The following is a 54402-nucleotide window of genomic DNA, read 5'->3' as shown; positions in this document are numbered from 1 at the left end:
TACCACTTGTCCCGCGATCCCGCGCCGGTGGCATTGGCGCAGATCGCGGCCAAGGCGCTGGAGGCGGGGCAGCGGATGCTGGTCGTATCCGACGATGCGGAACAGGCGTCGGCCATTTCCGACGCGCTCTGGGCCGCGCCCGGCTTTCTCGCCAATGGTGAGGCGGGAGAGCATGGCGATGCACGCCAGCCGATCCTGATCGCGCCCGATGCCGCCGATGCGCCCAACGGTGCGCGGCTGGTGGCGCTGGCCGACGGGCAATGGCGGGACGAGGCGCTGAGCTATGACCGCGCGCTGCTGTTGTTCGACGCGCAGACCATCGACGGCGCACGCGGCGCATGGCGCGCGCTGGGGGACAGCGAGGGTGTCGAGCGGCATTACTGGAAATTCGTCGACGGCCGCTGGGTGGTCGGCCCCTAGGGAGTGAAGGCAATGTTCGGTCGCAGGAAAATGACGCTGGCCTCTGCCCTTGCCGCGATGCTGGCCTTGGGCGGCTGCGGATCGGGCGAGGAAGGCACGATCAGCACCGAGGATGGCGATGTCGAATACCGCATTTCCGGCGACGACGATGCCACCAACATCCGCCTGAACACGCCCGACGGGAACGCGACCGTCGATACCGGTGAAACGCTGAAGCCCGATCTGCCCGAAGGGATCGCCGTCTATCCGGCTGCGAAAGTCACCAATGTCTCCAACGTCGGGCTGGGCGACAAGGGCAGCGGATCGCTGGTGGCGATGGATACCGCCGACGCGCCGGACAAGGTGACGGGCTGGTACAAGGCCGCGGCAGAGAAGGCGGGCTACAAGGTCGAGGCGCAGCTGCAGACCGGCAACCTCCATATGATCAGCGGCAAGGCGGGCGACGGGCGCGAATTTTCGGTCACGGCATCCGCGCGCGAAGGCGGCACATCGGTCCAGCTGATCGCGGGAAGCGGCCTGTCCACCTGATGCAGTCGGTCCCGCGCCCTCTTGTGCGGGCGCGAAACCGGCGCTAGGGGCGCGCCAGAACGTGCCGCCCGGCGCGAGCACACCCGATTTCCATTTCTGCAAGGACAAGTCCCATGGCGGTTACCCGCACCTTTTCGATCATCAAGCCCGACGCCACCCGTCGCAACCTGACCGGCGCGGTCACCAAGATGCTGGAAGAAGCGGGCCTGCGCGTCGTCGCATCCAAGCGCATCCACATGACCCGCGAACAGGCCGAAGGCTTCTACGCCGTTCACTCCGAACGCCCCTTCTTCGGCGAACTGTGCGACTTCATGATGAGCGAGCCGGTCGTGGTTCAGGTGCTGGAAGGCGAAGACGCCGTGAAGCGCAACCGCGACGTGATGGGCGCCACCAACCCGGCCGATGCCGATGCCGGCACGATCCGCAAGGAATACGCCCTGTCGATCGGTGAGAACACCGTTCACGGTTCGGACAGCGAGGAAAACGCCAAGATCGAGATCGACTTCTTCTTCAAGCCCGAAGAAATCGTCGGCTGACCGGCATTTTCCGTGCTAGGCAAAAGGCCGTTCCCTTCGCGGGGGACGGCCTTTTTGTTTGGCGAATCGGGGGATTGGGCATGAAACGGCTGGTTATCGCGTCGATGGGGGCACTGGCGCTGGCAGGATGCGGTTCGACCGCAGAGCCGGAGGGCGAGGAAACGGCAACCGAAGCACCGGCCACCGCCGCTGCGGCCGAAGAACCGGTCGCGCCCAGTTTCGATTGCAGCAAATCCGATTCGCAGGCCACCGACCTCGTCTGCAAGACACCGATGCTGGCGCGCATGGATAACGAGCTGCAGCGGCTCTACGCTCTGGCCGAAAGCGGCACTTATGCTTCCGAAGAACGGCTGGAGGAACTGACCGCGATGCAGCGCGGCTGGATCAAGGGGCGCGACGATTGCTGGAAGGCGGACGATCCGCTGCAATGCGTGACGACCAGCTACGCGATGCGCATCCACGAACTCCGGCAGGGTTTCTATGACAGCCGGCAACAGGATGCGAAGGGCATCACCAACGGTCCGCTGGCGCTGGCCTGTGACGGGGCGGATTACGGTGTTTCCGCGACTTTCGTGAACGCCGATCCGGGCGTTGCCTTCCTGCAATGGCTGGACCAGTCGGTCGCGCTGGTGCAAGTTCCAAGCGGTTCCGGCGCGAAGTACGAAGGCAGCAACTACGCGGGCAAGGCGCAGTTGTTCACCAAGGGCGATGAGGCGATGTTCACTCCGCCCGGCGGCGAGGAAATGACCTGCCGGATCGAGGAAATAGGTTAGGGAGACCTGCGATGATGGGCATGGGCACGGGCGACTGCCCGTTCGTCTTCAACACCGATCCCGCCACCTTCAAGGTGGGCGATACGGTCAGTTACCGTGTGGAAGGCATGGACGGCTTCCCGTTCGCCGGTCGCCTGCTCGAAGTGCACGATGATCATGTCGTGCTGACATCCGATCTCGACGGAGCGGGCGGCGGCGAAGTTTATCGCGCCACGCGCGTGGACCGGCCACTGGTTTCGGCTGATCAACTTGCCTGACATGCGGCGGCTGCTTCTGGCACTGGCCGCGCTGTTGGCCATTCCGGCGAATGCCAGCGCGGGGGTTCATCCCGAAGCGGTAGAGAATGGCATGGCCTTTCTCGTCAACGACTGGACGATTCTCGGCTACGAGGGAAAGTACCGCGAAACGTGCCGGTGGTGGCACGAAAACAGCTTCGTGATCTGCGAAACAACGGACGATACGGAAGATCCCGCCCAACATAGCGTCAGCATGTTCGGCTGGTCGGAAGCGGGCAAGCACTACACTTATTACCACTATGGCCAGGACGGCCGCAGCCGGTCCGAAACCTGTTTCGCCAATGCCGAAGGGGGGCTCACCTGTCTGGGTGGCCGGACGGGAGAGGCAGGATTGATCCACACGCGGTCCCGGATCTGGCCAATCGCGGGTGGCGCGCAGTTCGTGGCCGAGCGTTCTGTCAACGGCAGCGACTGGGGGGAAACGGTCCGGTTGCAGTACGTGCCGGTTGCCGCGCGCTAGAATTCGTCGGCGGCGTCGATTAGGCGGGTCAGCCGCTTGGGCGCGACCGCGCGCCAGCTGCGTTCCAGCCACTGGCGCACATGTTCCCAATCCACGCCCGGCCGGTTCAGGATCAGGCCCGCCCAGCCGCTCGCCCCGTAATAGGCGGGGCGGTACCAGATTGCGGGATCGCGATCGATCAGTGCGGCCAGCTCGTCCGGTCCGTCCGTCTTTACTAGAATCGCGACATGCGGTTCGCCGTGGTGCCGTTCGCTGAAATAGGCGAAGAACTTGCCGCTCTTGCCGCCCGTGCGCCAACCCGGCGCGCCGTGGCTGTCGCGCGCCTCCGCCTCCGGCAGCGAAAGCGCCAGCGCGGCGACTTTTTCCAGCAGCCAATCGGCGCGGTAGGGGCGGGTGACCAGTTCTTCCAGCACCCGCGAATAGAGCTGGTGTTCGGCATGGAGCACGCGGCCCGCAAGGGTATCGGGCGTGTCATCGGGCAGGATCGCCACCGGCGTCTGGCCCAGCACCGGCCCGTCGTCCAGTTCTGCGGTAACGAGGTGGACCGAACAGCCGCCGTGGCTGTCGCCCGCCTCGATCGCGCGAAGGTGCGTGTCCAGCCCCTTGTACTTCGGCAATAGCGAGGGGTGGATATTGAGCATCCGCCCTTCCCAGCGCGACACGAATGCGGGGCTGAGGATGCGCATGTAACCGGCCAGCGCGATATAGTCGGCCCCTGCCGCCAGCACTGCCTTTTCCATCGCGGCGTCATGCTCCGCGCGCTTCATGCCCTTGTGCGGCAGCGCGTAAGTCGCCACCCCTTCGGCAGCGGCCAGCTTCAGGCCTTTCGCCTCCGGATCGTTCGATCCGACCAGCACGATTTCATAGGGGCAACCGGCGCGGCGGCTGGCGTAAAGCAGGGCCGCCATGTTCGAGCCTGTGCCCGAAATCAGCACCGCGACTTTCGCGCGCGGAACGGCGGCATTTGCTGGCATCATCGCTTCGGCCCTTCAAATGCCGTGGAACAGGGTGCCGGTCACGCGGGTTTGGTACTGGATGATCGCAACACCTTTCCAGCCATGCCCCTGCCGACAGAGCCGCTGTCCCTACGCGCCGCACCGGCGGCAGGCAATGGCCTGATGAACGCCCCGTTCCGCCCGCGCGCAGAGGACCACGCCTACTTACGCCGCCTTGCCTATACGCTGGCCATCGCCGCCGTGCTGATCGTGGCATGGCGCGCGGCGGACCTGCTGCTGCTGGTGTTCGGCGCGGTGCTGGCCGCAGTGGTGTTCCGTTCGATGGGCGAATTGCTGGAGAAGCTGGGTCTGCGCAATGCCGATGTGGCGCTGGGCATCGGCATCGTGCTGTGCCTGTGCATCGTCGGGCTGATGGGGTACCTGCTGATGGTGCAGTTCGGGGTGCAGGTTGCCGGATTGATCGACAACCTGCCCGAAACGGTCGCCGCGATCGAGAATGCCGTTGGCTCCAATCCCGTCGGCGCGGCGGTGGTGAAGGCCGTGCGTGCAGCCGTCGGCGGCAGCGCGATTGCGGACCGGCTGGGCGACCTTATCGCCGGAACGGGCGAAGTGATCCTCAATTTCCTGATCGTGCTGGTGGGCGGAATGTTCATCGCCGCCAACCCCGGCCCCTATCGCCGCGCGATCGTCATGCTCACGCCGCATGGCGGGCGCACCACGATGGATCGCGCGCTGGGCGAGATGGCGATTGCCCTGCGGCTGTGGCTGAAGGCCAAGCTGATTTCGATGACCGCGATGACGGTGCTGATCGGCGGGTCGCTATGGGCCGCGGGGGTGGAACACTGGGCCGCGCTGGGCCTGCTGGGCGGGATCAGCGAGTTCGTACCCTATGTCGGCCCCGCCGTTGCAATGCTGCCCGCCATCGCCATTGCGGCGGGGCAGGGCGGGTCGGTGCTGACCTATACCCTGATCGCCTATGTCGCGGTGCGGGTGATAGAGGCGTGGATGATCACGCCGCTGATCAACCGGCAGGTCGTATCCATCCCGCCCGCGCTGACCCTTTTCGTCATCCTTGGCGCAGGGGCGGTATTCGGGCTTTACGGCGTGTTCTTCGCAGGCGCGCTGCTGGTCGTCGCCTATGTCGGCGTGCGGGAGCTATACCTGCGCGATACGCTGGGGGAGGCGATCGACGGCGTGCCCCGGACGGCGAAGGAGTAGCCGTCAGCCGAGGTGCGTCGCGCTCCAGTTTTCGCGCGCGGACCATTCGCCTTCGCGGCCCGCGACGGTGCAGCCCTTTTCGCCGGCACGGATCGCACCGATGACGAAGACTTCCTCGCCAGCGGCTTCAAGGTCGGCCTTCAGGCTCTCCACCTCGTCCGCCGCGACGGCCAGCACCATGCCGATGCCGCAGTTGAAGGTGCGGGCCATTTCTTCCGGCTCGATGTTCCCCTGCGCCTGCAGGAAAGCCATCAGGCGCGGCATGACCCAGCCGCCCACGTCGATATGGGCGTGCAGTCCTTCGGGAAGGACGCGGGGCACGTTTTCCAGCAACCCGCCGCCGGTGATGTGGGCCAGCGCATGGATGCGTCCGGCACGAATGGGGCCAAGCAGGCTCTTCACGTAGATCTTCGTCGGCGCGATCAGGGCGTCGATCAGCAGGGTATCCTGATCGAACAGGGCAGGGCGGTCCAGCTTCCAGCCCTTGTCCGCCGCCAGCCTGCGCACCAGAGAGTAACCGTTGGAATGGACGCCGGAGGAGGCGAGGCCCAGCAGCACATCGCCATCGGCCACCTTCTCGCCGGTCAACTGCTCGCCGCGCTCCACCGCGCCCACGCAGAAACCGGCAAGGTCGTAGTCGCCAGCTGCATACATGCCCGGCATTTCCGCCGTCTCGCCGCCGATCAGCGCGCATCCGGCCATCTTGCAGCCTTCGGCGATGCCCGCGACGACGCGGGTGGCGACGCCGTTCTCCAGCTTGCCCGTGGCGAAGTAGTCGAGGAAGAACAGCGGTTCCGCGCCCTGCACGATCAGGTCGTTCACACACATGGCGACGAGATCGATGCCGACATGGTCGTGCCGGTCGTGATCGATGGCAAGCTTCACCTTGGTGCCAACGCCGTCGTTCGCGGCGACGAGCAGCGGGTCCTTGTAACCGGCAGCCTTCGGATCGAAGAACCCGCCGAAGCCGCCCAGCTCGCTCGTCGCGCCGGGGCGCGCGGTCGATTTGGCCAGTGGGCCGATCGCCTTCACCAGCGCATTGCCGGCCTCGATCGATACGCCGGCCTTGGCGTAAGTGTAGCTTTCAGGGGTCGTTTCAGGGCTGTCGGTCATTCGGTCTCTCGCAAGTTGAGGGGCGATTATCGCTTTCCCGCTTGGATTTCCACGTCTCATTCGGCAAAGAGGCCCCACGATGATCGCCCACCGGCTCGATATCCCCGGCTGACTATTCCGGAAATGGCCTCCACTTTCGCCCCGGACCGTCCGTTTGCGGCCCTGCGCGCCACGCCCGCGCAGTGGCGAATCGCGCTTGTCGTTCTGATACTTGTGATCGCCGCGCTGGGCGCATGGCGGCTTGTCGCGCAAGTCGAAGGCGAACGCGGCATCGCTCCTTTGGCCAATACCGGCGATTTCGAAGTTGCCGGCATCAAGGTGAACACGACCGGCAAGGATGCGATAGAGGCGCGCGAAAACGGCTGGAAGGAAGCGCAGAAACAGGCGTGGAAGGTTCTGTATGAACGCACCCACGACGGCGAAAAGGCGCCTGAACTGCCCGAATCGCAGCTCCTCTCCATGGTTTCGGCGGTGGTTGTGGAAAAGGAAGAGATCGGCCCGCGCCGCTATGTGGCAACGCTGGGCGTGATTTTCGACCGCGCCCGCACCGGCGAGATTTTCGGAACCGCCAGCAGCACGGCCCGTTCCGCGCCGCTCCTCACCATTCCCGTCGTCTATCAGGGCGGCGTGGGCCAGCTTTATGAAATGCGCACCCCGTGGCAGCGCGCCTGGGCGGAGCATCGCGATGGCGAAAGCCCGATCGATTATGTGCGCCCCTATGGCGCGGGCGGCGAATCGCTGCTGCTGACGGCGGGGCAGATGGGCCGCCGCAGCCGCGCGTGGTGGCGAACGATCCTCGACGAATTCGGCGCGGCCAATGTCGTGTTTCCGGTCGCGCGGCTCGAACGGCAATTCCCGGGCGGCCCTGTGAAGGGCACGTTCACCGCGCGTTATGGCGCGGACAACCGCTATCTCGGCACCTTCACACTTACCGCGCAGAGCGAGGACGAGCTTCCCGCGATGCTGGAACAGGCGGTGAAGCGGCTCGATTCGCTCTATGCCGGTGCGCTGGCCGAAGGAAAGCTGAAGGCGGACAAGACGCTGGATATCGACAACGGCGGTATCGATCCTGACCTGCTCGCCGCACTGACCGCGGCTGTTAGCGAAGATGGCGAGGGTGCAGAGCAGCCGGATGCGCAGGCCCCGAACGAGCCCGCACCGGCACCGCTGCAGACCGCCGCGCCCGCGATCAGCATCGCGGTGCAGATCGCAACGCCCGATCCGGCATCGTTCGATGCGGCCTTGCGGGCGCTGAATTCGGTTCCGGGCGTGAACAGCACGACGACATCCAGCCTTGCCATCGGTGGTACTTCGGTGATGCAGGTCGCCTATTCCGGCGATATCGCGGCGCTGGCAGGGGCGCTGCGGTCGCGCGGGTGGCAAGTGACGCAGGGCACGGACGCGCTGCGGATCAGCCGCTGAGGGGAACGCGCGTGGCGCGCTCTCCCGAAACAAACCGGCCCGAATCAAGCCGACCCGAATCAAGCCGGCCCGTCCAGATCGTGCTGCCGCTGACCGGGGTTGCGCGGGAACAGTCCATCGTGGTCGGCAGTGCGAACGAGGCCGTTTTGCGCGCCTGTCAGGATACGGCGAGCTGGCCGTTTCACACCGCCATCCTGTCCGGCCCGCCGCGTTCCGGCAAATCGTTGATCGCCCGTTGGTTCGAAACGTCCGGCCTTGGCACAGCCATCGATGACGCCGAAACCGTGCCGGAGGACGAGCTGTTCCACGCATGGAACCGCGCACAGGCCGCATCGCGCCCGCTGCTGCTGATCGGAAGGCCGGTGCCGTCGGAATGGAAGATTACGCTGCCCGATCTCGGTTCCCGTCTGGGTGCGGCGCTGAACCTTTCCATCGAGGCACCCGATGACGAGATGCTGGCGGGCCTGATAGAGGCCCATGCCGCGCAGCGCGGTCTTGCATTGGGCGAAGAGGCCACCACTTATCTCGTTCCGCGGGTCGAACGCAGCTTCGCCGCGGTGGAGACGCTGGTCGCCGGGATCGACCGGCTGAGCCTGGAACGCAAGGTTCCGGCCCGGCTGGCCATCTGGCGGGAGGCATTGTCCGGCCACGAACCGGAGCAGGGCGACCTGCTCTGAAAAAGGGCGGAACTTGCCAATCCGGGGTCTTGGTGGGAGTATTACGCGTATGTTCGAGCAACTGGTCACCTATCTGGACAGCGTTCGCGAACGCGATCCCGCGCCCCGTTCGCGCTGGGAAATCCTGCTCTATCCCGGCGTTCTGGCACTGGGCCTGCACCGCATCGCGCACTGGTTTTTCGAGGCGGAGATGTTTTTCGCCGCCCGTTTCGTGAACCACTTCGCCCGGTTTCTGACCGCGATCGACATCCATCCCGGCGCGAAGATCGGACGCAACCTGTTCATCGATCACGGCTTTACCGTCATCGGCGAAACGGCGGAGATCGGCGACAATGTCACGATCTACCAGTGCGTCACGCTGGGCGGCACGAACCCCACCAACGGAATCGCGGGGAAGCGGCACCCGACGCTGATGGATGGCTCCATCGTCGGATCGGGGGCACAGATCCTTGGCCCTGTCACCATCGGCAAGCGCGCGCGCATCGGCGCGGCGGCCGTCGTGACGGAGGATGTGCCCGAAGGCGCGACGATGGTGGGCGTAAAGGCGCGTTCGACGCTGGTGTCGGCGGAAACCTACCAGCGCGAATTCATGCCCTACGGCACGCCGTGCAAGGACCCGTGCGAACCTTCGCCAAGGCTTGACGATCTGGAAGCGCAGATCGTGGCGCTGAAGGCCGAACTGGAACGCCTGCGGCAGGAAACGGGTGAGCCCGAACCCATCGCGCGCGGCAGCGACGGGACGACGGGTGCGTAAGGGTTTGCGCGTCATGCCCGTAGGGGCACATCAATGAACAATGTCGTCCCGCTTCCGCTTGGCCCGCATCGGGGCAAGCCGCTGCAAGTCGGTTTCGAGCGTGTTGAGCTTCTCAAGATTCTCGATCTCTATGGCCGCATGGTCGCGGCGGGGCAGTGGCGCGATTACGCGATGGACTTCCACAAAGACGCCGCCCACTTCGCCGCTTTTCGCCGCAGCGCCGAACGCCCCGAAGTCCGGCTGGAAAAGCGCCCCGACCTGCGCCAGCGGCAAGGCATGTGGACCCTTTTCGGCGAAGCGGGGCAAGTGCTGAAACGCGGTCATGAACTGGCCGGCGTGCTCGCCCCGATCGAACGGCGGTTGCTCAAGATCGTGGACGAGTGATGTCGGGTGGCGGCGCGGTTGCGGTCAGCATCCGTGCCTTGTCAGCCCACGATGAAGCGTACTCGTTGCAAGCCATCGCCGTTCGATCTTTATTCGCGCCAGGGGAATGACACTTTCAGGCGGCATCGGGATGCAGTCACGAAGATGTGCGCAATGCCGGAGCTTCGTCCCTTCACCAAGGGAATATCGATGAAGAAGTGCTCGCCTCGCTCATCGGCTTGCGCGAGCGACCGGATGACCTCGCCCTCGGAATCCGAAGTGATTTCAATGGTCTCATTCGGGACCAGGCCAGTCACATATATGGCGAAGACGGTGCCCGTTCCCTTTACCTCTATCTGGCACTGGTGATCCCTAGCCAATGCAACACGCGGATAATCCAGGTCCTGCCCGAAGACGGGCGCAAGAGGTGTCACGGCCTGCGATACGCATAGGCCGCCAAGCAGTGCGAGGTACTTCCACCGGTCGGAACGAGGCATGGCACGCTCTCCGCGAAACGATGGGAAATCTACCGTAAACCGTGTTCGCGGTCATTGATTTTCATCAACGGGAGCGCCCCCGCAAGCCGTGGCGCACCCTCTCGCTTACACTTGTTATTATCCGATGGCCCGATCACGGGTTGCCGTCAGCAGACTGTCCATAGTGCCTGCCTGCAACATGCCAACGCGAACGTAACGCGCTAACGCCCTACAGCCCCGCCAGCGCCGGGATCAGCTGGTTGTAATGGTCGATCACCGCGCCTGCGCCCAGTTCATCCAGCGTGTGGTTGCGATAACCGAAGCTGACCGCAACGCACGGATGGCCCGCTGCGCGCGCGGCCTCTGTATCGTAGATCGAATCGCCCACGAACGCTGCCGGTCCGCCGCCGCACTGACGGGTAAGTTCGTGCAGCATGTCCGGCTTTGGCTTGGCGTTTTCGGTGCCCAGCGTATCGCCGCCAAGGATGCAGGCGAAGCGCTCCGTCATGCCCAGTTGGCCTAGGAGTTCGCGGGCCAGCGATTCCAGCTTGTTTGTGGCAACGCCCAGCGCGATCCCCGCATCGGCCAGCTTGTCCAGCGCGTCCAGCAGGCCGGGATAGGGCTTCGTCTCCACCGCGATGTTCGCGCGGTAATGGGCGAGAAGCTCGTCGTAGAGCGGGTCCAGCGTTTCGGCAGGCACGCGCGCGCCGTCCGCTCCCGCCAGCGCCTTTGCCAGCAGGCGCTTTGCCCCGCCGCCAATCATCGGGCGCACTTCCTCGTAACCCAGCGTGGGCAGGCCGGCGATTTTCAGCGCATGGTTCAATGCCGCCGCGATGTCCGGCGCGGTTTCCAGCAGCGTGCCATCAAGGTCGAAGCCGACCGTTCGGAACCGCAGCGCGCGCGCAGGGTTGGCCGAATGGGACGAGGAAGGGAAAGTTGTCTGGTCTTGCATAAGCCTGTGGGCCTTGGCCCGATAGTCTAGAAAGCGCAACGGAAAGCTGGCAACGCAGGGGTGCATTGCCCATCTGTGCCCTGGATCCTTGTTGCCCGTCAGGAATTGTCATGAAGAACGTCGCCACCGTCATCCTCGCTGCCGGAAAGGGTACGCGCCTCAAAAGCGGGCTGCACAAGGTGCTGCACCCTGTCGCCGGTCGCGCGATGATCCTGCATCTGATTGACGAGGCCGCGCAGTTGCAGCCGGAAAAGACCGTCGTGATCGTGGGCGAATACCGCGATCAGGTGCAGGACGCGCTGGGCGGCCAGGTCGAATACGCAGTGCAGGAACCGCAGCTTGGCACCGGCCATGCCGTGCAGCAGGCATCGGGCGCGCTGAACGGCTTCGAGGGCGACGTTCTGATCCTTTACGGCGACGTACCCTTCGTAAAGGCGGAAACGATGCGCTCGATGCTGGACAGGCTGCACGCCGCCGATGCACCCGCCGTCGTAGTGCTCGGTTTTCGTCCGCCCGACACCTTGCGTTATGGCCGCGTGATTGCCGACAAGTTCGGCAGGATCGAAAAGATGGTCGAGCACAAGGACGCGAATGAGGCGGAGCGTGCCTGCACCCTGTGCAATTCCGGCGTGATGGCGGTGAAGGGCAGCGAGCTGTTCGAACTGCTGGCGCGCGTGGGCAATACGAATGCGCAGGGCGAATATTACCTGACCGACATCGTGAACCTTGCCGCTGCCGACGGGCGCAATTCCGCCGTGGTGGAGTGCGAGGATCACCGCGAGGTCACCGGCGTCAACAGCCGCGCCGAACTGGCCGCCGCCGAACGGGAGTGGCAGGAATTCAAGCGCGCCGAAGTGATGGATGGCGGCGCGACGCTGAAGGCGCCGGAAACCGTGTTCTTCAGCTGGGATACCGAGATCGGAGAGGACGTGACGATCGAACAGAACGTCGTCTTTGGCCCCGGCGCGAAAGTGGCCAATGGCGCGACGATCCGCGCTTTCAGCCATCTTGAGGGCGCGACCGTTGGCGAAGGCTGCGAAGTCGGCCCGTTTGCCCGCCTGCGCCCCGGTGCGGTGATGGAGAAGGGGGCGAAGGTCGGCAATTTTGTCGAGATGAAGAAGGCCGTGCTGGGCGAAGGCGCGAAAGCGAACCACCTCACCTACCTTGGCGATGCGACCGTCGGTGCCGGCGCGAATATCGGCGCGGGTACGATCACCTGCAACTACGACGGGTACTTCAAGCACAAGACCGAGATTGGCGAACGCGCGTTCATCGGATCGAACTCCGCATTGATCGCGCCAGTTCGCATCGGTGCCGACGCTATCGTCGCGGCGGGCAGTGCCGTCAGCCGCGATGTTGCCGATGGCGAAATGCGGATGGTGCGCGCCGAACAATTGGTGAAACCGGGCTGGGCGGACCGTTTCCACGACGCGATGAAGCGGAAGAAGGAAGCCGCGAAGAGGGGCGGCGAATGAGCGATCGTTATTCCGGCAAGCCGTTCCTGAAGCTGCTCGACGCGTATGTCGTCGATGCCATCGGGCACATGGACGGGGCGACCGAGCTGGAACTTGCCGCGATGGAACCGCAGATGCGCGGCGCACTTGGCCTGTCGGGAGACTGGCGTTCCCTGGTCGAACAACGCATGAAGTTCCCCGCCGGGATGTCCGGCGCGATCCGCGAGGTTTGGGACAAGGGGCGGCTGAAGTTCATCGCCGGCAACGGGCGGGAGCCGGACCCGCTCGAATTCACCATACACTTCGTCGACACCAATTTTCCGCACTAGGCGGGCATCAGGGAATAACGCTTATATGTGTGGAATTATCGGTATCGTGGGTATTGAACCCGTTGCGCAGCGCCTTGTCGATGGGCTGCGGCGCATGGAATACCGCGGGTATGACAGCGCGGGGATCTGCACCATCGTGGACGGCCAGCTCGTTCGTCGCCGCGCCGAAGGCAAGCTGGCCAACCTCGTCAAGGAACTGGATGGCCGCCCGGCAGAGGGCGAGGTCGGCATTGCGCATACGCGCTGGGCCACCCACGGCGCACCGACAGAGGCGAACGCCCATCCCCACGCCACGGCGGAAGTCGCGCTGGTCCACAACGGCATCATCGAGAATTTCAAGCAGCTGCGCGACGAAATGATCGCCGAGGGGCGCAAGTTCGAGAGCGAGACCGACACCGAAGTCGTCGTCCAGCTCGTTTCCCGTCGGATAGAGCAGGGAATGTCACCCGAAGAGGCGATGCAGACCGTGCTGCCGCGCCTGCGCGGTGCATTCGCACTGGCCGTCGCGTTCCGCCAGCATCCCGACATGCTGATCGGCGCGCGGCTGGGTTCGCCGCTGGTGGTGGGCTATGGTGAGGGGGAGACCTACCTCGGTTCCGACGCGCTGGCGCTGGCTCCGCTGACGCAGCGGATCAGCTATCTGGAGGAAGGCGACTGGGTCGTCATCACGCGCGAGGGCGCGACCATTTACGACAAGGACAACAATCGCGTGGAACGCGCGGTGGTCCATTCGGGCGCGACCGCGGCGGCGACCGAGAAGGGCAATTACCACCACTTCATGCAGAAGGAGATCTTCGAGCAGCCGACCGTGGTGGCGCAGACCTTGCGCAGCTATGTCCGCCAGCTAGAGAGGCAGGTCGCGCTGCCGCAGATCGACTTCGACCTTTCGAAGATCGACCGCGTGACCATCGTCGCTTGCGGCACCAGTTATTATGCGGGCATGGTTGCGAAATACTGGTTCGAGAAATTCGCCCGCGTCCCCGTCGACATCGATGTGGCGAGCGAGTTCCGCTATCGCGATCCGGTTCTGCCTTACGGCGGCCTTGCCCTATTTATTTCGCAGAGCGGCGAAACGGCGGACACGCTGGCCGCGCTGCGCCATTGCCGGGAAGCGGGGCAGACCATCGCCGTCGTCGTCAACGTGCCGACCAGTTCCATGGCGCGAGAGGCGGACCTGCTGCTGCCCACGCACGCCGGACCGGAGATCGGTGTGGCGTCGACCAAGGCGTTCACGTGCCAGTTGGCCGTGCTGGCAGCACTTGCCGCGCACCTTGCCGTGAAAAAGGGCAAGATGGACGCCGCCGAGGAGCGGGAGGTGGTCGAACACCTGCTGGAAGCGCCCGCCTGCCTGAACGCCGCGCTGGACCATGATACGGATATCAAGGCGATGGCGCACCTGATCGCGCCAGCGCGCGACGTGCTTTACCTTGGTCGCGGCCCCGATTTTCCGCTGGCATTGGAAGGCGCGCTGAAGCTGAAGGAAATCAGCTATATCCACGCCGAAGGCTATGCCAGCGGCGAGATGAAGCACGGCCCCATCGCACTGATCGACGACAAGGTGCCGGTGATCGTGCTCGCCCCGTCAGGCCCGCTGTTCGAAAAGACCGTGTCCAACATGCAGGAAGTGCGCGCGCGCGGCGGTCAGATCGTGCTGATCAGCGATGCCGAGGGTATTGCCGAAGCCGGCGAAGGCTGCATCGCGACGATCGAGATGCCCAAGGTCCACCCGCTGATCGCGCCGCTGGTCTATGCCGTGCCGGTGCAGCTGCTGGCCTATCACGTCGCCTGCGTGAAGGGCACCGATGTCGACCAGCCCCGCAATCTCGCCAAGTCGGTGACGGTCGAATAAACGGTCAGGCGCAGCGCAGCTTTTCGTAAGCGGCGAATACCTCTGCAAGGATCGACACGGCCAGGATATCGGGCTCTCGGCAGGAAGGGATCAGGCCGACCGGCGCCCTGATCCGGTCGATCTGCGTTTCCGATAGCCCCGTTTCGCGCAAACGGGCGACACGGGCGAGGCGGGCGTTTTGGCCGCCTTGCGCTGCGACATAGAAACCGTCGCCCGAAAGCGCATGGGCCAGCACGGCGGTTTCCCATTCGTGATCGTGGAACAACAGCACGGTCGCGGTCCAGCGGTCGGGCACCGGATAATCCGGCCGTTGCCCCAGCGACAATGCATCCTTGCGCACCAGTCGCGTTTCTACCCCGCTTGCCTTCGCCACCGTGGTGAGGCACTCCACCTCCGGTCCGGCACCCACGATGTCGAGCGCCAGCGCGGGGATGTAGCGCCGTTGCGGCAGGTGGGGATTGGCCGGCAGGTCCAGCGTGGCCGGCTGCCGCGCCGCCAGCATGTCCGCAGCGCGCATGCAGGCCCGCCGGTCCGGATGCGGATCGAGCAGGATGTCGATCCCGCTGCCGCAGGGCAGGCGGAAATCGATGAAGGGAGAGCCCCTGCCGTAACGGTGGACGACCGGCTCCGAAAGCTTCGCCACATCGCTGGCGAGCTGGTGTTCGAGGCAGTTGTCGGCAAGGCTGCCGACCACCCCGCCGTCCGGCAGGATCGCCAGTTGCGCGCCGATGCGCCGTGAAAAGCCGCCGTCGATGGCAACGATCGTGCATAATGCCGCGCCATCGCGCGCCGCCGCCAGCAGCGCGGCGTGATCGTGACTGGCTTGCGCCGCGTTCATCGTGCGCCCGTCAGGCCGGTGTCGGCAAGTCGGTCAGGTACTTGTCCAGCGTTATCGGGTATTCGCGCACGCGGATGCCGGTTGCGTTGTAGAACGCATTGGCGATCGCCGCGCCGGGGCCGCAGATACCCAGTTCGCCCACGCCCTTCGCCTTCATCGGCGATGCCACGTTGTCGAGGGTATCGAGGAACACGACGTCCTGCTGCGGAATGTCGGCATGGACCGGCACTTCGTATCCGGCAAGATCGTGATTGACGAACAGGCCGAAACGCTTGTCGACGGCCAGTTCCTCCATCAGCGCCATGCCGACCGACATGACCATCGCGCCGATCACCTGGCTGCGCGCGGTGATCGGGTTGAGGATGCGGCCCGCATCGCAGACGGAAAGCATGCGCCGCACCCGCGTTTCACCGGTATAGGCATCGACGGCAATCTCGCAGAAGTGGCCCGCATATGTGCCGACATCGTAGCCATTCCGGAATTCGCCGAACGAGACTTCGCCTTCCGCCGCCAGCGATCCGGCATCGGCAAGGTCGAACCGGCGGTTGCCGGCGCGGATCTGCCCGTCGACAAAATCGGCGCTGTCGGCATCGAAGCCGAGCTTTTCGCCGATCTTGCGGCGCAGTTCGACGCAGGCGGCATAGACGCCGCTGGTGGAGCATGCCGCGCCCCACTGTCCGCCCGAACCGGCCGAGGCCGGAAAGTTTGAATCGCCGAGCCTTACCGTTACCGCCTCGATCGGCACGCCCATCGTTTCCGCCGCCGTCTGCGCGATGATCGTGTAGCTGCCGGTGCCGATGTCGGTCATGTCCGTTTCGACGACCACGCGGCCGCCCGTTTCCAGCCGGACCCGCGCCGCTGACGCCATGCCCGGACTGCCGCGATATCCGGCGGCGACGCCCATGCCGATCAGCCAGCGCCCTTCGCGCCGCGCGGCGGGGGTGGTGCTGCGGGCCGACCATCCGAACCGTTCCGCCCCTTCGCGAAGACAGCGCACCAGATTGCGGTCGGAAAACTTCTTTTCCGGATCGCCGGGCATGGTGTCCGGCTCGTTCAGGATGCGAAGCTCAACCGGATCGATGCCAACCGCCTCGGCCAGCTCGTCCATCGCGACTTCGAGAGCGAGGTGCCCCGGCGCTTCGCCCGGCGCGCGCATGGCGTTGCCTTCGGGCAGGTCGAGCACTGTGCAATATTCGGCCACGAGGCGATTGGCCCCGGCATAGAGCTGCGGGGTCTGCGCGGTCGCTTCTTCTCCGGTCGCGCCCGCGACGTTGTAGGACCAGTTCTCGTGCGCGATGGCGGTGATGCGCCCATCGGCCTGGGCGCCAAGGCGGATGCGCTGGATCGTACCCTGACGGTGCGTGGTGTTGTTGGTGACAAGCGGGCGCTGCAAGGCGACCTTGACCGGACGGCCGACCTTCCTTGCCGCAAGAACGGCGAGCACGGCATCGGCGCCGATGAACAGCTTGCCGCCGAACCCGCCGCCGACATAAGGCGAATCGAGGCGGATGTCGGCAATATCCATGCCCAGCATCTTGGCAAGGCTCTGCCGCGACCAGTTGACCATCTGGTTCGATGTCCAGACGGTCAGCTTACCACCTTCCCATGCGGCGATCGTGGCATGCGGTTCCATCATCGCGTGCGATTCGCCGGGCGTGGAATATGTGCTGTCGACCTGCACCGGCGCTGCGGCGAATGCGCCGTCGAAGTCGCCCGACGTCTGCGGATCGCCGCTCAGCGGGGCATTTTCCCTGCTCGCTTCCAGATCGTAGCGGCCATCGGCGCTTTCATAGCGTGTGCGCACAAGCTGCGCGGCGGCACGGGCCTGTTCCAGCGTTTCGGCCACGACGCAGGCGATGGCCTGATGGTAGCGGGAAATCTCGCTGCCGCCGAACGCCGACACGTTGTTGCCGACGCCTTTGGCCACGGGTTCCGTTTCCGGCGCGGTGACGATGCCCAGCACGCCCGGCGCGGCCAGCGCATCGTCGATGTCCATCGAAACGATGCGGCCCTTGGCGATGCCCGCGCCCACCACCCAGCCATAGGCCTGGTTTGCCGCGACATCGTGCCGTTCGTAGGCATAGGGCGCCTTGCCGCTGACTTTCAGCGGGCCGTCGATACGGGTGTTGGGTTTGCCGACGACTTTTGCCTCGTCGATGACATTTGATCCTGCAGGGGCGTCGAATTTCATCGAGATCAGCTCCTTGCCTCTGTCATCACGCCGGCCAGCGTCCGTTCGGCCAGCGCGATCTTGAACCGGTTCTGCCCCGTCGGGCGCGCACCGGCGAAAGCACGTTCGACCACTGCTGCGGCACCTTCGGGCAGGAGCGCCTCTGCCTCTTCCACCCGCCAAGGCTTGTGCGCGACACCGCCGAATGCGACGCGGCCCGTGCCGTCGTCGTGCAGCACCGCGGCCACCGAGACGAGCGCAAAGGCATAGGACCGGCGATCGCGCACCTTGTGATAGAAATGCCTGCCGCCGACGGGTTTGGGCAGGGTGACTGCCGTGACCAGCTCGCCCTTTTGCAGCACGTTGTCGACTTGCGGTTCGTCACCCGGCAGGCGGTGGAAATCGGCAATCGGGATCGACCGTGTCTTGCCGTCGGGCATGACCGTCTCGACCGCCGCGTCCAGCACGCGCAGGGCCACCGCCATGTCGCCGGGATAAGTCGCGATGCACTTGTCCGAAGTGCCGACAACGGCATGCTGGCGCGAAAAGCCTTCCATCGCGGCGCAGCCCGATCCGGGCGCGCGTTTGTTGCAGGGCATGTTGGCGTCGTAGAAATAGGGGCAGCGCGTGCGTTGCATCAGGTTGCCCGCCGTCGTCGCCTTGTTGCGCAGCTGGCCCGACGCGCCCGCCACGATGGCGCGCGACAGCACGGCATAGTCCTTGCGGACCCGCATGTCGGCGGCAAGCGCGGTATTGGTGACGAGCGCGCCGATGCGCAGGCCGCCTTCGTCCGTTTCCTCGATATCGCCAAGCCCGATGTCCTGCACGTCGACAAGATGCGCAGGCGTTGCGATTTCCAGCTTCATCAGGTCAAGCAGGTTGGTGCCGCCCGCGATGAACATCGCGCCTTTCGTGCCCGCGACCGCCGCTGCGGCCTGTGCCGGGCTGCTCGCCCGTTCGTAAGTAAAGGCCCTCACGATTGCGCCTCCGCAATTTGCGTCATGGCATCGGCGATATTGGCATAGGCGCCGCAGCGGCACAGGTTGCCGCTCATCCGCTCCGTCATTTCCGCGCGCGTCGCCGCGATCTTGCCGGTGATGTCGCCGGTCACGTGGCTCGGCACTCCGGCTGCGATTTCCTGCAGCACCGATACCGCCGAACAGATCTGGCCGGGTGTGCAATATCCGCACTGGAAACCGTCATGTTCCACGAACGCGGCCTGCATCGGGTGCAGGTCATCTGGCGTGCCCAGCCCCTCGATCGTGGTGACCGCGTCGCCTTCGTGCATCAGGGCGAGCGAGAGGCAGGAATTGATCCGCTGCCCGTTCACGATGACCGTGCAGGCGCCGCACTGGCCGTGATCGCAGCCCTTTTTCGTGCCCGTCAGCCGCAAGTGTTCGCGCAGGGCATCAAGGAGTGTGGTGCGCGGATCGAGCGATAGCTCGACCAGCTTGCCGTTCACTTCGAACGTCAGCGGCATGGGCGTCGGACCTGCGGCGGGGTCGGATTTCGCGCCGGTAACCCGGGCGCGTGCGTTTGTCGCTGTCATGGCGGCAGTAACTGCTCCTGTTGCAAGGACACCGCGCCGCGTCATTCCGTCGGGACCGATCGCGCTCATTTCGCCAGTGTCCTTTTCCCTGATGCGTCCTTTTCCCCGACTGGCCGCCGCGCCATACTTGGCGAGCGGATGTGTCAGTTTCAATTGGCCTTGGCCGATGTCGCAGCGGCAGAGAGAGTGTCGGCCAGCATCGCGTCCGTCCGTGCGCCTGACCAGTCGTGACCGCCGATCATGCGCCACACTTCCTTGCCGTCGGCATCGTACAGCACCGTCGTGGGCAGGACACCGGTGGCAAGATCGAAGCCGAGGTCGTTTTCGGGGTCCAGCCACGGCTGCAGCGCCGCGAAGCCCTTGTCCGCGAACCACGGTTCCACGATTTCCGCCCCGTCGAGATCTTGCGAGACGACCAGAACGGTCAGCTCGTCCTTCCGCCTTGCCGCCAGTTCGTCCAGCATCGGCATTTCCAGCACGCATGGTCCGCACCATGTCGCCCAAAGGTTCACCAGCAGCGGCTTGCCCTTGAAATCGCCGAGTTTCTTTTTCGTTCCATCGGGCAGCGCGATCTCCACATCGGGGATGGCGCTGCCGCGCTTCGTTATGTCCAGCGTGCCGTTGAACTCGCTTTCCTTCGAACCTTCGGCCTGATCGGGTGCGACAGGCGATGCTTGCGGTTGCTCCGGAGCCGCGCTTTCCCTATCGCACGCGGCGATTGCGGGGATCGTGCAGGCAAGTGCGATTCCGGCCATGAACTTGAAGGACGGGCGTATTTCGATGACGGGCAATGCAGGCTCCGGCGATAATGGATCTGGCGGGCAGGCCAACCAGATGTGGGGCGGGCGCTTTGCAGAAGGGCCGTCCGCGATCATGCGAGAGATAAACGCCTCGATTCCCTTCGACAAGGCCATGTGGCGACAGGATATCGCGGCCAGCAAGGCGCATGTCGCGATGCTGGGCGCACAGGGGATCGTTTCGGCGGAAGATGCGCAGACGATTGCCGCAGGTCTGGACCGGGTTGCTGCCGAATACGAGGCAAACGGCGTGCCGGAAAACTGGGACCTTGAGGACATCCACATGGTGACCGAAGACCGGCTGACCCAGCTGGTCGGCCCCGTTGCCGGACGGCTGCACACCGCGCGCAGCCGCAACGACCAGGTGGCGACGGATTTCCGCCTGTGGGTGCGCGACGCGATGGATCAGGCCGAGGCGGGCCTGCTCCAGCTGCAGCAGGCGCTGGTGACGCGGGCGGGCGAGAATACGGGCTCGATCATGCCCGGCTTCACCCACCTGCAGACCGCGCAGCCGGTGACGCTGGGCCATCACCTGATGGCCTATTACGAGATGTTCCGCCGCGACCGCTCGCGCTTTGCCGATGCGCGCGTGCGTATGAACGAATGCCCGCTGGGCAGCGCGGCGCTGGCCGGAACCGGCTTTCCGCTGGACCGTGACAGCACAGCAGGCGCGCTCGGCTTCGACAAGCCGACCGACAACAGCCTCGACGCCGTGTCGGACCGTGATTTCGCACTCGATTACCTTCAGGCGGCGGCGCAGTGCTCGCTGCATCTGTCGCGTCTGGCCGAGGAAATGATCATCTGGGCCAGCCAGCCCTTCGGCTTCGTGCGGATGCCCGACACGCTGTCGACCGGCAGTTCGATCATGCCGCAGAAGAAGAACCCCGACGCCGCCGAACTGGTGCGCGGCCACGCGGGCCGGATCGTGGGTTGCCTCGCCAGCCTGATGGTGACGATGAAGGGCCTGCCGCTCGCCTATTCCAAGGACATGCAGGACGACAAGCCGCCGGTGTTTGAAGCCGCCTCGCTGCTCGCCCTGTCGATCGCGGCGATGACCGGCATGGTGACGGGCGCGACGTTCAGGACGGACAGGATGCGTCAGGCGGCCGAACTCGGCTATGCAACGGCGACCGACCTTGCCGACTGGTTGGTGCGTCAGGCCGATATCCCCTTCCGCGAGGCGCATCACATCACCGGCGCCGCGGTCAAGCTTGCCGAAAGCAAGGGCGTGGCACTGGACCAGCTTTCGATGGACGAGTTGAAAGCCATCGATGCGCGGATCGACGAGCGTGTGTACGATGCCCTTTCGGTGGAGGCATCGGTCGCCGCGCGGTGCAGCCATGGCGGCACGGCCCCGTCCGAAGTGGCCAAGCGGGTTGCGGACGCGCAAAAGTCACTGGGTATGGAGCAGGGCGCATGAACCGGCATATCGCGATAGCGGCTCTTGCGCTGGCGCTGGGTGCCTGCGCGCAGCAGACCGATCTTGAACCGAAGAACGGCGCACCGATGCCGCCGACACCCTATGGCGCGGACGAACAGCCGGGCGTTGACGATCTTCTCGAACGCTCCACCCAGGCAGCGCCTGAACGGACCGTCGAACTGCGCACCCGTTCCGAAGAGCGCGAGGTCGATCCTTTCGACCTGCCGCCCGAAGGGTAAGGCCGATGGATCATTTCCAGTACCAGAACGGCGTTCTCCATGCCGAAGACGTGCCGCTGCCCGCCATCGCGGAAGCCGTCGGCACGCCGGTCTACGTCTATTCCGAAGCGACCTTGCGCCGCCACGCCCGCGTCTTTCGCGAGGCACTGGCCCCTGCGGGCAAAACGCACTTCGCTTTCGCCGTGAAGTCGAACCCCAACCTTGCCGTACTGCGCGTGTTGAAGGACGAAGGGTTCGGGGCCGACGTCGTTTCCATCGGCGAAGCGCGCCGCGCGCTGGCCGCAGGAATGCCGGCTGCGGACATCGTGTTTTCCGGCGTCGGCAAGACCGACGATGAACTGGCCGAAGCGGTCGAGGCGGGCATCGGGCAGTTCAATCTGGAAAGCGAGGAAGAGGGCATCGAACTTGCCCGCATCGCGCACGGAAAGGGCCTTGTCGCCACGGCGGCGCTGCGCGTGAACCCCGATGTCGACGCCGGAACGCACGACAAGATCAGCACCGGCAAGGCGGACAACAAGTTCGGCGTGCCGTTCTATGCCGCGAAGGACATCTTCGCGCGGCTGGCGGCATTGCCGGGCCTGAACCTGCGCGGTCTGGCCGTGCATATCGGCAGCCAGATCACCAACCTCGACCCCAGCCGCGCCGCCTTTGCCAAGATGGGCGGGCTGATGCGCGAATTGCGCGCAGGCGGCCACACGATCACGCACATGGATTTGGGCGGCGGCCTTGGCGTGCCCTACCGCGTGGGCGAGGAACTGCCGACGCCTGCCGAATATGGCGCGATGGTGGCCGACGTCACTGCCGACTGGGACGTGACCGTGATGTTCGAACCGGGCCGTGTGATTACCGGCAATTCGGGCGTTCTGGTCAGCCGCGTGATCCGGCTGAAGCGCGGGGCGAACAATCCCTTCGTCGTGGTCGATGCGGCGATGAACGACCTTGCACGGCCCGCGATGTACGATGCTTGGCACGATGTCGTGGCAGTTTCGCCTTCGGGTGAGCGGACGACGGCCAATGTCGTCGGCCCGATCTGCGAATCGTCGGATACGTTCGCGAAGAACCGCGAGATGGACGCGGTGACGACCGGCGATCTCGTCGCGTTCCGCACCGCTGGCGCCTATGGCGCGACGATGGCCAATACCTACAACTCGCGCCCGCTGGTGCCCGAAGTGCTGGTGTCGGGCGATCGCTATGCCGTGGTGGCCAACCGCATCGAACCGGCGACGATCCTTGCCGCCGAACAAGTGCCCGACTGGCTGAAATAGTGCAGTCGCTCCCCCTCTTCTTCCGCCTGACGGGCCGCAAGGTCGTCGTTCTGGGCATGGGCGACGCGGCGGATGCGAAACGGCGGCTGGTCGAACGGGCGGGCGGCGAATGCGTGGGCGAACCCGAAGCGCATCACGCGGTGCTGGGCTTCGTGGCGATGGACGATGCCAAAGCGGCGGAGGCAGCGGCGATCCGGCTGCGCTGCAAAGGCCTGCTGGTCAACGTGACGGACAGGCCCGCGCTGTGCGATTTTACCGTGCCTTCGATCGTGGATCGTGATCCGGTGCTGATCGCGGTGGGGACCGGCGGTGCCTCGGCAGGGCTGGCGAAGATCCTGCGCCTGCGGATCGAACGGTTGCTGCCGCAAGGGCTCGGCGCATTGGCAGAGGCGCTGGGCAATGCGCGCGATGCGATGAAGGCGCGCTGGCCCGCCGCTGCCCAGCGCCGCCGCGCGCTGGATGCGGCGCTGGATGAAGGTGGCGCGCTGGACCTGATGACGCGGCACGACGCGGCGAGTGTCGAAAGCTGGCTGGCGGGCGAGGCGACTGCATTGCCGCAGGGCGTTTACGAGATTGCCCTGCGCTCCGATGATCCCGACGATCTGACTTTGCGAGAGGCCCGGCTGCTCGGCAGCGCCGATGTCGTGGTGCATGATCGCGAAGTGCCGGAAAGCATACTCGTCAGGGCGCGGGCCGATGCGGTGCGTCTGGAAACGCTCGACGGGGCGGGCGATGGCCTTGTCGTCGTCTTGCGGCTGGGCTGAGGGAAACTGCGTAGCCGTTGGTTAACGGCGGAAACCGATTTTTAAGACCTCTGACATATCCTGTCATCAAGTCAGTCAAGCATAGGAGACGTGACATGGTGGTAGCATTGGCAGCAGCAGGTGTCGTGGTCAGCTTCGGCGCATCGGTCTGGGCGACGAAGATGATCGCCAAGCAGGATGCCCTGAAGGCAGCTGCGAAGGCCTGATTTTTCGGCTTTTCCGTTTTTTGAGAGATCAGCCCGCTTCGTCCACCCGACGGGGCGGGTTTTTCTTTGTCTGGCGCGAATTCAGGCCAGCCCGTCCTGCACCATGGCATCCAGCGCGCATTGCAGGATCACCGCGGCGGCATGGCTATCGATGCGTTCGGCACGCTTGGCGCGGCTCATATCCTGATCGATCATAGCGCGTTCGGCCCCCACGGTCGAAAGCCGCTCGTCCCACAACAGGATCGGTAGCGTGAACGCCTGTTCAAGGTTGCGGGCAAGTGCGCGGGTGGCTTGCGCGCGCGGCCCCTCGGTCCCGTCCATGTTCTTGGGCAGGCCGATCACGAATCCGGCGACCTTCCGTTCCGTCACCAGCGATTCGATTGCGGTGCGAAGCGGTCCGAACTTGCTGCGCGGCAAGGTCTTGCCCGCTGTCGCGAATCGCCAGCCCGCGTCGCATGTCGCCACGCCCACTGTCTTCGTGCCGGGGTCTAGGCCGATCAGGACGCCGCCATCGGCGAGGCCGGCGGCGAAGTCGCGCGCGTTTTCGGTGATCATTGCGCCGCCGCTGCAGGGGTGGGCATAACCGCCTTCGGCGCTGGCGAAACCGGCGGCGTCGGGTTCACACGTTCGTCCGCCATGCCATGCGCCGTCAGCCACGCTGCCTCTCGCCTTGCGAAATCCTGCCGCAGGTTCATCCAGAACAGCGGGATATCATAGACGTGGTAGTTGTTGCCCGGCAGCACCGCGTTGCCCATTTCCGGCGGGTCTCCGATCAGCAGCAGATGGTCCGACCCGCAGCGCGCGGGCACTGCGCCTGCAACCAGCTCGCCGCTGCTGAAATCGCCATCGGGAACCAGCGTGCCGGTATTCGCGCTTGCCGGTGCTTCGCCGTCGATCGTGCCGGTGATGGGGTTGGTGCACAGCGCGTCGGTCTTCGCCAGTGGCTCGCCATCCAGCGTGACACCTTCTTCATAGGCACTGAACAGCAGGGAGGCATCGGCCGGTTCGGCGTAGCTCTGCCAGCTCATCACGCAGCCGGGTTGGTTGTCGGTGGCACAGGCGGGAAGGCCCATGGCGGGCAGGTCCCGCTCCATCGAAACCGGCCAGCCGGCGACATAGGCGGCCACGATCCGGTCCGCCAGCGGCGTTCCCACGGCCTTTTCGGCAAGCAGGCGCTTCAGGTGCAACGCGCCCTGGCTATGCGCGGCCAGCACGATCGGCTGGTCCTTGCCGATGCTGGCAAGGAAGAAATCGAACGCCTGCGCGACATCGCCATAGGCAAGGTCGAGCGCCTGTTTCCGGTTGTCCCCCTGCGTCAGGAACGCGCCAACCGCAGCCTGACGATAGCGCGGCGCCCAGATGTCGACCGACCGGTTGTAGACGCTGGCCAGCCCGCGCACGAACAGTTCGGCGCCCGAATTGGCGTCGGCATCGTCCAGCGGTGCGTTCCAGCTGTCGCGCGACAGGTAGCTGGTGGGGTGGATGAAGAAGACCGCTGCCTGCGACACGGTTTCATCGTCGGGCAGCGTTTCGGGGCGCCAGCGCGAGGGATCGGACGATGCCATACCGGGGCGGCTGATCCACATGGCCGGATCCTGATAGGCATTGCCCGCCAGCGGGTCCTGAGCCACGAAATCGCCCTTTGGCGTGAAGGCCAGTTCGGTCAGTTCCTTGGACCAGATCGACAGGACGATGCCCGCCGCGATCACCAGCACGATGCAGAACGCGACGAAATAGAGGAACTTGCGGACCATCAGGCAGTCGCCTCGCTATCGGGGAAACCATCGGGTGAACCGCGCCCCGCATTCTCGCTGCGGTGTTCGAGCATGACCTTGATCATCGCGACCAGCGGATCGGCAAGTGCAAGGCCGATGATGCCGAACAGGATGCCGAAGATCAGCTGCATCGCAAGGACGAGGGCGGGGGCGAGGTCGACCGTCTTCTTCGCGATCAGCGGGATCACGACGTAGCCGTCAAACGTCTGCACCACGAAATAGACGCCGACGCAGTACAGTGCCATGTCTGTGCCGCCAGAGAAGCCGACCAGCACCATGAGCAGGCCGGAAATGACCGCACCGACATTGGGAATGAAGGCGAGCAAACCGGTCAAAAGGCCGAGCAGGGCCGCGAGCGGCACGCCGTAAAGCGCAAGGGCTGCCCATGTGATCACCCCTTCGAACACCATGCCAACCAGCCGCCCGAACATCAGCCGGCGCAGCGCGAAAGCCATCTTGCCCGCCATTTCCAGAAAGCTGTCCCGGTTGGCATCGGGCAGCATCCACGCGATGCCGCGTTCGTAAAGGCGCGGTTCCAGCGCGATGTAGACGCCAAGGATCAAGATCAGGAACAGCGTGGTGAACCCGCCGATGATGCCGCCCACCGCGCGGGTCAGCTGGCTGACGCCGCCGGCGGCCTGCTGCATGATGCCGGAAAGGTTGTCCGAATTGATGGCGAAGCCCTGGCTGTCCAGCCAGTCCATCGCGCGCACCGCCTGCGCCTCGATAATCGCCGGGAACTGCGCCGCCTGCTCGGTCAGCTGTGTTCCGGCAAAGAACATCACCCATGCGCCGAAGCATACGCCAAGCGCCAGCACGATGCCGATGCGGATGCCGCGCGCCACTGGCAGGATCCGGCCCAGCAGACGCGCGCCGCCATCGATGATCGCGGCAAAGACCATGCCCCCGAAAACCACCAGCAGCGCCTGTGCCATGTAGATGGCCGTGCCCACCAGAACGACGACGATCGCCCATACGAAAGCGCGGCGCGCCTCGAATCGCAAACGGGGGTCGGAAATGGTGGTCGGGCTGTGTGTCTGCGGATTGGGATCGTCGACGTCCATCAGCTCTGCCCCTGTTTCCCGTTGCTCTCGCCCGCCGCGATGGTCGGTGCTTTCTCGCGGATTTCAGGTCGCAGACTGCGCCAGGCACGTGATGTGCGCAAGGCATTCCACCACGTCAGCGGGTTCCAACCCTCTGTACCGTCTAGCGAAAAGGTGATGAACTCGGCCCGCCCGCCGATATTGGCCAGCGGGACCGGGCCGTTCAGCCCCTTGCCCGGCGTCATCTCGCGGCTGTCCGCGCTGTGGTCGCGGTTGTCACCCATCAGGAAGACGTGGCCTTCGGGCACGACGATCTCCGCCATATTGTCGAGCGGCTGGTTTTCCATGTGGTCGATGATGACGTAGCTGGCCCCGTTGGGCAGCGTTTCACGCCGCAGCGGCAGTTCGCACACCTCCCGTCCGGAGGGCAGACGCTTTTTCAGGTATGGAAAGGTATAGTCCTCGCACGGGGCGTTGGTATCCACCGGCAGGTCGAGCGGCGGCTCCACCTGCTGCGGTACGACAACGCCGTTCAGCACGATGCGCCCGTCCTCCACCGCGATCCGGTCGCCGGGCAGGGCGACGACGCGCTTGATCCAGTCATCCGTGGCATAGGGCGGCACGACGATGACGATGTCGCCATATTCGGGCGTACCGGGCAGCACGCGCCAGTCGCTGCGCGGCAGGACGTGGAAGCTCGCCGAAACCCACGAATAGCCATAAGGGTATTTCGACACGATCAGCCGGTCGCCGACCAGCAGGTTCGGCATCATCGAGATCGAGGGGATGTAGAACGGCTTGGCGACAAGGCTGTGGAAGCCGATCACGGCGGCCAGCATGATCGCCAGCCCCATGATCTCGTGCAGCCACGAATGTTGTTCGTGGCTATCCTTCGACAGGGTTTGCGGCGCGGGCGGGACGGTTTCCCGCTTGCGGAACAGCGCCATCAGCCGATGCCCGTCCCGATGGCGCGGGCCTCTATCACAACGAAGGCCTGTGCCCACGGGTGATCGTCGGTCAGCGTCAGGTGGATATGTGCCTCGTGCCCCGCCGGAACCAGTTCCGCCAGCCGTGCAGCCGCGCCGCCTGCCAGCGCAAGCGTCGGCGCGCCGGAGGGTGCGTTGACCACGCCGATATCCTTCATGAAAACGCCGTGCCGGAAACCGGTGCCAACGGCCTTGGAGAATGCTTCCTTCGCCGCGAATCGCTTGGCGTAAGTGCCTGCGCGGGTGAACGGGCGTCGCTCCGCCTTGCGGCGCTCGATCTCTGTAAAGACGCGCAACTCGAACCGCTCGCCGAAGCGGTCGAGGGAGTTCTGGATCCGCTCTATGTTGCAGAGGTCGGAGCCCATGCCGATGATCATTTTTGTGGGCCCCTCAAGCGCCGGGCGCGGGCCATCCGGCCCGCTTGGCTACCTCGCATAAGCTCGGGCGCGACTCCCGCAAGGCCGACCGGTCGTCGCGCCTTATTGGCGCGTAGCCAAGGAGTGCGGATGCGCTCCGCCCGGCGCTTGAGGGCCCCAAACATACTAACGCGCTTCATCCATCAACTCGCGCATCCGGCGCACGGCATTCTCCAGCCCGACGAAAACCGCCTCGCCGATCAGGTAGTGACCGATGTTGAGTTCCGCCAGTTGCGGGATCGCGGCAATGGGCATGACATTTTCATAAGTCAGGCCGTGGCCCGCGTGCGGCTCGATCCCGTTCTTCGCCGCCAGCGCTGCCATATCGGCAATGCGCTTCAGCTCGCGCGCGGTCTTCTCGCGGTCGCCGTCGAGATGCGCGTGGGCATATTCGCCGGTGTGGAATTCGACCACCGGCGCGCCGAGTCGCATCGCGGCCTCGATCTGGCGTTCTTCCGCCTCAATGAAGAGCGAGACGCGAATGCCGGCATCGGCCAGCCGCGCGCAGATCGGGGCGAGGCGGTTGTGCTGACCGGCCGCGTCCAGACCGCCCTCGGTCGTGCGCTCCTCCCGCTTTTCCGGAACGATGCAGGCGGCGTGCGGTGCATGGGCAAGGGCGATGGCCAGCATCTCGTCCGTCGCCGCCATTTCCAGATTCAGCGGAAGGCCGGTGGCGGACTGGATGCGGGCAAGGTCCCCGTCGCGGATATGGCGGCGATCCTCGCGCAAGTGCGCGGTAATGCCGTCGCCGCCCACCGCCGCAACGATCTCCGCCGCGCGCACGGGATCAGGATGGTCGCCGCCGCGCGCGTTGCGGATCGTGGCGACGTGGTCGATGTTGACACCAAGGCGCAGCCGGTCGGGACGCAGGCGATTGTTCACGGCACTCGTTCCTCAGCCCTTGCGGCTGCCGGGCTTCACCGCCGGAATAGCGGCCAGTTCGGGCGGCAGTTCGTCTTCGGCATATGTCGGGAAGGTGAGCGAGGCGAGCGATTCGAACGGTACGTCGAATTCCGTGTTGCCGCCGGTCCGGTCGACCAGACAGGCGAGGGCGATGACCTTGCCGCCTTCCGCTTCCACCGCCTTGATCGCCTCGCGGCTGGAAAGGCCGGTGGTCACCACGTCTTCCACCATCAGCACGCGCTCGCCCGGTTCGATGGTAAAGCCGCGGCGCAGTTCGAAAGTGCCTGCGGGGCGTTCGACGAAGACCGCGTCCACGTTCAGCGCACGGCCCATTTCATGCCCGATGATAAGGCCGCCCATCGCGGGGGAGACGACCTTGTCGATCTTCGCACGCAGGTCGCGCGGCAGCTTTGCCGCCAGTGCCACTGCAAGACGGCCCGCACGGTCCGGGTTCATCAGCACGCGGGCACATTGCATGTAAAGGGCCGTGTGGCGGCCGGACGAGAGCAGGAAATGCCCCTCCAGCAGGGCGCCGGCTGCGCGGAATTCGGACAGGACTTCTTCTTCGGTCATGGTCGTGCGGTCGTCTCTCTTGCGGCCCATGAACGGGGCCTTGATCGGGTGCGGGCAACGCGCCTGGGGCAGGGCGAACCCAAGGTAGGATGGACGGCGAGGCTCGCCGCGGTGCAAAAATATCCCCTAGAGGTGCTTGAGAGAGGCCGCAAGCGCGCGTATAGGCCCCCTCGCAAGCGGACCTTCAGGGGGTGCGTGGCGGTGACGCATGGGCGTTTCCGGCATGCCGAGATGGGGGTCGACTGGTTGAAAGAAGTTGCAAGGAAGGCGACAGACTGGTGATGGGTATCCGCCGTACTGTTCAGTATTTCGCAGGGGCCGCGACCGCGCTGGCCGTTCTGCCACAGGCGGCTCTCGCTGCCGTTGCCACCACCGAAGCTCCTGTCGCCGAAGCGACCGCGGCCGTGGCCGAAGCCGCCACCGGCGGTTACGTCCCGATGAAGCCGACTCCGGGCAAGGGCATGCCCGTCGATGGCGGCATCTGGTTCCAGGACCAGTATTCGCCGATCGGCGATTACGGCTCGTGGATGCACGATGCGCTGCTGATGCCGCTGATCACCGTGATCTCGCTGTTCGTCCTGCTCCTGCTGCTGTGGGTCATGGTGCGTTATCGCCGGGGCAAGAACCCCGTTCCTTCGAAGACCAGCCACAACACGCTGATCGAAGTCATCTGGACGGGCGTGCCGGTCCTGATCCTGCTCGGCATCGCGGTTCCCTCGATCGACCTGCTGGCCAAGCAGTACGAAACCGCGCCGAAGGAAGCGCTGACCGTGAAGGTCAACGGCTACCAGTGGTACTGGGGCTACGAATATCCCGACAACGGCGGTTTCGAAGTGATCTCGAACATGCTGCCCGAGGAAGAGGCGATCGCCAATGGCGAGCCTTCGCACCTTGCTGTCGACAACCGCATGGTCGTTCCAGTCGGCGTTCCGATCCGCATCCAGACCATGGGTATGGACGTTATCCACTCGTTCGCGGTTCCTTCGCTCTGGTTCAAGCTGGACGCCGTTCCGGGCCGCCTGAACGAGAAGGTGATGCTCGTGAAGGAGCCTGGCGTGTACTACGGCCAGTGCTCCGAACTGTGCGGCGCCCGCCACGGCTATATGCCGATCGCGGTCGAAGCGCTGCCCAAGGAACAGTTCGAGGCATGGGTCCTCGAACAGGGTGGTGAGCTCAAGTCGGCCGCTCCGGCTGCTGCCGCAGCACCTGCTGCGACCGCTACCGAAACGCCTGCGGAAGCGACCGAGGGCGATGCGCCCGCCGCCGCCGAAACCACGGCCTGAGACAGAATTTTCGCATAGGGCAAGATGATGGCTACCACTGCTACCCCCGAAACGCTGCCGGTTCACGACGATCACGCGCATGCGCATGACGATCACGGCGCTCCGCCGTTCTTCCAGCGCTGGTTCATGTCGACGAACCACAAGGATATCGGCACGCTGTACCTGATCTTCGCGATCATGGCCGGCGTGATCGGTGGTGCCGTTTCCGGCATCATGCGTGCCGAACTGGCTGCCCCCGGCATCCAGTATCTCGGCTGGTGGACCACGTTCCTCGGCGGCGACGGCGCGAATTTCGATGAAACGCTGCACCTGTGGAACGTCCTGATCTCGGCCCACGGCCTGATCATGGTCTTCTTCATGGTCATGCCAGCGGTCATCGGCGGTTTCGGCAACTGGTTCGTGCCCATCATGATCGGCGCGCCGGACATGGCGTTCCCGCGCATGAACAACATCTCGTTCTGGCTGACGTTCTTCGCCTTCATCTCGCTCATGACCTCGGCCTTCATGCCGGGCGGCACGGGCATGGGTGCGGGTACTGGCTGGACGGTCTATGCCCCGCTTTCGACTTACGGCTCGCCCGGGCCGGCGGTCGACTTCGCGATCTTCTCGCTGCACCTTGCCGGTGCGGCATCGATCATGGGTGCGATCAACTTCATCACCACCATCTTCAACATGCGCGCGCCGGGCATGACCCTGCACAAGATGCCGCTGTTCGTGTGGTCGGTGCTGGTTACCGCCTTCCTGCTTCTGCTCGCACTGCCCGTTCTGGCCGCCGCGATCACCATGCTGCTGACCGATCGCAACTTCGGCACGACGTTCTTCGATCCGGCCGGTGGCGGCGATCCGATCCTGTACCAGCACCTGTTCTGGTTCTTCGGTCACCCCGAAGTGTACATCATGATCCTGCCCGGCTTCGGCATCATATCGCAGATCGTGTCGACCTTCAGCCGCAAGCCCGTCTTCGGCTACCTCGGCATGGCCTACGCCATGGTTGCCATCGGCGTCGTCGGCTTCATCGTGTGGGCGCACCACATGTACACCGTCGGTCTCTCGGTTAACGAGAAGATGTACTTCACCGCTGCCACGATGGTCATCGCAGTGCCGACCGGCATCAAGATCTTCTCGTGGATCGCGACGATGTGGGGCGGCAGCCTCGAGTTCAAGTCGCCCATGTGGTGGGCCCTTGGCTTCATCTTCCTGTTCACCGTGGGCGGCGTGACCGGCGTCGTGCTGGCCAACGGCGGCATCGACGACAACCTGCACGACACCTACTACGTCGTCGCGCACTTCCACTACGTGCTGTCGCTGGGTGCGGTTACCGCTCTCTTCGCCGGCTGGTGGTACTGGTTCCCGAAGATGTTCGGCAAGATGCACTCCGAGTTCCTCGCGAAGCTGCAGTTCGTCGTGTTCTTCATCGGCGTGAACACCCTGTTCTTCCCGATGCACTTCCTCGGTATGCAGGGAATGCCGCGTCGCTATCCGGACTATACCCCGGCGTTCGAACTGTGGAACAAGGTTGCAACCGACGGCTACATGATCATGTCGGTCTCGATCGCGATCTTCTTCGTCAACGTCTTCTGGTCGCTTGCCGCGGGCAAGAAGGCTGCTCCCAACTACTGGGGCGAAGGTGCGACGACGCTGGAATGGACGCTGACCAGCCCTCCGCCGTTCCACCAGTTCGAGACCCTGCCGGTCATCGACGACAAGGCGACCGGCGGCCACTGAGCCACTGGGACACCGTGATCACCACAGGCGCCCCGGGACACCATCCCGGGGCGTTCTGTTTAAGGCAACCGGCTCGCTGCAAGCGGGCTTCAAACCAGGGGCCGCATGGTTCATAGGGCAATGATGATCACTGCCGATCAGTCCGTTGTGATTCCGAGCGACTGGCGCGACTATCTCGCGCTGACCAAGCCGCGCGTGATGACGCTTGTGGTCTTCACCGGCCTGTGCGGACTGCTTGCCGCGCCGGGCCATATCCACCCCGTCATCGGCTTTGCCGTAATCCTGTGCATCGCGGTCGGTGCCGGCGGTGCCGCCGCGCTCAACCAGTGGTACGAGGCGGAGATCGATGCGCAGATGAAGCGCACGGCGCAGCGCCCGATCCCGGCAGGCCGGATGGACCGCAGGAACGCGCGCGATTTCGGCATTGCCCTGTCTGCCGGATCGGTCATCGTCATGGGGCTGGCGGCAGGCTGGCTCGTGGCTGCGCTCCTGGTGATCTCGATCGTCTATTACGCGGTCGTCTACACGATCTGGCTGAAACCGCGCACGCCGCAGAACATCGTCGTCGGCGGCGGGGCAGGGGCCTTTCCGCCGTTGATCGGCTGGATCGCGGTCACACAGGAAGTCACCCTGATGCCGATCGTGCTGTTCGCGATCATCTTCATGTGGACCCCGCCGCATTTCTGGGCCTTGGCGCTGTTCGTGAAGACGGATTACGCCAAGGTCGGCATCCCGATGATGCCTGTCGTCGCGGGCGAGGCTTCGACCCGGCGCCAGATCCTGATCTACGCGATCCTGCTGGCGCCGTTCGCGCTGGCGCCTTGGTATCTTGGCGGCTTCGGGCTGATCTACGGCGTGTCCGCTGCGCTTCTTTCGCTCGCCTTCATCGGTTTCTCGCTCCCCGTCGGTCTGCGCCGCAGCGAGGAAGGGGATGCGATGAGGCCGGAGCGGAAACTTTTCGGATTCTCGATTCTCTACCTATTCGCCTTGTTCGCAGCGCTTGTCGCGGACCGGCTTGCCGCCAATGCAGGATGGATCGCATGACGCCAGAGGAACAGGAACGGCTGAAGGCCAGCCAGAAATCGCGGAACAAGGCGCTTGGCCTCGTCCTCGTCGCGCTCGTCGTGTTGTTCTTTGCGCTGACGATCGTGCGTTTCCCCGATGCGGAAGACCGCGCACAGTACGAGGCTGAACTGGCGGAGCAGGGACGATGAACACGTTGAGCGAAACCGCCCCACAACCGGCCAGAAGCAACGGGCGCGTTGCGCTGTTCGCGCTCTCCATCGCGCTTGGCATGCTGGGGCTGGGTTATGCCTCTGTCCCGCTCTACCGCATCTTCTGTCAGGTGACCGGCCTCAACGGCACGACGCAGCGGGTGGATGCGGCACAGGCCAATGCCGTTGCCGTGACGGACAAGCAGATGTCGATCCGGTTCGATGCCAATACCGCGCCGGGCCTTGCCTGGGATTTCAAGCCCGAAAACCCGACCGAGACGGTGACGATCGGTGCGCGCGACATGGCGACGTTTCTGGCGAAGAACAATTCCGACAAGCCGATCACCGGCACCGCGACCTTCAACGTCACGCCGACGCAGGCGGGCGTCTATTTCAGCAAGGTGCAGTGCTTCTGCTTTACCGAACAGACACTGCAGCCGGGCGAGGAAGTCCGCATGCCGGTGCTGTTCTACGTCGATCCCGCGATCATCGACGATCCCGACACGTCCGATATCGAGCAGATCACGCTCAGTTATACCTTCTACGAAAGCAAGAAAGGCTGACGAGAAGGCGAGAAACCCGCGCAAAGGCTCTGGACCGGTAGCGCAGGCGGGGTTAAAGGCCCCGCAGACATCTGAGGGCAAGGCTGCCTCCTTGCTCGTGCATCAAGGCTGAATTTTCAGGGGAAGACACGAAATGGCCGGCGCAAAGAATCACGATTACCACATTCTGCCGACCGACCCCTGGCCGATCATCACTTCGTTCAGCGCGCTGGTGATGACTTCGGGTCTTGCCCTGTTCATGCACGACTACCCGTTCGGCACGTACATGCTGATCGCCGGTTTCCTCGGCCTCATCATCTCGATGTTCAGCTGGTTCGGCAACATCATCAAGGAAGCGCACGCAGGCGACCATACCCCGGTCGTACAGCTGCACCAGCGCTACGGCATGATCCTGTTCATCGCTTCGGAAGTGATGTTCTTTGTCGGCTGGTTCTGGGCCTTCTTCGACTTCTCGCTCTTCCCTTCGGCCCTGACCGAAGTGGTGGATGGCCAGTGGCCGCCCAAGGCGATCGAAGCCGTGATGGACCCGTTCGACCTGCCGCTGCTCAACACCCTGATCCTGCTCTGCTCGGGCACCACCGTTACCTGGGCGCACCATTCGCTGATCCACGGCGACCGTGACGGGCTGAAGAAGGGCCTTTGGGCGACGGTCATCCTCGGCGTCGTCTTCTCGATGATCCAGGCCTACGAATATGCGCATGCGCCGTTCGGCTTCGGTGGCAACACCTACAGCTCGGCCTTCTACATGGCGACCGGTTTCCACGGCTTCCACGTCATCGTCGGCACGATCATGCTGATCGTCTGCCTCGTTCGTGCCTACCGCGGCGACTTCACGCCCAAGCAGCACTTCGGTTTCGAAGCAGCCGCATGGTACTGGCACTTCGTCGACGTGGTGTGGCTGTTCCTCTTCGTCGCCGTCTACATCTGGGGCGGCTGGGGCGCTCCGGTCCACTAAGGGCCGATCTGCCGATGAACGATACGCCGGACAGCGGGAGCACGGGCGATATTCCCGTCCCCGCTGCGGCTTCGGTGATGAAAGCCGCAGCGCTTGGGCTATGCCCGCGTTGCGGCTCTCGCACGATGTTTGCGGGGCTGGTGAACTTTGCCGACAAGTGCGGCAGCTGCGGTCTCGACTATTCCCGCTTCAACGTCGGTGACGGACCGGCGGCGTTTCTGACACTGGCGATCGGCACGGTGCTGGCGATCGCTGCCATCGTGTTCGATCAGGCCGTGCATCCGCCGTTCTGGGTCCATGCCATTATCTGGGTGCCGTTGACGGCGATACTGGTCGTTTATGGCCTGCGTATCGCCAAGGGCGCCCTGCTCGTCGTCGAATGCCGCCGCGATGCGCGGGAGGCCGGCAGTCTGGAAACGGATGGCAGCCGCCGCGATCGCGACGACGACACGTGACTACCCAAGGTCATCTGAGCCGCATTCCCCTAATCGCGACGATCATCGTGCTGGCAGCGGTGGCGACGATGATCGGGCTGGGCATCTGGCAATTGCAGCGCCTGCAGTGGAAGGAAGCGCTGCTCGCCCGCTACGAAACGGCACTGGCCAGTGAAGATAGCGTGGCGTGGCCGACGACTGCTTCCCGAAACCCGGATGCCTATTACCGGCGGTCCACGCTCGATTGCGTCACCACCGACGAGCGTGCAGCCATGTCGGGCCGCAACGCGGATGACGAGGCGGGTTGGGTGCAGCTCGTGCAATGCAACACTGCAGACGGTGCGAAGGCTTGGGTCCAGCTTGGCTGGAGCCGCAGTTCGGATGCGGTCGCATTTGGCGGCGGCACCGTTACGGGGCGTATCGCGCCATATGAGGATGGCGTTCGCCTTGTCGCCGATCCGCCACTCGCCGGGCTGGAAGCGAACGCCGCGCCCGATCCGCGCGCGATCCCCAACAACCACTTCGCCTACGCCATGCAGTGGTTCTTCTTCGCGGTGACCGCGCTCGTCATCTACGGCATTGCGCTTCGCAAGCGGGTGAGGCGTTAGCCTGCAAAGGCCGGCCAGCAGGCCGGTTCGACGTCACTCTTGCTTGCGCCTTGCCGCCAGCAAGGCTAGGCGCGCGGCCCATGGACTATGTTTCGACCAGGGGTAGCGCAGCCGCGCTCGATTTCCGCGGTGCCACGATGGCCGGCCTTGCCGGTGACGGCGGGCTTTATGTTCCGCGCGAATGGCCCACGTTCTCGAAAGACGAGATCGCGGAGCTGGCGGGCCTTCCCTATGCAGAGCTTGCGGCAAAGGTCATGCAGCCTTTCGTCGGCAATTGCATCCGGCCCGAGCGCCTGCTCGAACTGACCCGCCAAGCCTACGGACGTTTCGCGCACAAGGCAGTGACGCCGCTGGTCCAGTTCGACGAGACGCAGTGGTTGCTCGAACTGTTCCACGGCCCCACGCTTGCGTTCAAGGACGTGGCGCTGCAGCTTCTCGGCCTGCTGTTCGAGGAATTCCTGAAAGGAACCGACCAGCACCTCACCATCGTCGGCGCGACCAGTGGCGACACCGGCAGCGCGGCGATCGACGCCGTGGCCGGGCGTGAGAAGATCGACATCTTCATGCTCCACCCCAAGGGCCGTGTGTCCGAAGTGCAGCGCCGCCAGATGACGAGCATGATTGCACCCAACGTCCACAACATCGCCATCGAAGGCAGTTTCGACGATGCGCAGGCGATGGTGAAGCGCATGTTCAACGATGCGGCGATGACCGACCGGTTCCGCATCAGCGCGGTAAACTCGATCAACTGGGCCCGCCTGATGGCGCAGGTCGTCTATTACTTCGCTGCCGGTATCCAGCTGGGCGCCCCGCATCGCAAGGTCGCCTTCAGCGTCCCGACGGGCAATTTCGGCGACGTGTTTGCGGGATATGTCGCGGCAAAGATGGGCCTGCCGATCGAACGGCTGGTCGTTGCCACCAACGTCAACGACATCTTGCACCGCGCCCTTTCCAGCGGCGACTATTCCGCGCACGGCGTCACGCCGACCGATGCGCCGTCAATGGACATCCAGGTGTCGTCGAACTTCGAACGCCTGCTGTTCGACGCAGGCGGGCGCGACGGGATCGCGCTGGCGGACCAGATGAAGGGGTTCGAGGCGTCGAAGGCGATGCAACTGACCAATGCGCAGCGCGACGGGGCGGCGGCGTTGTTCACTTCGGCCCGTGCCGATGCGGAAGAGACCGTGGCCGCGATGCGCTGGGCATGGGACAATTGCGGAGAGATCATCGACCCGCACACCGCCATCGGGCTTCACGCCGCGCTGAACACCAAGCTGCCCGCAGGCGTGCCGATGGTGACGCTCTCCACCGCGCATCCGGCCAAGTTCGCCCCGGCGGTCGAAAAGGCGATAGGAGTGGCTCCGGAACTGCCGGCGCGCGTCGGCGACCTGTACGAGCGCGAGGAACGCTACGACGAACTGGACGGCACGTACGAGGCGGTTTCCGCCTATGTTGCCGAACGGGCGACCGAAAGCCGGCGCTGAGGGGAGGCCCGGTGGCTGATCTGGTCGAAACACCGATCCTGCTGACCGGCGAGGGCTGGGACGGCTATCGCCTGCTCGACAGCGGGCATGGGCGCAAGCTGGAAGAATACGGCCCATACCGTTTCGTTCGCCCCGAACCGCAGGCGATGTGGACACCGCGCACGAAGGACTGGCAGGCGCATGGCGAGTTCGTGCCCGCCAGCGATGACGATGGCGGCGGGCGCTGGCATTTCAATGGCCGCGTGCCGAAGGATGGCTGGCCGCTTTCGTGGCAAGAAGTGAATTTCACCGCGCAGTGCACGCCGTTTCGCCATCTCGGCTTCTTTCCCGACATGGCCCCGGTGTGGGACTGGATGGACCGGCAGCTTGAAGGCGTCGCCGATCCGCAAACGCTGAACCTGTTCGGCTATACCGGCGTCGGTTCGCTCAGCCTTGCCCGCCGTGGCCGCGTGACGCACGTGGACGCCAGCAAGAAATCGGTTGCGCAGGCCCGCGACAATGCGGCCCTGTCCGGCATGAACGATGCCCCGATCCGCTGGCTGGTCGACGATGCCGGTAAGTTTGCCGCGCGCGAGGTTCGTCGCGAAAAGCGTTATGACGGGATCATCCTCGACCCGCCCAAGTTCGGCCGTGGTCCCAATGGTGAAGTCTGGCGGATAGAGGACGGGCTGCCCGGCCTTGTCACCGATTGCCGCACTCTGCTGGACGACAAATCACGCTTCCTGTTCCTTACCGCCTATGCCGTCAGGATGAGCTCGCTTGCGCTGGCCGGCCTGCTGACCGAAGCGTTCTCCGGCCTGCCGGGGCGTATCGAGCATGGCGAACTGGCCGTGCGGGAACAGGGTGAAGGCGGCCGCATCCTGCCCACCGCGATCTTTGCGCGCTGGGTCAACAACGAAAGCGAACGATGAACGACAGTCTTACCCTTGAAGTCGAGGATCTCGTCGTCGACGTGCTGACCGGAATCTACTCGGAAGAGACCGGCAAGCCGCAGCCGCTGCGGATATCCATTGCCGTCGACCTCGCAGTGGCGGACAAGTACGAGCCGGACACGCACCTTTCGGCCAGCAAGAATTACATGAACCTGAAGTTCGCCGCGACCGACGCCTTGCCGGCCGGAGTGCACTTCAAGCTGATCGAGGCGGTGGGCGATCATATCTGCGAAACGCTATTCCTGCAGGACGAGCGAGTGAACCGCGTCAAGGTGAAGATCGTGAAGCTGGCGATTGCGGAGGCGGACGAGAAGATCGGCATGACACTGGTGCGGTACCGCCGGTGACGGAAACACGGGTCATCGTGGCACGGCTGGGCGATGCCGAACCGCTATCTGCCGCAACCCGTTTCCATGCCGAGATACTCCCCGAACTGGAGGCTGCGCTGGCCAAAGGCGACGGCCTGATCGTTCGTTTCGACCATGCCGATGCCAAGCCGCATCGCTGGCGGGGCGAGGCAATTGCCGCTCTTGCCCGCAAGTATGCGCCCCTGCGCGTGAATGCGGTTGCGCCCGCCGATCCGATTGCTGATGAAGCCAGCATCGCTGCAACGGTCGAGTTCCTGTCGAAAAACGGCGGAGTCACCGGTCAATTGCTCATCGCCGGTTGATGTGGCACGCTAAGCGCGATGGCTCCCGACAGAACGCCCCTGATCGACGGTTTTCAACGCCGTATCACTTATTTGCGCCTTTCGGTGACGGACAGGTGCGACTTGCGTTGCCAGTACTGCATGCCCGAAAAGATGCAGTTCCTGCCACGGGCGGAAGTTCTCACCTTGGAAGAACTGCACCGCGTGGCTTTGGCCTTCATCGCGCGCGGCGTTACCAAGATCAGGCTGACCGGTGGGGAGCCGCTGGTCCGTCGCGACATGATCGACCTCGTCCGTGCATTGGGCCGCAGGATCGGCAACGATGACGGGCAGGGGCATCTGGACGAACTGACGCTGACCACTAACGGTACGCGCCTTTCCGAATTTGCCGATGACCTGTTCGCTGCCGGTGTCCGGCGGGTGAACGTGTCGCTGGACACGCTGGACCCTGTACGTTTTGCAGAGCTTTCCCGCCGTGACCGGCTGGCACAAGTGCTGGAAGGAATCGCCGCGGCAAAGGCGGCGGGCCTTGCGGTCAAGTTGAATACCGTCGCGCTGAAAGGCGTGAACGGGGACGAGATCGCCGAAATCATCGCCTGGGCGCATGGCGAGGGGCACGAGGCGACGCTGATCGAGGTGATGCCGCTGGGCGAAATCGATGGCGAGCGTGTCGACCAGTACCTGCCGCTGACGCAAGTGCGCGCCGAACTGGAACGGCGCTGGACCCTGACGGAGGACAGCCATCGCAGCGGCGGGCCGGCCCGCTATGTCCGCGTCGCCGAAACCGGCGGCAGGCTGGGCCTGATCACGCCGCTGACCGGCAATTTCTGCGACGGCTGCAACCGTGTCCGGGTGACGACCACGGGTCAGCTATATGCATGCCTTGGCGGGCGAGAGCAGGTCGATCTGAGGGCGGCGGTACGCTCCGCCGATCCGGACGGCGCCCTTGCCGCCGCACTGACAGAAGCAATGACGATCAAGCCCCACCGCCACGCATTCGCGATTCGCGAGAAGGGCGAGGCCCCCGCGCTGGCCCGCCACATGTCGGTGACCGGGGGCTGAGATGAGCCTGACACTGCTGTTCCTCGGCCCGCTGGAAGACGTGGCGGGCGGACCAGACATGGTGCTCGACGTGGCGGAGCCGCTGTCGCTTGCCCGCATTGCCGAGCGGCTGGCGCCCGGACTGGCCGTGGCCATCGGTGCTCCCAAGGTACGGATCGCCCTCAACGGAAATCTCGTCGCGGCGGGCGAAGTGCTGGCGGGAAATGGCGACGAACTGGCGTTCCTGCCGCCTGTCAGCGGGGGCTGACATGCGCCGGGTCGTCCTTGCACTGGAAGCATTCGATCCGGCTTGCGAACTGGAACGGTTCAGCCACGCAAGCCAGTCGGCAGGCGGGATCGTCAGTTTCCTGGGGCAAGTGCGGCAAGAGGACGGCGATCCTGTCGAGGCGCTGGAACTGCGCCATTACGAACCGCTGACCCTGCCGGGAATGGAGGCGCTCGTCCGTCGGGCCGAAGGGCACTGGCCGCTTGCGAGCGTCATGGCCATCCATCGTGTTGGCGTGATGGTGCCGGGCGATCCGATCGTGCTGGTCGCCTGTGCAGCGCGCCACCGCCGCGACGCGTTTGCGGCCGCCGACTTCCTGATGGACCACCTGAAGAGCAGCGCATGGTTCTGGAAGCGGGAGAAGACCGCGCAAGGCTGGCGGTGGGTCGAGCCGCGCGATCAGGACCATGCCGACCTGACCCGCTGGAACGCGGTTCCCTAAAGCCCGCGCAACTCCACCAACACCGCGTCCTCTGCACTGACGAGATCGGCGATACGTTCACGCAACGCCGCAATTTCCGGCAGGCCCGCGTTCACGCCGGTATCGGCCTGCGAAACCGCGCCCGTGGCCAGCAGCGAATCGATATCGGCCAATGCGAACATCGTGTCGCTGCGCGCCGATTCGAGGCTGGACAGCGCGACTTCGGCATCGGACCATGCCAGCGATCCCGGTTCCGCCCCCGGTGCGGCACGGCGGCGGGCTGTTGCCTCCCGCTCCACGAAAACGGCGTGAGCTTTCGCTGCGTTTGCTTCGATTGCGGCGAGTTTTCCGGGCAGGTCCGCCGGCAGCGGGGCGGGCGGTGCGGGCGGCAATTCCGGTTCGGCCGGAGCGGCGCTGCCGACCATCCGCTCCGCATCGCGGCGGGCCAGTGAAGGGTAAAGCGAATCGTCGGATGCGCAGGCGGACAGGGACACGATCACAGTGGCCGCTGCCAGGGTGCGGATCAAAGGCATGTTATTCAGCATCGTCGCACACCCATAGCAGCTTGATTTGTCCCCGCCAGCACCCACCTTCCGCATCGGCGGTTGTGCATCGCGGCGCTGGCGGGAATCTGCGGGCAAGAATCCGCGGGCTGCACGTTGACATCGCGGGCCTTCTCGATTAACGGGCACCGCTCACTCCGGTATAGGTCGCGTTTGCGGCTGGCCGGAACAATCGTCCGCAGATCGGCACGGATACAACATCGGCGCACTGACGTCGGGTCGTGGCATCGCGGCAGAACAGACAGGTGAACAATGTTCGCAATCGTGCGTACGGGCGGCAAGCAGTATCGCGTCGCCGAAGGAGACAAGATCGCGGTCGAGAAGCTGGCGGGTGAAGCTGGCGACACGATCACTTTGGGCGATGTCCTGCTCGCTGGTGAAGGCGACAAGCTGGAAGACGCTTCGAAGGTAACTGTTTCGGCAGAGATCATCGCGCAGGCGAAGTCGGAAAAGGTGATCGTTTTCAAGAAGCGTCGCCGCCACAACTATCGCCGCAAGAACGGCCACCGCCAGCAGATGACCCTGCTGCGCATCACTTCTGTCGGAGCAGCCAAGAAGGCCGCGCCGAAGAAGAAGGCCGAAGACAAGACGGAAGACGCGGCCTGATCGGCTGCCCACACGGATCGGAGCACTAAACCATGGCACATAAAAAAGCAGGCGGTTCGTCGCGCAACGGTCGCGATTCAGCCGGTCGCCGCCTTGGCGTGAAGAAGTTCGGTGGCGAAGCGGTCGTCGGCGGCAACATCCTCGTCCGCCAGCGCGGCACGAAGTTCTACCCCGGCACCAACGTCGGCATCGGTCGCGATCACACGCTGTTTGCGCTGGCCGAAGGCCAGGTGCGATTCCACGACGGCAAGCTTGGCCGCAAGTACGTGTCGGTAGACGCGATGGCAGAAGCCGCCGAATAACCGGATGGTCGATAAAGGGCCATCCTGACGGGATGGCCCCGCCGATCCACACCGGATCGGCCAGCAAGGGAGAGGGGCCCATAGCCCGTCTCCCTTTTTCATTTGCTCTCCCGACACATGGCATCCGGGTCGATCCGGACCTGGTTTGCCATGCGATTGCAACGTGCGTGTGCCAAGGGGTGCGCGCCTGAAGGGAGCGAGCAGTCATGTTCATCCGTAGTGAGAACCTGTTCTTCCGTCCGGCCTGGCCGGAAGATCGCGCGGGATTGTCCCGCATCGAAGTGCCTGCGCGGCACAATCCCCTGCACGCCATAAAAGGCGGGAAGGGGCTGGTCATAACCATGCCCGGATCGCGGGGTGCGAAGCTGATCGGCACTGCCGGTTTCCGCCCGCTGGAGCGTGAGTGGGAATCGCAGCTCTGGCTGGCGCCGGCATGGCGGCACGTGGGCCTGTTCGGAGAGGCGGAAGACACCTTGGCCGAACTGGCCGGAAGCCTGCCGCCGCTGGATGACGGTACGCTTGCGCTGCCACCATTGGTGGCGGCCTGAGCGCGCCTAGCCCGCGTTTTCGATCAGGGCGCGGTCATCCCGGTTCCACGGATGGAAACCGGGCAGGAAGTACGCGATCCATTCGGATGCGATACGCCTGACCATTCCCGGCTTGCCAAAGGCATAGCGAAGAACGCCCCAGTGGGCGCGCCAGCCGGTGATCCCGTCCTGTCGCAGCAGTTCGATCGCGCCCTGGTACCGCAGCATCATGAAATTGCGGGTGCAGACCAGCATCAGCAGTGCCTTCACCTTCCACCGGCGCAAGCGGGGCCAGTCTTTCGTTGCGTGGAGCCACGTGTCGTAGGCGACGGCCTTGTGCTCGATCTCTTCGATCGCGTGCCATCGCCACATGTCGGCAAGGGCGGGATCTGCATTGGCAAGAATGCTCCTGTCCACCAGCAGCAGGTGTGCGAACATCGCGGTGAAATGTTCCAGCGCCATCGTCGCGGCGAGGCTCACGATCGGAGGGCGGTTGCGCGCTTCGCCCAGCACAGCAGCGATCACCGCGTCCAGCCCTTTCGTATCGTAACCGGCATCTGCAACCGCACGGTTGAAGGCAAGGTGTTCGCGGCTGTGGTTGACTTCCTGCGCGATGAAGGCGCGGATTTCGCTGGCCAGCGGTTCGTCCACGTCATCCCTGAATACGCGCACCGATTCTATGAAATAGGCTTCGCCGCGCGGAAAGCTGAGCGACAGCGAATTGAACACGGCAGTGGCAAACGGATCGCCGCCAACCCACCACCGGGCGGACAGCTGCTGGCGAGAGAAACGCCGGTCCCGCACGATGATTGTCGGGTCTGCCGCCTTCGCAGTTGCAGCAAGATCCGCAGCATCTGTCGGAACCCCGATTTTTGTGCTACGCAACATAGGTTACCGAGGGTGGAGGGAACTGACAGGTATGTCAACGAGGAAGCGCCTCAGTCCGGCGGACAGTCGCCGGATCGCGCTGCGCGCGGCGCGCGAGATATTGATAGAGGCCGGGCCGCAAGCGGTAACGCTGAAGGCGGTCGCCGCGCGTGTCGGGCGTACCCATTCCAATTTGCTGCACCATTTCGGTAGCGCCGCTGGCTTGCAGAAAGCCCTTGCCGGCCATCTGGGCCAGACGGTTTGCGCCACGATCGCGCAAGCTGTCGCTGCCCGCAGGGAAGGTCGCGGAACGGCACGTGACGTCGTCGATCTGGTCTTCGACGCCTTCGATACCGAGGGTGCCGGAGCGCTGGCGAGCTGGATGACGATATCCGGCAACGAGGATGCGCTAGACCCGATTTTCGAAGCGATCCACACGCTGGTGGACGAGATTGGACCAGAGGGCGAAGACTGGCGAGGGGTCCGCGAAGCTACGATGATGCTTGTCCTGCAGGCCCTTGGTGAGGCGATGATCGGCCCCACGTTGGCTGACGCCCTTGATTTGCCGCACGGACACGCGCGTGAAACGGCGGCCCAGCAACTTCGCCTGCTGCTACCCCGCGGGGAAGAAGCGAAAGTCCCGGTCTGAGCTAGCTTTCGTCAGTCGCCAACGCGGCCTGCAGCCACTTCGGGAAGATGGCAACGTCGACATCGGCCACGCGAACCTGTTCCACCGCAACCGCCAGATCGGGATAGGCCATGCGCCGCCGATCCTCGTTCGATGCTTCTATCGGCACTACGGCAAGTCGGCGGTTGACCTTTTGCCGCCAGTTCATCCGCGCGGTGTTTTCCTGCCCGACATAGCATCCCTTGCGAAAGCTGACGCCGTGCAGTTCGGCGGCATTGCATTCCAGCCATAGCGTTCGGTCATGGCCCAGTTCCGCCCGCCCCTCCGTCACGCCCAGCGCCAGCCGGTGGGCGAGGTAGGCATCGTCGGCACAAGTGTCGTCGCTGGTATCGGCAGGGGCGAGCCAGCGCTGGCCGATCGCGGCCATGCGCGGATCGTCGGCCCCGCCGTCGCCGGGATGGGCCGTCCAATGCACACTCACTTTCTCGTCCACCGCGATGTCGATCTTGCGGCGCAGGCGATAGAGCGTGAGGCGCCTGACGAGTTCATCGACATGCTCGCCCTCGCAATCGATCAGCAGAGCATCCCTGGCCGGCCAGACGAAGAAGTCGAACAGTACCTTGCCCTGCGGAGAGAGGAGCGCGGCCCATACCGGTAGCGGGCCGTTCACGTCGTTGGTGACAAGGCCCTGCAGGAATTCGGCGACATCCTCGCCGCCGCGGCCCTGTTCCCCCGTCAACCGGATGATTGCCCGCTTGCAAAGCCGTGTTCCGCCTGCGCCTGTCATCAAACCACCTTTGCCAAACCTGTCGTCGCGGCTTAGAGCAAGCGACATGACTGAAACCATCCAGACCCCCCAAACCCTGCAAAGCCCGGAATGGGTCCTGAGCGGCGGAACCGTCCACACGCCGGCCGGGCCGGTCCGGGCCGATGTAGCAGTGGCCGATGGCCGCATTGTGGGAATTGGGGACTTTCCCGGCGTTCGCAAGGTCGATGTCACCGGCCTTGATGTCTTGCCCGGTGTCATCGACAGCCAGGTCCATTTCCGTGAACCGGGTCTGGAGCATAAGGAAGACCTTGAAACCGGCAGCCGTGCTGCGGTGCTGGGCGGGATTACCGCGGTGTTCGAAATGCCGAACACCAACCCGAACACCGATACGGCAGAGCGGGTGCATGACAAGCTGAAGCGTGCGCATCACCGGATGTGGTGCGACCATGCCTTCTATGTCGGGGCAACGGCGGAAAATGCGGAGAACCTTGCCGAGCTGGAGCGTATTCCCGGCACGGCGGGCGTAAAGATCTTCATGGGCGCATCGACCGGCAGCCTGCTGGTGGCAGAGGACGAGAACCTTGCCCGCGTGCTGGCATCGGGCCGCCGCCGCGTTGCCATCCATGCCGAGGACGAGGAGCGGATGAACGCGCGCAAGGACCTGCGCGTCGAAAACGATCCGTCCAGCCATCCGGTCTGGCGCGACGACGAATCGGCCATGCTGGCCACCCGCCGTATCCTGCGTCTTGCGCGCGAAGCGAACCGCCCGATCCACATCCTGCACGTGACGACCCCGGCCGAACTGGCCGTGATCGCGCAGCACCGCGACATCGCCTCGTGCGAGGTGACGCCCCAGCACCTGACGCTGGAGGCGGAGGATGCCTATCCCCGCCTTGGCAGCTATGCCCAGATGAACCCGCCGATCCGCAGCAAGGCGCATGTCGAGGGGCTGTGGCACTGGCTGCAGCAGGGTGTGCCCGACGTGATCGGTTCGGACCATGCGCCGCACACGCTGGAGGAAAAGGCCAAGCCCTATCCGAACAGTCCCAGCGGTATGCCGGGCGTGCAGACACTGTTGCCGCTGATGCTGAACCATGTGGCCGAAGGGCGCATGACGCTGGAACGGCTGATCGACATGACCAGTGCGGGTGTGCAGCGGATTTTCGGGCTGGTCGGCAAGGGGCGCATCGCGGTGGGCTATGACGCCGATTTCACCGTCGTCGACCGCAAGGGCAGCTTGACCGTCACCGAAGAATGGCTGGCATCGCGCTGCGGTTGGTCGCCGTTCACCGGCATGGAGCTTAAGGGCCGCGTGATCGGCACGATCATTCGCGGCAATACCGCCATGTGGGAAGGGCAGCTTGGCGAAAAGGCGACGGGCGAATCGCTGCGCTTCGCCCACGCGCTCTAGAGCGTTCGGCCCCTAGATCCGCGCGGAAGGGGGCGTGCGTCGCCCCCTGCGCATGATATCGGCGCAGAACAGCGCGACTGCGAACCAGATGAGGATGAAGCAAGCCAGTTGCGCTTGCTTCAACTCTTCGCGGAAGATGAGCAGCCCGCACAGGAACACCATCGTCGGCGCCATGAATTGCGTGAACCCAAGCGCCGAATATGTCATGCGCCGGGCTGCGGTGGCGAACAGCAGCAGCGGTACGCCGGTAATCGCTCCCGCTCCTACCAGCAGCAGGGCGGTCGATGCGTCGGATGTGAAATCACGCGTCGTGACCGGAATGAGCCACAGGCCGGCACAAGCAATCGGCGCGATAAGCAGCACCTCTACCGTCAGGCCAGGTAGCGCATCCACATGGACCTTTTTCCGCACCAACCCATAGAAACCGAAGCTGAGTGCCAGGGTGAGGCTGATGTAAAGCGTGGCGGCGGCTGCGAAGGCCAGAATACCGATGCCCAGTGCCGCCACAGCCACTGCGAGCCACTGCAGGCGCGAAAGCCTTTCGCCAAGGAAGACGGTGCCGATAACGACGTTGATCAATGGATTGATATAGTAGCCCAGGCTGGCGGCATAAAAGGCCCCGGCCTGAACCGCAGCGACATAGACTGTCCAGTTCAGGCTGATCAGGGCCGCGCTTGTTGCCAGCAGACCAAGGGCCGTGCGATTTGTCAGTGCGGCCTTCATCTTTCCGAACTCACCCGTGACGGCAAGTACGGCCACGCAAATCGGGATTGTCCAAACCACTCGCCAAGCAACAAGCCGGAATGGGTCGACCCCGTTCAGCTGCACTATATAGAGCGGGATCAGCCCCCACATGAAATAGGCGCCGAGGGCGTAGGGCAAGCCGCCGCTGCGGCTTTGGGGATCGGATTTCCGGTTCACGATCCGCCCGTTAGGCGCAATTCGCGGGCACCGATAGAGCGTGCGTGCAATCCGGCGTGTGGAGCCGTTCTGTTTTTCCGGCGTTCAGATTGGGGTTGGTATTTATGAATGTGCGATCTGAAACACGATTTTCCCGGAGTTACCCCAATGTCCCGTTCCCCCTTTTTCCGCGCCGGCCTCGTTCTTGCCGCGGCGCCCATGCTGGCCGTCGGCGCTGCGCCGGTTGCGCAGGCAGCCGTATTCGATGCGCCGGTCGCATCGGTCTATCAGCAGGAAACCGTGTCTCACAGCCGTGACCGTTATGGTCGGCACGACCGGTATGACCGCTACGACCGCCATGACCGTTACGGCGAACGTTATTCCGACCGCGATTATCGCGGAGATCGCATCCGCCGCGACAGCCGCGTGTGGCGGGGCCGCGATGGCCGCTATTACTGCCAGAAGGACAATGGCACGACCGGCCTGTTGATCGGCGGCGCTGTCGGCGGACTGATCGGCAACGAAGTTGCGAGAGATCGCACTCTTGGTGCCATCCTCGGCGCGGCGGGCGGTGCCCTGCTTGGCCGGGAGATCGATCGCGGCAACACCCGCTGCCGCTGATCTGACGCGATTGTTCGATGCGACGCCGTGCCGGTCATGCCGGCGCGGCGCTTCGCATTTTCGCGCCTAGTGCCCCGCCGGTTCGGGCGCCGGGCCGTGGGCCTGACCCATGCGGCGCAAGGCCGTGACCTTGGCTTCAAGCGCGGTCCAGTCGTCATCCTTGTCGATGTGCGACCAGATATCCTCGACCTCTTCGATCAGCATCGATTGCGCCGTTTCGTCGCGCCAGTAATCGTGTTCGCATTCGGGAGGTCCGCAATCGGCCAGTGCGGCGCGCACCTCGGCAAATTCGGGTCCGTCGCCCAGCTTTCCCGCCCGCGCAGCCAAGAAAAAGGCGTCCGGCTGCATCCCGCTGGCGACCAGCGCCGCTTCGCCCGTTGCGACGAGCTTCGCGGCCTGTTCCTCGCTGGCCCCTCCAGCGCCCAGCCGCCACGCGAACCGCCGAGCGACATGGTGCGTGAAAAGTTCGGGAAACCGTTCGAGCGCGGCAACAAGTGGCGGGGCTTCGCAGATCGGGCGCAGCGCGATGGCCAGTTGCGCGCAGTTCCAGTGGATCGCCTCTGCCTGACGGCCAAAGGCATAAAGGCCCGCATGGTCGAAATAGGCGGCGGTGAAACCCGGCTCCCACCGCGGCAGCCAGCGCCAAGGCCCGTAATCGAAGCTTTCGCCCGAAATGTTCATGTTGTCGGTGTTCAGCACGCCGTGCACGAAGCCCGATGTGACATAGGACGCGGCAAGATCGGCCAGCCGCTCGACCACGAGATGCAGCAGGCGCACGGGCGGTTCGTCTCGCCCGGGTGCATCCTGTGGCGGGGTCGGGCCGGGATACTGCGCCAATGCATAGTCCACCAGCGCGGCAAGGTGTTCGTTATCGCCCAGTGCGGCGAGGCGCTGGAAACTGCCGATGCGGATATGCCCGTGGCTCAGCCGCACCATCACCGCCGAACGGGTGGGCGAAGGTTCGTCGTTGCGTTGCAGGCTCTCCCCCGTTTCGATCACCGAAAACGTCTTCGAGGTATTCACGCCCAGTGCCTCAAGCATTTCCGTCGCCAGAATCTCGCGCACCGCGCCTTTCAGCGTCAGCCGGCCGTCTCCGAAGCGGCTATACGGTGTCTGCCCCGAACCCTTGGTGCCAAGGTCCAGCAGGCGGCCTGCGCCATCGCGCATCTGCGCGAACAGGAACCCGCGCCCGTCACCGATGTCGGGATTGTAGTTGCGGAACTGATGCCCGTGATAGCGCAGTGCCAGCGGGCAGGGCAGGTTGCCTGCCAAAGCCTCGAACCGGCCAAAGTGCCGCGCCCATGCCTCGTCGTCCAGAGTGTCCAGCCCGACCGCGCCATCCCACCGCCGGTTGCGGAAGCGCAGCAGCGTTTTCGGGAAGTCGGCAGCGGCCACAGGATCGGCGATCCATTCGGCAATCTTTTCAATCGGTGTGTCTGGACGGTAGTTGGAAGGTTGCGGTTCGCCTGTCATGCCGCAATAGTGGGACTTGAACGACCCGTGCGCAAGTTGCGGGGCTGGGGCATGGGATTTCACGCGAATGACAATGGAACAGGCCGCCGCAGCCGGCGGCTGGCGCGATGGATATTGGCAAAGCGAGGATGGTCTCGCCTTGCATTACCGTGACTATCCGGGGCCGGATGGAAGCGGTGCGGTGCCGGTGGTCTGTATCCCCGGCCTTACCCGCAACGCGCGCGATTTTCACGATCTGGCACAACACCTGTCGATGCGCAGGCGGGTGATCTGCGTCGAATTGCGCGGGCGTGGCGACAGTGAATATGCCCGCGATCCGGCAACATATGTGCCGTTGCAATATGTGCAGGACCTGCAGCGCCTTTTCGCGGAACTTGGCATCCAACGCGCCGGCTTCGTGGGCAGTTCGCTGGGCGGGCTGGTGACGATGCTGTTCGCCGCGTTCGAGCCGCAGCGAATCGCAGGCGCGGTGCTGAACGACATCGGCCCGGCGATAGAGGCGCGGGGCCTTGCCCGTATTGCCGAATATGTCGGCGTGCAGCGCAGCTATCCGACATGGATGCACGCGGCCCGCGCGATGGAGGAAACGCGCGGCGAGGTCTATCCCGACTGGAAGCTTTCGGAATGGATCGCAGAGGCGAAGCGCGCCATGGAACTGGGCAGCAACGGGCGCATCACATATGATTACGACATGCGCATCGGCGATGCCTTCGATGGCACTGCGGTGGAAGTCGATGTCGACGCGATGTGGCGCTGCTTCGATGCCTTGGCAGGCAAGCCGGTGCTGGTCGTGCGGGGTGAGCTTTCTGACATTCTTTCGGGCAGGACCGCGCGGGAAATGGCAGACAGGATGCCGGGCGTCGAACTGGTGGAAGTGCCGCGCGTCGGCCACTTGCCCATGCTGGACGAGGCAGGCGTGCTTGAGGCGATCGACCGGCTGTTCGACGAGCGGCTTTCCGTTCCGGCCAAGGGCGACTAGACCGGCGCGGCCATGACGGGGAAAGCAACGAAAAAGCCGAAGAAGGCGATCACGGTCCTGCGCCGGCGCAAGGTCCTGCATGTCGGGATCGATTTGGCGCGCGCACCGTGGAGCGGAACGCTGGTGCGGGCCCTGCCGGCCAATGTGGAGAATCACGGCACGCATGCCGACGATGCGACCGCCTCAGTACTGCAATTGCACCGGCCGAAGTTTCCGCCGATCACGCCGCGCACGGGGCCGGGGCCGATGAACCGGATGGCCCGCGTGATGCGGGGCTATGAACTTGTCGTCACCCATGGTGACTACGCTTTTCCCGCTGTCATGGGGCACACCCTGTTCGGACAGGCACTGAAGCTGCCGCCGCTTGTGCACTACCACGATGGCGTTGGCGAGGTGGGCAAGGGGTGGTGGAGCCGGTTTCGCCACAAGCTGGGCATGGCGCGTACGCCCGTCGTGATCGTGCCGACGCAGGCCGCGGCCCGTTCGGTGACAGGGCAATGGGATGTGCCGGGCAGCCGCGTCCATATCCTGCCGCCGCTCTTTCCCCCTGCTCCGAAAGCCCCGCCAAAGGCCGATGCGATCCCCCGGCTGATGAAGCGCGGATCGGAAAAGTGGATTGCCGTGCGGGCCGGCGATGCGGTTTCCCTGAGCAGCCAGTTGGTCGATCTGATGGAAGCGCTGGAAGAGGATTGGCATCTCGTGGTTTTCGGGCCGGAGGGCGAGACAGCGGCGCTTCGCGATGCATTCGATGCGGCGGGGCAGCTTCACCGCCTGCACATGACTGCCCGTCTGCATGGCCCCGCGCCGGTTGCGGGTCTCTTCGATCTTGCCATCATCGATGCGCGGGACGGGCTGGTTCCGCCCGACATGCCGGCCCTGATGGCCGCAGGCGTGCCGTTCGTGGCGATCGGCCCCGACGGACTTGGCGAACTGCTTCCGGCAGAGAACCGTAAGTTGCTCGTCGATCCGGCCGATCCCTCTGCCGTCGCGGAAAGGGCTGCGGGACTGGCCGGCGATGCGGACATGCTGGAACAGGCGGGGCAGGCAAATGCCGCGCTGGCGGCGAAGTGGGCCGATCCCGTCCCGCACCTTGCGATATTGGCAGGCGCGCTCGGCCTTGCCTCCTTGGAGGATCGCTGAACCGGCCTTTCAGCCACGGTTAACGCCCGATTTGCTTGATCGCGGTGGATGGTTGGCGCGGGGGCAGGCTTTGGCGTTGAAAAGCCTGCCGCTCGCCCCTAAACCGCACGCGTTAACGAGTACCCGTCTTCGAATACCCATTGCCGGAAAGGCTTCTCCTTGGCGCTTCGCCCCGATCGTTCGACCACACCCGCCGACAAGAAAGCCGCGCAGGATGAAGCGCGGCAGGACGTTTTCATGCGCGAGGTGGACGAAGCCGTCCGCCAGGACGAGCTGACGACGGCTGCCCGCCGCTTCGGATTGCCCATCGGCATTGCGGTCGTGCTCGGCCTTGCCGGGCTTGGCGGCTACTTGTGGTGGGATGCACAGAACACGGCCAAGGCCGAGGAACAGGCCGTGGCACTGACGCTGGCGGTCGACCGGCTGGAGGCGAACCAGCCCGATGCCGCGATCGACAAGGTGACGCCGCTGCAGGGCAGCGAGATCGCCGGTGCCCGCGTACCCGCACAATTGCTTGAGGCGGGCGTGGCCCAGCAGAAGGGCGATGCCAAGCGCGCCGCCGAACTCTACACTGCCGTATCGGCGGACGGGAACGCGCCGGCTCCGATGCGCGATCTGGCGACGCTGCGGCTGGTGTCGCTGCAGTATGACGAGATGAAACCCGCCGACGTGGTGGCCAAGCTGAAGCCGCTGGCCGTGCCCGGCAATCCGTTCTTTGCCAGTGCGGGCGAGCTGGTCGGCATGGCCTATATCGAACAGGGCAAGACCGACCTTGCCGGTCCGCTCTTTGCAGAGATTTCGCGTGACGAAAAAGCGCCGGAGGCGCTGCGCGCACGTGCACGGCAGGTCGCGGGCCTGCTGGGAACAGACGCCATCGACGATGTCGAGGCGATCGTCGAACAGATCCAGCGCAACAGCGCTGCCCGGCAAGCGGCCATGCAACAGGCCGCAGCCCAGTCCGGGCAATAGGGAGCATGATGCAGATGAAGCATGATCGGGTTTCGCGCGGGACTGCCCTGCGTACGGCAGTGGCGGCAACCGCGATTGCGGCCTTGCTGTCGGGCTGCGGCGCGCTGAAGGGGGATGGTCCCGAAAAGACGCCGACACTTGGTGAACGCGTGCCGATCCTGTCGAAGATCGAGACGAGCGCGAAAGTCGATCCTGCGCTCGCATCGGTTCCGGTTGCGCTGCCTGCGCAGCAGGTCAATGCCGAATGGGCGCAGGCCGGCGGTGCGGCTTCGAAAAGCTATGGCCACTTGGCACTTTCCGCCACTCCGTCGCGCGCGTGGACGGCCTCCATCTCCGGCTCGACAGAGAAGCAGCGCCTTGCCGCCGCGCCCGTCATCGGTGGCGGCCGTGTCTATGCCTATGACACCGACGGCGTTGTCCATGCCTTCGACGAACAGAGCGGCGCCCGCGTGTGGGAACACTCCTTCAAGGTGAAGGGCGATGGTTCCAGTGCCGTCTTCGGCGGCGGGGCCAGCTATGCAGAGGGCAAGCTCTACGTCACCACCGGCACCGGACAGGTTGCCGCGCTGGACGCCGCGACCGGTGCGGAACTCTGGCTGGTCCAGCCCGCCGGCCCGCTGCGCGGTTCGCCGACGATCGCGTTCGGTGCGCTCTATGTGATGACACAGGACAATCAGGTCATTTCGCTGAACCTTGCCGATGGCGCGGTGCAGTGGACGGAGGCCGGGTCGCAGGGCCAGTCGGGCGTGTTCGGCGTTGCCGCTCCCGCTGCAGGGCAGGGCACGGTGATTGCCGGATTCAGCTCCGGCGAACTGATCGCCTATCGTTACGAAAACGGCCGCAACCTGTGGGCCGACGCACTGGCGCGGACCAGCATCTCGACCTCCGTCGGCACGCTGACCGACGTCGATGCCGACCCGATCATCGATTCGGGCGCGGTCTATGCGCTGGGACAGGGCGGCCGCATGGCGGCGTACGAACTGGTTACCGGCCAGCGGATCTGGGAACTAAACCTTGCGGGCATCTCTACCCCCGCGGTTGGCGGCAACTGGATCTTCGTGCTGACCGACGATGCCAAGCTGCTGGCGATTGCGCGCAATTCGGGCCGGGTCCGCTGGATTTCGGAACTGCCGAAGTATCGCAAGATGAAGGACGAGAAGGGCGAACTGTTCTGGTCCGGCCCGGTGCTGGCCGGCGATCGCCTGTGGCTGACCAACACCAACGGCGATGTCTACTCGGTCGATGCAGCCAGCGGTGTGGCTGCACCGTTTGCCGATCTGGGCAAGGCGATCAGCCTTGCACCGGTCGTGGCCAACAACACGCTCTACGTTCTGGACGACAGCGGCAAGATCACCGCCTGGCGCTAGGTGATGGCGCTATCCGGCATGGGCCGGATAGCGCGCCAGCGGTCAGAAGCTCTTGACCGCGTAGAGCTTGCGAACGTCCTCGTCCCAGTCGTCGTGATAGTGTGCGAGGCACACTTCCGCCGGAGTCCGGCCCGCTTTCACGATATCGCGTAGCGGGGCAAGGAA

The 54402-nt window shown here is 64.7% G+C and carries 65 protein-coding genes (2 of these 65 cut by a window edge); 43 read left to right on the top strand and 22 right to left on the bottom strand.

Annotated features, from left to right (window positions below; genetic code table 11):
• The 6 genes from A7A77_RS04585 to A7A77_RS04560 form a co-directional block, all read left to right on the top strand.
• Window positions 1-420, top strand: partial view of a DNA polymerase III subunit chi gene (locus tag A7A77_RS04585; protein ID WP_066554283.1) — the 3' portion only. The gene continues 15 nt to the left of window position 1, outside the view; the window shows 420 of its 435 coding nt (coding positions 16-435); its start codon lies off the left edge, out of view; the stop codon is at window positions 418-420.
• 12 nt (window positions 421-432) lie between these two features.
• On the top strand, window positions 433-948 hold the full coding sequence (locus A7A77_RS04580; protein WP_156500405.1) for a hypothetical protein: 516 nt from the start codon (window positions 433-435) through the stop codon (window positions 946-948).
• A gap of 113 nt (window positions 949-1061) precedes the next feature.
• Window positions 1062-1484 (top strand): nucleoside-diphosphate kinase, encoded by a 423-nt coding sequence (gene ndk, locus A7A77_RS04575; protein ID WP_066554266.1) that lies wholly within the window; start codon window positions 1062-1064, stop codon window positions 1482-1484.
• Window positions 1485-1564: 80 nt separating this feature from the next.
• Window positions 1565-2257: an MliC family protein gene (locus A7A77_RS04570; RefSeq protein WP_216635544.1), complete on the top strand. Its 693-nt coding sequence runs from the start codon at window positions 1565-1567 to the stop codon at window positions 2255-2257.
• An 11-nt stretch (window positions 2258-2268) separates the two neighbouring features.
• The gene (locus tag A7A77_RS04565) at window positions 2269-2514 is read left to right on the top strand and encodes a hypothetical protein (RefSeq protein ID WP_066554262.1); all 246 of its coding nucleotides are present in this window, start codon (window positions 2269-2271) and stop codon (window positions 2512-2514) included.
• 1 nt (window position 2515) lies between these two features.
• Window positions 2516-3013, top strand: a complete 498-nt coding sequence (locus A7A77_RS04560; RefSeq protein ID WP_066554253.1) for a hypothetical protein — start codon at window positions 2516-2518, stop codon at window positions 3011-3013.
• Here the strand turns inward: A7A77_RS04560 and purN are convergent.
• Complete coding sequence (gene purN, locus A7A77_RS04555) at window positions 3010-3987, bottom strand: phosphoribosylglycinamide formyltransferase (RefSeq protein ID WP_066554541.1); 978 nt, start codon at window positions 3985-3987, stop codon at window positions 3010-3012. The genes A7A77_RS04560 and purN overlap by 4 nt on opposite strands.
• A gap of 84 nt (window positions 3988-4071) precedes the next feature.
• On the opposite strand from purN, the gene A7A77_RS04550 reads away from it, so the two are divergent.
• Complete coding sequence (locus A7A77_RS04550) at window positions 4072-5187, top strand: AI-2E family transporter (RefSeq protein ID WP_216635543.1); 1116 nt, start codon at window positions 4072-4074, stop codon at window positions 5185-5187.
• A 3-nt stretch (window positions 5188-5190) separates the two neighbouring features.
• Here the strand turns inward: A7A77_RS04550 and purM are convergent, their stop codons facing one another.
• On the bottom strand, window positions 5191-6300 hold the full coding sequence (gene purM, locus A7A77_RS04545) for a phosphoribosylformylglycinamidine cyclo-ligase (protein WP_066554242.1): 1110 nt from the start codon (window positions 6298-6300) through the stop codon (window positions 5191-5193).
• A 123-nt stretch (window positions 6301-6423) separates the two neighbouring features.
• On the opposite strand from purM, the gene A7A77_RS04540 reads away from it, so the two are divergent.
• The 4 genes from A7A77_RS04540 (at window position 6424) to A7A77_RS04525 (ending at window position 9537) form a co-directional block, all read left to right on the top strand.
• Window positions 6424-7722, top strand: a complete 1299-nt coding sequence (locus tag A7A77_RS04540; protein ID WP_066554237.1) for a hypothetical protein — start codon at window positions 6424-6426, stop codon at window positions 7720-7722.
• 77 nt (window positions 7723-7799) lie between these two features.
• A complete protein-coding gene (locus A7A77_RS04535; protein WP_066554539.1) occupies window positions 7800-8399 on the top strand; it encodes an HdaA/DnaA family protein in 600 nt (199 codons plus the stop codon).
• Between the two features lie 49 nt (window positions 8400-8448).
• Entirely contained in the window at window positions 8449-9153 is a 705-nt protein-coding gene (gene epsC / locus A7A77_RS04530) for a serine O-acetyltransferase EpsC (RefSeq protein WP_066554235.1), read from the top strand.
• A 33-nt stretch (window positions 9154-9186) separates the two neighbouring features.
• The gene (locus tag A7A77_RS04525) at window positions 9187-9537 is read left to right on the top strand and encodes a DUF2794 domain-containing protein (protein ID WP_066554232.1); all 351 of its coding nucleotides are present in this window, start codon (window positions 9187-9189) and stop codon (window positions 9535-9537) included.
• Between the two features lie 89 nt (window positions 9538-9626).
• On the opposite strand, the gene A7A77_RS04520 is transcribed toward A7A77_RS04525, so the two are convergent.
• Window positions 9627-10013: a hypothetical protein gene (locus A7A77_RS04520; protein ID WP_066554227.1), complete on the bottom strand. Its 387-nt coding sequence runs from the start codon at window positions 10011-10013 to the stop codon at window positions 9627-9629.
• A gap of 208 nt (window positions 10014-10221) precedes the next feature.
• On the bottom strand, window positions 10222-10944 hold the full coding sequence (locus A7A77_RS04515; RefSeq protein WP_082835892.1) for an HAD-IA family hydrolase: 723 nt from the start codon (window positions 10942-10944) through the stop codon (window positions 10222-10224).
• A 110-nt stretch (window positions 10945-11054) separates the two neighbouring features.
• Between A7A77_RS04515 and glmU the strand changes: the two genes are divergently transcribed.
• Genes glmU through glmS form a run of 3 tightly spaced genes read left to right on the top strand, consistent with a single transcriptional unit; the run spans window position 11055 to window position 14576 of the window.
• Window positions 11055-12419 carry a bifunctional UDP-N-acetylglucosamine diphosphorylase/glucosamine-1-phosphate N-acetyltransferase GlmU gene (gene glmU / locus A7A77_RS04510; RefSeq protein WP_066554224.1) on the top strand — a complete coding sequence of 455 codons (1365 nt, stop codon included), beginning with the start codon at window positions 11055-11057 and terminating at the stop codon, window positions 12417-12419.
• Window positions 12416-12727 (top strand): hypothetical protein, encoded by a 312-nt coding sequence (locus A7A77_RS04505; protein ID WP_066554221.1) that lies wholly within the window; start codon window positions 12416-12418, stop codon window positions 12725-12727. The genes glmU and A7A77_RS04505 overlap by 4 nt, the downstream gene beginning before the upstream one ends.
• A 25-nt stretch (window positions 12728-12752) precedes the next feature.
• Window positions 12753-14576 carry a glutamine--fructose-6-phosphate transaminase (isomerizing) gene (gene glmS / locus A7A77_RS04500; protein WP_066554218.1) on the top strand — a complete coding sequence of 608 codons (1824 nt, stop codon included), beginning with the start codon at window positions 12753-12755 and terminating at the stop codon, window positions 14574-14576.
• Between the two features lie 4 nt (window positions 14577-14580).
• On the opposite strand, the gene A7A77_RS04495 is transcribed toward glmS, so the two are convergent.
• The 5 genes from A7A77_RS04495 to A7A77_RS04475 all read right to left on the bottom strand — a co-directional run bounded on the left by A7A77_RS04495 (window position 14581) and on the right by A7A77_RS04475 (window position 19924).
• Window positions 14581-15414: an XdhC family protein gene (locus tag A7A77_RS04495; RefSeq protein WP_066554216.1), complete on the bottom strand. Its 834-nt coding sequence runs from the start codon at window positions 15412-15414 to the stop codon at window positions 14581-14583.
• 10 nt (window positions 15415-15424) lie between these two features.
• Window positions 15425-17605 (bottom strand): aldehyde oxidoreductase molybdenum-binding subunit PaoC, encoded by a 2181-nt coding sequence (paoC, locus tag A7A77_RS04490; protein ID WP_066554214.1) that lies wholly within the window; start codon window positions 17603-17605, stop codon window positions 15425-15427.
• Between the two features lie 5 nt (window positions 17606-17610).
• Window positions 17611-18561, bottom strand: coding sequence for an FAD binding domain-containing protein (locus A7A77_RS04485; protein ID WP_066554207.1), 951 nt, complete (start codon window positions 18559-18561; stop codon window positions 17611-17613).
• On the bottom strand, window positions 18558-19202 hold the full coding sequence (gene paoA, locus A7A77_RS04480; protein ID WP_066554534.1) for an aldehyde dehydrogenase iron-sulfur subunit PaoA: 645 nt from the start codon (window positions 19200-19202) through the stop codon (window positions 18558-18560). The genes A7A77_RS04485 and paoA overlap by 4 nt, the downstream gene beginning before the upstream one ends.
• A gap of 80 nt (window positions 19203-19282) precedes the next feature.
• Window positions 19283-19924, bottom strand: a complete 642-nt coding sequence (locus tag A7A77_RS04475) for a TlpA family protein disulfide reductase (RefSeq protein WP_245638392.1) — start codon at window positions 19922-19924, stop codon at window positions 19283-19285.
• Between A7A77_RS04475 and argH the strand changes: the two genes are divergently transcribed.
• Genes argH through A7A77_RS04455 form a run of 4 tightly spaced genes read left to right on the top strand, consistent with a single transcriptional unit; the run spans window position 19914 to window position 23618 of the window.
• On the top strand, window positions 19914-21350 hold the full coding sequence (argH, locus tag A7A77_RS04470; RefSeq protein ID WP_082835891.1) for an argininosuccinate lyase: 1437 nt from the start codon (window positions 19914-19916) through the stop codon (window positions 21348-21350). The two genes, A7A77_RS04475 and argH, sit on opposite strands and share 11 nt — an antisense overlap.
• On the top strand, window positions 21347-21589 hold the full coding sequence (locus A7A77_RS04465; protein ID WP_066554199.1) for a hypothetical protein: 243 nt from the start codon (window positions 21347-21349) through the stop codon (window positions 21587-21589). Before argH ends, A7A77_RS04465 begins: the two co-directional genes overlap by 4 nt.
• A gap of 5 nt (window positions 21590-21594) precedes the next feature.
• A complete protein-coding gene (gene lysA / locus A7A77_RS04460; RefSeq protein WP_066554195.1) occupies window positions 21595-22854 on the top strand; it encodes a diaminopimelate decarboxylase in 1260 nt (419 codons plus the stop codon).
• Window positions 22851-23618: a precorrin-2 dehydrogenase/sirohydrochlorin ferrochelatase family protein gene (locus tag A7A77_RS04455; protein WP_066554192.1), complete on the top strand. Its 768-nt coding sequence runs from the start codon at window positions 22851-22853 to the stop codon at window positions 23616-23618. The genes lysA and A7A77_RS04455 overlap by 4 nt, the downstream gene beginning before the upstream one ends.
• Before the next feature lie 287 nt (window positions 23619-23905).
• Here A7A77_RS04455 and ruvX read toward each other — a convergent pair whose 3' ends face one another.
• From ruvX to pyrE, 7 genes are all read right to left on the bottom strand, one after another.
• Window positions 23906-24379 carry a Holliday junction resolvase RuvX gene (ruvX, locus tag A7A77_RS04450; protein WP_066554190.1) on the bottom strand — a complete coding sequence of 158 codons (474 nt, stop codon included), beginning with the start codon at window positions 24377-24379 and terminating at the stop codon, window positions 23906-23908.
• Window positions 24376-25578 (bottom strand): DUF3089 domain-containing protein, encoded by a 1203-nt coding sequence (locus tag A7A77_RS04445; RefSeq protein WP_066554188.1) that lies wholly within the window; start codon window positions 25576-25578, stop codon window positions 24376-24378. Before A7A77_RS04445 ends, ruvX begins: the two co-directional genes overlap by 4 nt.
• Window positions 25578-26663, bottom strand: a complete 1086-nt coding sequence (locus A7A77_RS04440) for an AI-2E family transporter (RefSeq protein ID WP_066554186.1) — start codon at window positions 26661-26663, stop codon at window positions 25578-25580. The genes A7A77_RS04445 and A7A77_RS04440 overlap by 1 nt, the downstream gene beginning before the upstream one ends.
• Window positions 26663-27589 carry a signal peptidase I gene (lepB, locus tag A7A77_RS04435; protein ID WP_066554184.1) on the bottom strand — a complete coding sequence of 309 codons (927 nt, stop codon included), beginning with the start codon at window positions 27587-27589 and terminating at the stop codon, window positions 26663-26665. Before lepB ends, A7A77_RS04440 begins: the two co-directional genes overlap by 1 nt.
• Window positions 27589-28005, bottom strand: coding sequence for a holo-ACP synthase (acpS, locus tag A7A77_RS04430; protein ID WP_066554181.1), 417 nt, complete (start codon window positions 28003-28005; stop codon window positions 27589-27591). Before acpS ends, lepB begins: the two co-directional genes overlap by 1 nt.
• 165 nt (window positions 28006-28170) lie before the next feature.
• The gene (locus A7A77_RS04425) at window positions 28171-28926 is read right to left on the bottom strand and encodes a pyridoxine 5'-phosphate synthase (protein WP_066554172.1); all 756 of its coding nucleotides are present in this window, start codon (window positions 28924-28926) and stop codon (window positions 28171-28173) included.
• A gap of 12 nt (window positions 28927-28938) precedes the next feature.
• Window positions 28939-29520, bottom strand: coding sequence for an orotate phosphoribosyltransferase (gene pyrE, locus A7A77_RS04420; RefSeq protein WP_066554523.1), 582 nt, complete (start codon window positions 29518-29520; stop codon window positions 28939-28941).
• Window positions 29521-29801: 281 nt separating this feature from the next.
• Between pyrE and coxB the strand changes: the two genes are divergently transcribed.
• The 15 genes from coxB (at window position 29802) to A7A77_RS04340 (ending at window position 41136) form a co-directional block, all read left to right on the top strand.
• Window positions 29802-30803, top strand: coding sequence for a cytochrome c oxidase subunit II (gene coxB, locus A7A77_RS04410; protein ID WP_066554163.1), 1002 nt, complete (start codon window positions 29802-29804; stop codon window positions 30801-30803).
• A gap of 27 nt (window positions 30804-30830) precedes the next feature.
• Window positions 30831-32528, top strand: a complete 1698-nt coding sequence (ctaD, locus tag A7A77_RS04405) for a cytochrome c oxidase subunit I (RefSeq protein WP_156500403.1) — start codon at window positions 30831-30833, stop codon at window positions 32526-32528.
• Between the two features lie 120 nt (window positions 32529-32648).
• Entirely contained in the window at window positions 32649-33572 is a 924-nt protein-coding gene (locus A7A77_RS04400) for a heme o synthase (protein ID WP_066554155.1), read from the top strand.
• The gene (locus A7A77_RS04395) at window positions 33569-33742 is read left to right on the top strand and encodes a hypothetical protein (RefSeq protein WP_172799832.1); all 174 of its coding nucleotides are present in this window, start codon (window positions 33569-33571) and stop codon (window positions 33740-33742) included. Before A7A77_RS04400 ends, A7A77_RS04395 begins: the two co-directional genes overlap by 4 nt.
• Window positions 33739-34305, top strand: coding sequence for a cytochrome c oxidase assembly protein (locus A7A77_RS04390; RefSeq protein ID WP_066554151.1), 567 nt, complete (start codon window positions 33739-33741; stop codon window positions 34303-34305). Before A7A77_RS04395 ends, A7A77_RS04390 begins: the two co-directional genes overlap by 4 nt.
• Before the next feature lie 133 nt (window positions 34306-34438).
• Entirely contained in the window at window positions 34439-35260 is an 822-nt protein-coding gene (locus tag A7A77_RS04385; RefSeq protein WP_066554148.1) for a cytochrome c oxidase subunit 3, read from the top strand.
• Window positions 35261-35274: 14 nt separating this feature from the next.
• Window positions 35275-35715: a DUF983 domain-containing protein gene (locus tag A7A77_RS04380; RefSeq protein ID WP_066554142.1), complete on the top strand. Its 441-nt coding sequence runs from the start codon at window positions 35275-35277 to the stop codon at window positions 35713-35715.
• Window positions 35712-36302 (top strand): SURF1 family protein, encoded by a 591-nt coding sequence (locus tag A7A77_RS04375; protein ID WP_281179982.1) that lies wholly within the window; start codon window positions 35712-35714, stop codon window positions 36300-36302. Before A7A77_RS04380 ends, A7A77_RS04375 begins: the two co-directional genes overlap by 4 nt.
• A gap of 80 nt (window positions 36303-36382) precedes the next feature.
• Window positions 36383-37786, top strand: a complete 1404-nt coding sequence (gene thrC / locus A7A77_RS04370) for a threonine synthase (RefSeq protein ID WP_066554140.1) — start codon at window positions 36383-36385, stop codon at window positions 37784-37786.
• An 11-nt stretch (window positions 37787-37797) separates the two neighbouring features.
• A complete protein-coding gene (locus A7A77_RS04365; protein ID WP_066554137.1) occupies window positions 37798-38697 on the top strand; it encodes a class I SAM-dependent methyltransferase in 900 nt (299 codons plus the stop codon).
• The gene (locus tag A7A77_RS04360; RefSeq protein WP_066554135.1) at window positions 38694-39065 is read left to right on the top strand and encodes a dihydroneopterin aldolase; all 372 of its coding nucleotides are present in this window, start codon (window positions 38694-38696) and stop codon (window positions 39063-39065) included. Before A7A77_RS04365 ends, A7A77_RS04360 begins: the two co-directional genes overlap by 4 nt.
• Window positions 39062-39388, top strand: a complete 327-nt coding sequence (locus A7A77_RS04355; protein WP_245638391.1) for a Rossmann fold domain-containing protein — start codon at window positions 39062-39064, stop codon at window positions 39386-39388. Before A7A77_RS04360 ends, A7A77_RS04355 begins: the two co-directional genes overlap by 4 nt.
• An 18-nt stretch (window positions 39389-39406) precedes the next feature.
• On the top strand, window positions 39407-40429 hold the full coding sequence (gene moaA / locus A7A77_RS04350) for a GTP 3',8-cyclase MoaA (RefSeq protein ID WP_066554133.1): 1023 nt from the start codon (window positions 39407-39409) through the stop codon (window positions 40427-40429).
• A 1-nt stretch (window position 40430) separates the two neighbouring features.
• Window positions 40431-40676, top strand: a complete 246-nt coding sequence (locus tag A7A77_RS04345; RefSeq protein ID WP_066554131.1) for a MoaD/ThiS family protein — start codon at window positions 40431-40433, stop codon at window positions 40674-40676.
• A gap of 1 nt (window position 40677) precedes the next feature.
• Window positions 40678-41136, top strand: a complete 459-nt coding sequence (locus A7A77_RS04340) for a molybdenum cofactor biosynthesis protein MoaE (protein WP_066554123.1) — start codon at window positions 40678-40680, stop codon at window positions 41134-41136.
• Here the strand turns inward: A7A77_RS04340 and A7A77_RS04335 are convergent.
• Entirely contained in the window at window positions 41133-41660 is a 528-nt protein-coding gene (locus A7A77_RS04335) for a hypothetical protein (protein ID WP_245638390.1), read from the bottom strand. The two genes, A7A77_RS04340 and A7A77_RS04335, sit on opposite strands and share 4 nt — an antisense overlap.
• Before the next feature lie 270 nt (window positions 41661-41930).
• Between A7A77_RS04335 and rplU the strand changes: the two genes are divergently transcribed.
• The 3 genes from rplU to A7A77_RS04320 all read left to right on the top strand — a co-directional run bounded on the left by rplU (window position 41931) and on the right by A7A77_RS04320 (window position 43134).
• Window positions 41931-42284: a 50S ribosomal protein L21 gene (gene rplU / locus A7A77_RS04330; RefSeq protein WP_066554121.1), complete on the top strand. Its 354-nt coding sequence runs from the start codon at window positions 41931-41933 to the stop codon at window positions 42282-42284.
• Between the two features lie 32 nt (window positions 42285-42316).
• Window positions 42317-42586: a 50S ribosomal protein L27 gene (gene rpmA, locus A7A77_RS04325; protein ID WP_066554119.1), complete on the top strand. Its 270-nt coding sequence runs from the start codon at window positions 42317-42319 to the stop codon at window positions 42584-42586.
• Window positions 42587-42792: 206 nt separating this feature from the next.
• Window positions 42793-43134, top strand: a complete 342-nt coding sequence (locus tag A7A77_RS04320) for a hypothetical protein (RefSeq protein ID WP_066554116.1) — start codon at window positions 42793-42795, stop codon at window positions 43132-43134.
• A gap of 6 nt (window positions 43135-43140) precedes the next feature.
• On the opposite strand, the gene A7A77_RS04315 is transcribed toward A7A77_RS04320, so the two are convergent.
• Window positions 43141-43998, bottom strand: coding sequence for a metal-dependent hydrolase (locus A7A77_RS04315; protein ID WP_425388541.1), 858 nt, complete (start codon window positions 43996-43998; stop codon window positions 43141-43143).
• A gap of 34 nt (window positions 43999-44032) precedes the next feature.
• Here A7A77_RS04315 and A7A77_RS04310 point away from each other — a divergent pair, with 34 nt between their 5' ends.
• The gene (locus A7A77_RS04310) at window positions 44033-44629 is read left to right on the top strand and encodes a TetR/AcrR family transcriptional regulator (protein ID WP_066554114.1); all 597 of its coding nucleotides are present in this window, start codon (window positions 44033-44035) and stop codon (window positions 44627-44629) included.
• A 1-nt stretch (window position 44630) separates the two neighbouring features.
• Here the strand turns inward: A7A77_RS04310 and ygfZ are convergent, their stop codons facing one another.
• The gene (gene ygfZ / locus A7A77_RS04305; protein WP_066554508.1) at window positions 44631-45395 is read right to left on the bottom strand and encodes a CAF17-like 4Fe-4S cluster assembly/insertion protein YgfZ; all 765 of its coding nucleotides are present in this window, start codon (window positions 45393-45395) and stop codon (window positions 44631-44633) included.
• 46 nt (window positions 45396-45441) lie between these two features.
• On the opposite strand from ygfZ, the gene A7A77_RS04300 reads away from it, so the two are divergent.
• Window positions 45442-46788 carry a dihydroorotase gene (locus tag A7A77_RS04300; protein WP_066554112.1) on the top strand — a complete coding sequence of 449 codons (1347 nt, stop codon included), beginning with the start codon at window positions 45442-45444 and terminating at the stop codon, window positions 46786-46788.
• Between the two features lie 12 nt (window positions 46789-46800).
• On the opposite strand, the gene rarD is transcribed toward A7A77_RS04300, so the two are convergent.
• Window positions 46801-47709 (bottom strand): EamA family transporter RarD, encoded by a 909-nt coding sequence (gene rarD / locus A7A77_RS04295; RefSeq protein ID WP_066554110.1) that lies wholly within the window; start codon window positions 47707-47709, stop codon window positions 46801-46803.
• Between the two features lie 147 nt (window positions 47710-47856).
• Between rarD and A7A77_RS04290 the strand changes: the two genes are divergently transcribed.
• Window positions 47857-48309, top strand: coding sequence for a glycine zipper 2TM domain-containing protein (locus tag A7A77_RS04290; protein ID WP_066554107.1), 453 nt, complete (start codon window positions 47857-47859; stop codon window positions 48307-48309).
• Between the two features lie 66 nt (window positions 48310-48375).
• Here A7A77_RS04290 and A7A77_RS04285 read toward each other — a convergent pair whose 3' ends face one another.
• Window positions 48376-49782: a protein adenylyltransferase SelO family protein gene (locus A7A77_RS04285; RefSeq protein ID WP_066554105.1), complete on the bottom strand. Its 1407-nt coding sequence runs from the start codon at window positions 49780-49782 to the stop codon at window positions 48376-48378.
• Between the two features lie 67 nt (window positions 49783-49849).
• Here A7A77_RS04285 and A7A77_RS04280 point away from each other — a divergent pair, with 67 nt between their 5' ends.
• The 4 genes from A7A77_RS04280 (at window position 49850) to A7A77_RS04265 (ending at window position 54237) form a co-directional block, all read left to right on the top strand.
• Window positions 49850-50761 (top strand): alpha/beta fold hydrolase, encoded by a 912-nt coding sequence (locus A7A77_RS04280; RefSeq protein ID WP_245638389.1) that lies wholly within the window; start codon window positions 49850-49852, stop codon window positions 50759-50761.
• 12 nt (window positions 50762-50773) lie between these two features.
• The gene (locus tag A7A77_RS04275; protein ID WP_066554094.1) at window positions 50774-51901 is read left to right on the top strand and encodes a glycosyltransferase; all 1128 of its coding nucleotides are present in this window, start codon (window positions 50774-50776) and stop codon (window positions 51899-51901) included.
• Window positions 51902-52060: 159 nt separating this feature from the next.
• Window positions 52061-52870, top strand: a complete 810-nt coding sequence (locus A7A77_RS04270; RefSeq protein WP_066554092.1) for a tetratricopeptide repeat protein — start codon at window positions 52061-52063, stop codon at window positions 52868-52870.
• A gap of 14 nt (window positions 52871-52884) precedes the next feature.
• Complete coding sequence (locus A7A77_RS04265; RefSeq protein ID WP_245638396.1) at window positions 52885-54237, top strand: outer membrane protein assembly factor BamB family protein; 1353 nt, start codon at window positions 52885-52887, stop codon at window positions 54235-54237.
• Window positions 54238-54279: 42 nt separating this feature from the next.
• On the opposite strand, the gene A7A77_RS04260 is transcribed toward A7A77_RS04265, so the two are convergent.
• Window positions 54280-54402: the end of a glutamate--cysteine ligase gene (locus tag A7A77_RS04260; protein WP_066554086.1), read on the bottom strand. It continues 1251 nt past the right edge of the window; the window shows 123 of its 1374 coding nt (coding positions 1252-1374); its start codon lies off the right edge, out of view — the gene reads right to left on this strand; the stop codon is at window positions 54280-54282.

The sequence above is a fragment of the Croceicoccus bisphenolivorans genome (genome assembly GCF_001634625.1).
Classification (GTDB): domain Bacteria; phylum Pseudomonadota; class Alphaproteobacteria; order Sphingomonadales; family Sphingomonadaceae; genus Croceicoccus; species Croceicoccus bisphenolivorans.
The sequence above is the reverse complement of the archived record's forward strand: the minus strand, read 5'-3'. Positions and strand labels throughout refer to the sequence as shown.

Coding starts and splice junctions, on each gene's coding strand:
- paoC (WP_066554214.1), bottom strand. CDS start 17,605: ATGAAATTCGACGCCCCTGCAGGATCAAATGTCATCGACGAGGCAAAA.
- A7A77_RS04440 (WP_066554186.1), bottom strand. CDS start 26,663: ATGGACGTCGACGATCCCAATCCGCAGACACACAGCCCGACCACCATT.
- ndk (WP_066554266.1), top strand. CDS start 1,062: ATGGCGGTTACCCGCACCTTTTCGATCATCAAGCCCGACGCCACCCGT.
- coxB (WP_066554163.1), top strand. CDS start 29,802: ATGGGTATCCGCCGTACTGTTCAGTATTTCGCAGGGGCCGCGACCGCG.
- ygfZ (WP_066554508.1), bottom strand. CDS start 45,395: ATGACAGGCGCAGGCGGAACACGGCTTTGCAAGCGGGCAATCATCCGG.
- acpS (WP_066554181.1), bottom strand. CDS start 28,005: ATGATCATCGGCATGGGCTCCGACCTCTGCAACATAGAGCGGATCCAG.
- argH (WP_082835891.1), top strand. CDS start 19,914: ATGACGGGCAATGCAGGCTCCGGCGATAATGGATCTGGCGGGCAGGCC.
- paoA (WP_066554534.1), bottom strand. CDS start 19,202: ATGAGCGCGATCGGTCCCGACGGAATGACGCGGCGCGGTGTCCTTGCA.
- A7A77_RS04285 (WP_066554105.1), bottom strand. CDS start 49,782: ATGACAGGCGAACCGCAACCTTCCAACTACCGTCCAGACACACCGATT.
- A7A77_RS04565 (WP_066554262.1), top strand. CDS start 2,269: ATGATGGGCATGGGCACGGGCGACTGCCCGTTCGTCTTCAACACCGAT.
- A7A77_RS04550 (WP_216635543.1), top strand. CDS start 4,072: ATGCCCCTGCCGACAGAGCCGCTGTCCCTACGCGCCGCACCGGCGGCA.
- A7A77_RS04560 (WP_066554253.1), top strand. CDS start 2,516: ATGCGGCGGCTGCTTCTGGCACTGGCCGCGCTGTTGGCCATTCCGGCG.
- glmS (WP_066554218.1), top strand. CDS start 12,753: ATGTGTGGAATTATCGGTATCGTGGGTATTGAACCCGTTGCGCAGCGC.
- A7A77_RS04390 (WP_066554151.1), top strand. CDS start 33,739: ATGAACACGTTGAGCGAAACCGCCCCACAACCGGCCAGAAGCAACGGG.
- A7A77_RS04290 (WP_066554107.1), top strand. CDS start 47,857: ATGTCCCGTTCCCCCTTTTTCCGCGCCGGCCTCGTTCTTGCCGCGGCG.
- A7A77_RS04520 (WP_066554227.1), bottom strand. CDS start 10,013: ATGCCTCGTTCCGACCGGTGGAAGTACCTCGCACTGCTTGGCGGCCTA.
- A7A77_RS04340 (WP_066554123.1), top strand. CDS start 40,678: ATGCGCCGGGTCGTCCTTGCACTGGAAGCATTCGATCCGGCTTGCGAA.
- moaA (WP_066554133.1), top strand. CDS start 39,407: ATGGCTCCCGACAGAACGCCCCTGATCGACGGTTTTCAACGCCGTATC.
- A7A77_RS04515 (WP_082835892.1), bottom strand. CDS start 10,944: ATGCAAGACCAGACAACTTTCCCTTCCTCGTCCCATTCGGCCAACCCT.
- epsC (WP_066554235.1), top strand. CDS start 8,449: ATGTTCGAGCAACTGGTCACCTATCTGGACAGCGTTCGCGAACGCGAT.
- purM (WP_066554242.1), bottom strand. CDS start 6,300: ATGACCGACAGCCCTGAAACGACCCCTGAAAGCTACACTTACGCCAAG.
- lysA (WP_066554195.1), top strand. CDS start 21,595: ATGGATCATTTCCAGTACCAGAACGGCGTTCTCCATGCCGAAGACGTG.
- purN (WP_066554541.1), bottom strand. CDS start 3,987: ATGCCAGCAAATGCCGCCGTTCCGCGCGCGAAAGTCGCGGTGCTGATT.
- A7A77_RS04380 (WP_066554142.1), top strand. CDS start 35,275: ATGAACGATACGCCGGACAGCGGGAGCACGGGCGATATTCCCGTCCCC.
- A7A77_RS04385 (WP_066554148.1), top strand. CDS start 34,439: ATGGCCGGCGCAAAGAATCACGATTACCACATTCTGCCGACCGACCCC.
- A7A77_RS04280 (WP_245638389.1), top strand. CDS start 49,850: ATGACAATGGAACAGGCCGCCGCAGCCGGCGGCTGGCGCGATGGATAT.
- A7A77_RS04395 (WP_172799832.1), top strand. CDS start 33,569: ATGACGCCAGAGGAACAGGAACGGCTGAAGGCCAGCCAGAAATCGCGG.
- A7A77_RS04360 (WP_066554135.1), top strand. CDS start 38,694: ATGAACGACAGTCTTACCCTTGAAGTCGAGGATCTCGTCGTCGACGTG.
- A7A77_RS04265 (WP_245638396.1), top strand. CDS start 52,885: ATGAAGCATGATCGGGTTTCGCGCGGGACTGCCCTGCGTACGGCAGTG.
- A7A77_RS04445 (WP_066554188.1), bottom strand. CDS start 25,578: ATGGTCCGCAAGTTCCTCTATTTCGTCGCGTTCTGCATCGTGCTGGTG.
- A7A77_RS04465 (WP_066554199.1), top strand. CDS start 21,347: ATGAACCGGCATATCGCGATAGCGGCTCTTGCGCTGGCGCTGGGTGCC.
- pyrE (WP_066554523.1), bottom strand. CDS start 29,520: ATGACCGAAGAAGAAGTCCTGTCCGAATTCCGCGCAGCCGGCGCCCTG.
- A7A77_RS04580 (WP_156500405.1), top strand. CDS start 433: ATGTTCGGTCGCAGGAAAATGACGCTGGCCTCTGCCCTTGCCGCGATG.
- A7A77_RS04310 (WP_066554114.1), top strand. CDS start 44,033: ATGTCAACGAGGAAGCGCCTCAGTCCGGCGGACAGTCGCCGGATCGCG.
- glmU (WP_066554224.1), top strand. CDS start 11,055: ATGAAGAACGTCGCCACCGTCATCCTCGCTGCCGGAAAGGGTACGCGC.
- A7A77_RS04335 (WP_245638390.1), bottom strand. CDS start 41,660: ATGCTGAATAACATGCCTTTGATCCGCACCCTGGCAGCGGCCACTGTG.
- ruvX (WP_066554190.1), bottom strand. CDS start 24,379: ATGATCACCGAAAACGCGCGCGACTTCGCCGCCGGCCTCGCCGATGGC.
- rpmA (WP_066554119.1), top strand. CDS start 42,317: ATGGCACATAAAAAAGCAGGCGGTTCGTCGCGCAACGGTCGCGATTCA.
- A7A77_RS04345 (WP_066554131.1), top strand. CDS start 40,431: ATGAGCCTGACACTGCTGTTCCTCGGCCCGCTGGAAGACGTGGCGGGC.
- A7A77_RS04300 (WP_066554112.1), top strand. CDS start 45,442: ATGACTGAAACCATCCAGACCCCCCAAACCCTGCAAAGCCCGGAATGG.
- A7A77_RS04495 (WP_066554216.1), bottom strand. CDS start 15,414: ATGAACGCGGCGCAAGCCAGTCACGATCACGCCGCGCTGCTGGCGGCG.
- A7A77_RS04400 (WP_066554155.1), top strand. CDS start 32,649: ATGATGATCACTGCCGATCAGTCCGTTGTGATTCCGAGCGACTGGCGC.
- thrC (WP_066554140.1), top strand. CDS start 36,383: ATGGACTATGTTTCGACCAGGGGTAGCGCAGCCGCGCTCGATTTCCGC.
- rplU (WP_066554121.1), top strand. CDS start 41,931: ATGTTCGCAATCGTGCGTACGGGCGGCAAGCAGTATCGCGTCGCCGAA.
- A7A77_RS04320 (WP_066554116.1), top strand. CDS start 42,793: ATGTTCATCCGTAGTGAGAACCTGTTCTTCCGTCCGGCCTGGCCGGAA.
- ctaD (WP_156500403.1), top strand. CDS start 30,831: ATGGCTACCACTGCTACCCCCGAAACGCTGCCGGTTCACGACGATCAC.
- A7A77_RS04275 (WP_066554094.1), top strand. CDS start 50,774: ATGACGGGGAAAGCAACGAAAAAGCCGAAGAAGGCGATCACGGTCCTG.
- lepB (WP_066554184.1), bottom strand. CDS start 27,589: ATGGCGCTGTTCCGCAAGCGGGAAACCGTCCCGCCCGCGCCGCAAACC.
- A7A77_RS04525 (WP_066554232.1), top strand. CDS start 9,187: ATGAACAATGTCGTCCCGCTTCCGCTTGGCCCGCATCGGGGCAAGCCG.
- A7A77_RS04570 (WP_216635544.1), top strand. CDS start 1,565: ATGAAACGGCTGGTTATCGCGTCGATGGGGGCACTGGCGCTGGCAGGA.
- A7A77_RS04505 (WP_066554221.1), top strand. CDS start 12,416: ATGAGCGATCGTTATTCCGGCAAGCCGTTCCTGAAGCTGCTCGACGCG.
- A7A77_RS04540 (WP_066554237.1), top strand. CDS start 6,424: ATGGCCTCCACTTTCGCCCCGGACCGTCCGTTTGCGGCCCTGCGCGCC.